The organism is Paenibacillus sp. FSL K6-2524, from assembly GCF_038005525.1.
Taxonomy (GTDB): Bacteria; Bacillota; Bacilli; order Paenibacillales; family Paenibacillaceae; genus Fontibacillus; species Fontibacillus anaericanus.
This window is the reverse complement of sequence record NZ_JBBOSP010000001.1, coordinates 4,320,114-4,377,784: the sequence shown is the minus strand read 5'-3', so window position 1 is coordinate 4,377,784 and position 57,671 is coordinate 4,320,114. Positions and strand designations below refer to the sequence as shown.

The following is a 57,671-nucleotide window of genomic DNA, read 5'->3' as shown; positions in this document are numbered from 1 at the left end:
CTCCGCTGTTAAAGATCAAACTCCATGATTTAAATATCTTATACCGCGAGTTCGATCAAGAACTCTCTAAGTTATATATTGATGCAGAGGACCATGTCATCAAGCTGACGGAAGGCGCACAAGATTCATCGTACCTCAAAGGAGCACATATTTGGATCGATGGGTTTCATACGTTTACGCCTCAAGAATATAGTGCTATTGGCGAACTGCTGAGAACGGTGTCGTCTTTGACCGTAGCCCTCACTTTAGATCGTCCTTATGATGATGGGATTCCTCCTCATGAGCTGAATCTGTTCCAACCTACGGCAATGACCTACATGAAGCTTCGGGCTTTGGCGGAATCCATTGGGGTTGAAGTTGAGCCAACAAAATTGCTCGATGTTCGTCCTTATCCGAGATTCAAGCACAGTGAGACGTTGTCCTACTTGGAGTCTGCCTATGAGCGTCGAATCAGTTGGCCTGGTGAAACGCCCCCACCTGATCTCACACAGTCCCTATCACTTCACGTAGCTGGAGGCCGGCGGGCCGAAATTGTAGGAGCGGCTCGTGAAATGGTGCGTTTGGTACGTGAGGAAGGTGCGCGTTGGCGGGACATGGCACTGTTTGTACGAAACCTGGGAGACTACGAGCATATGATTGGGCCGGTATTTGAGGAATATAGCATTCCTCATTTCTTAGATCAGAAGACAAGTGTGCTTCATCATCCATTAATTGAATTTATTAGAGCGGCGTTGGACGTCGTTTTGAAATATTGGAAGTATGAGGATGTATTCCGGTGTGTTAAGAGCGAGTTTTTACTACCTATGGATGGAAGTTTGACACGCGAAGACATGGATGCATTAGAGAACTACGTTCTGGCGAGTGGAATTCATGGCCATCGCTGGACCGATGGTCATCCATGGAAATCGGCTCCGAGCCTCTCGCTTGATGATGATGAGAAAACAGAGAATTTAGCAGAGAACAAGACGCTTCTTTCACTGGAGAAGTGTAGAGCGACAGTAACGGGTCCGTTATTTGCCTTTGAGAAACGTCTGAAAAAGGCCAAGACCGCTGCTGAAATGTGCACAGCTGTATACCAGCTGTTGGAAGACATTGATGCACCAAAGCGTCTTGATCTTATGGCTCACCATAGTCTACGTGATGGACATCCCCAAGAGGCCATGGAGCATCGGCAGTTATGGACCGCCATCCTTGAACTACTAGATCAAATCGTTGAAATGATGGGTGACGAAGAGTTAGGTAGTTTATTATTCGCCGGTGTACTGGAGACAGGGCTGAAGGACTTGAAGTTAGCCTTAGTTCCGCCTTCGCTTGACCAAGTGCTGATTGGAAGTACAGATCGGACGCAAACAAGTCATGTACGACATGTTTTTCTGCTTGGTATTAATGAAGGAATTATGCCAGCGAATCTTCAAGAGAAGGGTGTGCTCAGTGATCAAGAGCGTATACGGCTAGGGGAAATAGGAATGAACTTGGCGCCGGGGATTACACGTAGGCTTCTTGATGAAAGGTTCCTAATATATGGAGCTCTTTCTTCGGCGAGCACTTCGCTCTGGCTAAGTTATCCAAGTGCTGATGAGAATGGTGGGGCACTACTTCCTTCTGAAGTGATCCGTCATGTAAAGAGAATCTTTCCTTTTTTGGAGGAAAAGTTTATCAGTGATGGACCCGCAATTTCGGATGCTGAGGAACTCCAGTTAGAATATGTGTCCCGGCCAGCACCTGCGCTGGCTATGTTGATTAGACAGCTTAGATTGTGGAAGTCTGGTAAGGAAATATCTCCGATTTGGTGGAGCGTGTTAGCTTGGTTCAAGGAACAACCAGAATGGTCGGGTAAAGTAGCACGTTTATTGGAATCGCTAGATTATCGCAACCAAGTAACTAGCTTGAAACCTAATACTAGTCGGAAATTGTATGGTAAGGTGCTGCGTACCAGTGTATCGCGTATGGAGAAATTCTCAGCCTGCCCGTTCTCTCACTTTGCTTCTCATGGACTGAAATTGAAGGAGAGAAGGATGTACCGTTTGAAGGCGCCAGATATTGGCCAACTATTTCATTCGGCTCTTAGTTCGATGGCGATCACCTTCAAAGAACAGAACCGGAGTTGGGGGAGCCTTACTCCTGAAGAATGTATTAGGGAAGCAGATGTAGCGGTTGAGGAGCTTATACCTAAACTACAGGGAGAGATTCTACTCAGTTCGAAGCGCTACGGGTATATCTCCCGTAAGCTCAAAAATATCGTTGGCCGAGCTTCAGTTATCCTCGGTGAACAGTCTAGACGGGGGAATTTCGAGCCTGTAGGTCTGGAACTGGACTTTGGTCCAGGGCAGCCACTACCTCCGCTCAAATTTGAGTTGTCAAACGGTAATGTGATGGAGATTGTCGGCCGGATTGATCGGGTGGATATGGCTGAAGGCGAGCGGGGTATTCTACTTCGCGTCATTGATTATAAATCGAGCCAGACTGATCTGAAGTTACATGAAGTGTACTACGGCTTATCGTTGCAAATGCTGACTTATTTAGATGTACTGCTGACATCTGCGGAGGTCTGGTTAGGTCGCCCTGCACTACCAGCAGGTACGTTGTATTTCCATGTTCACAATCCACTCATACAGAGCAGTAACGATTTGAGCCGCGAAGATGCTGAAATAGAAATGCTTAAACGGTTTAAGATGAAGGGCTTACTACTGGCCGATCGGGATGTTATTGCCCAAATGGACGGGCAGTTAGAACGAGGACATTCCGATATTTTACCTGTTGCGCTCAAAGCAGACGGGGGATTTTATAGTAGTGCATCTGTAGCTACTCAGGAACAGTGGCGTACACTGATTGGATCTGTGCGGCATGCTATTACTGATATAGGAACGCGTATTACCGATGGAGACGTGGCAATTGCCCCGTACCGACTTGGTACTCAGACAGCTTGTACTCATTGTGATTTTAAGCCAGTCTGTCGTTTTGAGGAATCGTTAGAGGGAAGTGCGTTTAACGTACTGAATAAACCTGGTAAGGACAAAGTATGGGAATTACTTGAAGAAAGCGGAAGTAAGGAGGTGGAGCAATGATAACAATACCCAAACCAGAAGGTAGCTACTGGAGCGATGATCAATGGAAGGCGATCTCCGTCTCAGGAGGAGATATGTTAGTGGCAGCTGCGGCAGGCTCCGGTAAAACCGCGGTACTGGTCGAGCGGATTATCCGTAAGTTATCTCATCGTGACGAGCCGATCAGTGTTGATCGGCTGCTTGTAGCTACATTTACGAAAGCAGCGGCTGCTGAGATGCGGCAGCGGATTACGGAAGCGCTGGAGAAGGAGCTGATCAAAGACCCAGGGAACGAGCATTTGAATCGTCAACTGGCTATGCTTGGACGGGCTTCCATCACGACGCTTCATTCCTTCTGTATGGAAGTTATTCAACGTTATTACACCTTGATTCCACTGGACCCAGGTTTTCGGATTGCCTCGGAGAGTGAGACGGCATTGCTTCGTCAAGAAGTGCTGGAAGAGTTGTTTGAACAGAAATATGCCTCGGAGTCTGCAGCAAGCCCATTCTTGAAGCTGGCGGATTGGTTTGGTGGAGAGCGGAGTGATGATGCTGTCTTTGCTCTTGTGCAAAAGTTATACGATTTCTCACGTAGTCATCCTTGGCCAGAACATTGGCTGAAGCAGGCGGCTGCAGTATTTGAGGCGCCGGATACGGCTGCGATCGAGCAAAGCTCTTGGGTACAAAGTATCCTCACTGATACAGCCCTGACTTTAGGAGGAGCTGCTGATCTGTTGCGTCAGGCGCAGCGTATTGCAGTATCTCCCGGTGGGCCACTTCCGTATGCAGCTACGCTAGAGGAAGATCTTTGCGTAATAGAGAACTTGCAAGAGGCAGTACAGAATGGTCTTTGGTCAGGGCTATACGATGTGTTTCAAACGGTAGCATTCGGTAAGTTAAAGCCATGCAAGAAGGATCAGACGGATCCTTTGTTGCAGGAGCGAGTCAAATCACTACGTGAAGAAGTTAAGAAAAGCGTAACGGACCTACGAGTTCAATTATATAGTCGTCATCCAGAGGTATTTCTGGATGAGATGAACGAAGCTGCACCGTTGATGTCGGAACTTGCTGAACTTATCACTCAGTTCGGCGACAAATATCGGCAAGAAAAGGTTGCGAAGGGATGGCTTGATTTCTCAGATTTGGAGCATTACACATTACAAATTTTGCGTCACCCTGATTCAACGCCGAATGAGGTTTGGCCTTCGGATGCAGCAAAAGAATACCAGATGCAATTTGATGAAGTTTTGCTTGATGAATATCAGGATACGAATACGGTGCAAGAAGATATCGTACGCTTGATAACTCGTACTAGTCCAGGTAACAAATTTATGGTCGGTGACGTTAAGCAGAGTATTTATCGTTTCCGGTTAGCGGAACCTGGGTTGTTCCTGGATAAATACCGGAAGTATGATAATGATTTCTCCGGCGAAGGTCTTCGGATTGATCTTGCCCGTAACTTCCGTAGTCGGCATGAAGTGGTAGATGCTGTGAATTTGTTGTTTAGGCAGATTATGAACGAAGGGGTTGCAGAAATCTCCTATGATGCTAGGGCGGAGTTGATATATGGGGAAGGGTTTCCTGATATACCTGAGGATGATTACAGACCTGAATTGCTATTAATTGATCGTAGTATCGACACTTCCAGCGGAGCAGACGGTGGTGCTTCGGAAGGAGGAGGCGATGAAACTGAGGTTGATGAGGACGTCGCTGAACTTGAGGCTGTCCGGTTGGAGGCACGAGCTATAGCTGTCCGTATTCGTGAGATGCTAGCAGACGGAGATAAATCACTTCGGATATATGATAAGAAGTTACAAGATATGCGACCGGTTGGTTATCGCGATATGGTTATTTTATTGCGGTCCACGTTATCATGGGCGCCAATAATAATCGAGGAATTACGGATGGCGGGGATTCCAGCTTATGGTGAATTGAGTCAAGGCTATTTTCAGGCATCTGAAGTGGAGACTATGCTATCGCTCCTGCAAATTATCGATAACCCATTACAAGATATTCCTCTGGCTGCAGTACTACGTTCTCCTTTATTTACATTTACAGAAGAGGAACTTGCTGAGATTCGTTTGGCTGCTCCGAACGGTAACTATTATCATGCTGTTTTGGCAGCATCTAAGGGTAGTCAGGAGATAGAAGATGAGAGCAATTTGCAGAGAGATGAGTCCTTAATATCCAAGCTGAATTCATTTCTGAATCAACTTGAAGTTTGGCGGAACATGGCTAGAGAAGGTGAACTGAGCAGCTTGATCTGGAACATTTATCGTGAGACGGGATATTTGGACTGGGTTGGTGGACTGCCCGGCGGTTCACAGCGTCAAGGAAATCTAACAGCTCTTCATGATCGGGCTAGACAGTATGAAATATCGTCATCATCTCGGGGGCTATTCCGGTTTCTACGTTATGTGACGAAGTTGCGAGAAAATGGTGGAGATCTCGGTGCCGCCGCGACCTCGGGTGAACAAGGGGACGCTGTGCGGATCATGACGATTCATAAGAGTAAAGGACTAGAGTTTCCGGTCGTCTTTGTAGCAGGGCTTTCCAAAATGTTCAACCGTCAGGATTTGAATGCGTCTTTTCTGGTCCATAAGGAAATGGGCTTTGGTCCGAAATTCGTGGATGGAGATACCCGTGTTAGTTATCCAACATTGCCGAATCTAGCGATACGGCGGCGTGCGGGAATGGAGCTTCTTGCGGAGGAAATGCGAGTATTGTATGTCGCAATGACCCGTCCCAAGGACAAGCTCGTGCTTGTATCCTCGGTGAAGAATTTGACCAAATCAGTCGAAACCTGGGGAGGGGCGCTCGAAGCTCAGGAGGAGAAACTTCCGGACTTTATGCTAGCCCGTGCTCGTAGCTACCTAGATTGGATAGGCCCTTCTCTGATTCGCCATCCTGCAGCCGCTGATCTACGGCAGTTTGCGGGACTTCCTGCAACGTCTCCGGCGGTTCTAGCCGATAGCACTTCTGATTGGATGATTGGGTTCGTATCTGCTAGGGAGATCGTGTCGACGGGTGTAACAGAAGCGGCTGCGGCCAATGAAGGGACAGTTCCAATTTCGGAGGTCTCTGAACTGAAGACAATTCTCTCAGGTGACCCACTCGCCGTCCTGCCGGCAAGGGATGGACAATTACAGAAGGTTGTCGATGCTAGACTCAATTGGTCGTATCCATATGAGTCTGCAAGTCGGATTAGTGCGAAAACATCGGTGACGGAAATGAAAGTACTGCTGAGCATGCAAGAGGAGCCTTCATCTGACGTCTTCGCGCGGGACGAACTAAAGAGGGAACTGGAATCACAAGAGGATAAAATCGACTTTAGGCTACACTTGCGTCGTCCGAGGTTTATGGAACAGCGTCAGATGACCCCCACAGAACGGGGGACTGCTTATCATACTGTGATGCAGCATCTTCCCTTTGAGCGTGAGGAGGCCGCAGAGCAGACCGTAAATGATACGTTGAAACGGCTTGTGGAGCTCCAAATTATGACGCAAGAGCAGGTCGCGGAGATGGATGTAACGAGGATTGCTGACTTTATGCGAAGTCCCTTAGGCGATCTGCTGCGCAGAGCGGAATGGATAAAGCGGGAAATGCCGTTTAGTTATGGCTTACCAGCACTCGACGCTTATCCTCGCCTGGCGCCTCCTACAAGTGGTAATAGTAGCGATGAGTTGGTTGAAGAAGGAAGTAGGTTCAGCCGTGAACTTGCTGGTGAAATGGTCCTCATTCAAGGGATTGTCGATTGCCTCTTCTCTGTAGATGGTCGGTTGTACTTGCTAGATTATAAAAGTGATCGGGTCCTGGAGCACCGAGGTGGGATCTCAGAGTTGAGCGAATCTTATCGTTTCCAATTGGAATTGTACGGGGATGCTGTGGAGCAGATTACGGGTCTTTCCGTAGATGAGAAATGGTTGTATTTCTTTGATAGCGGTGACGCTGTCAAACTGTAATAGATACAGTTTAAATTGATATAGAGTACTGGCGTGAAGATAGAGGGGGAGAGGGACAATGCGTATTTTGCATACAGGAGACTGGCATTTGGGCCGAACATTGGAAGGACGGAGTCGTCTACTGGAACAAGAGAAGTTCTTGGATGAGCTTGTCGCCATGGCGGAAGATCAACAGGCCGACGTAATTATGATGGCGGGGGACGTATACGACAGCGTCAATCCCCCTGCTGCTGCTGAGGGAATGTTCTATGATGCTGCGGCTCGCTTGAGTGAAAATGGACGCCAGTTGGTGGTAATCGCGGGTAATCACGATCAACCAGAACGTGTCTCGGCGGTTTCACCGTTAGTATCGCGGCAAGGGATTTCTTTAGTTGGACTTCCCTCTTCAGAAGCGGTTAGGATCCACATACCAAGGACTGATGAGATTGCCATCATTGCAGCATTGCCTTATCCATCGGAAGCACGGCTTTCCGAGCTACTGGCTGGTGAAGGGGATGAGACAGAACTACGCTTGGCATACAGTGCCAAGGTAGGTATGTTAATGCGGCAACTGGCTAGCTCTTTCCAGGCGGATACGGTTAATTTGGCAATGAGCCACATTTATGTACTTGGCGGGGTCGAAAGTGATTCTGAACGGCCAATCCAAGTAGGTGGTGCTTATACGGTCGATCCTTCAGCGATGGATATTGGTGCCCAATACACGGCACTTGGTCATTTACATCGTCCTCAGGCGGTGAAAGGAAACGGCATGATTCGTTATAGTGGCTCTCCTCTTGCCTACAGTTTTTCAGAAGCGGGGCAGGCGAAATCCGTGATGATGTTAGATATAGCTCCCGGGGGTGTCCCCAAGGCAGAGGAGTTATTTATAAGCAGCGGCCGGCCTTTGGTCAAATGGGTGTGCCGTGGCGGATTGGAAGAGGCTCGCCGCTGGCTTGATGAGGGCAGAGATAGTAACGCCTTTATTGATCTTGAGATCAGCCTTAGCGAAGCGATGTCGCTCGGAGAGATTCAATCTCTGCGTAAGGCTCATGAAGGTATCATACACATTCGCCCTCTTTACCCTGCTCTTGAAGCAGAAACCATGTTATCTTCACGTGCTCAGATGCCTGTTCCTGAACTGTTCCGTAAATTCTACCAGCGACAGACCGGAGGAGCAGAACCAGAAGAAGAATTAGTTGAGCTGTTTATGTCGCTAATCTCGGGTGATGACGAAACCAAAGTAGGGGAGGGTGAAGAATAAGTGAAACCCATATTGTTGAAATTGTCGGGGCTACAGAGCTACCGGGAAACGCAGGAAATTGATTTTGGCGCATTGTGCGAGATGGGACTGTTTGGAATATTCGGTCCTACAGGCAGTGGGAAATCGACAATTTTGGACGCAATCACCCTCGCCATGTATGGCAAAGTAGGTCGCGCTTCGGGCGGCACGCAAGGCATCATGAACCAATCGGAGGATTCCTTATTTGTCTCGTTTACATTCGAGTTGAACTCAGCTCAAGGCACAGAGCGTTATCGTGTGGAGAGACGCTTCAAACGACAAAATGAACTATCCATTAGTAATACGATCAGTCGCTTTATTGAAGTGCTTCCTGAGGGGGAGAAAGTGTGGGCTGACAAGCTGGCCGATGTGACCCGCTGTGTTGAAGAGAAGATCGGACTTAAAATGGACGACTTCACCCGGGCTGTTGTGCTACCCCAAGGAAAATTCGCCGAATTTCTATCGCTGAAAGGTGCGGATCGGCGAGCTATGCTACAGCGATTGTTTCATTTAGAGAAGTACGGAGATTTATTAGGTCAGAAGCTGGCTCGCAGAGTCAAGGAGACTGACAATACACTTCGTGAGATTAGTGCGGAGCAACAGGGGCTGGGTAATGCTTCGGAAGAGATGCTACAAGAAGCGGTGGCTGCGATGAAAGCAGTGACGTTGCTGGCTACGGAGCGGAGGCATGAACTAAGCAAGGCGGAGCAGCGATTCGAGCAACTCTCGAAGGTGCGCGAGCTTAGTCAGGAGCATAATCGTCGGTTGACGGAGCTTGAGGTCTTGCAGGGACGGGAGTGTGCTATAGCTGAGCTGGAAGCGAAGCTAGCTAAAGCTACCGCCTCCGAGCAAATTAGGCCGACTATGACGGCTTGGAAAGAAGCTCAGCGGCTCAAAGCGGAGCGTGAGGCGCTTGCTTCAAGCGCCCATAAGGTGGCACTAGAGGCGGAAGCCTTAGCCAAGCAGGCTGTCGCTAGAGCGGAGATAGCATCAGCTGAGCTTAGCCGTGAAGAACCATTACTCTTGCAACGCTTAGATCAATTGGAGCAAGCGAGGTTATTACAGAGAGAATGTGACGCCCTCCTCTCAGAGCTTCGGGATCTACGGCTTAAGTCGCAGGAAGGAAAGACTCGGCAACAGCTCCTGAGTGAGGAGTCACATAAGGAGGAGCAACTTCTGGCCAAGGCACAGCTCCGTAAACAGGAGCTTGAAGAGTTGCTCAAGACATGCGAAGTTAAGGCCTCTGAACGACGGGAAGTGCAGGAGGCAGGAGAACGTGAACAAATTCTGTCCATGATGACTGGGCAATTGACCAGTATAGAGGCAGAAGAGACAGGACAACGCCTTAAGGTTGAAGCAGCTACCCTCAGGTTGAGGGAAATAGCTTCTAAAGAGCAAGAGGCGGAACTCGAGTGCAGGGACAAGGTTGCCGCTTTACTGCAAACGGCTGAGAACTTGTATACCCTAGATCATCGCGCCGCCGCTTATGTAGAGGTTTTAAGTCTCCATGAAGTTGCTATGCGACAATCGCTCAAAGAGCAAGAGAATCATGTATGGTCGGTCACTTTGGCAGGCGGGTTGCAAGAAGGACAATCCTGTCCGGTATGTGGATCAGCTCATCATCCGAATCCGGCTCTTAATGGGGACGAAGAAGATGCGGGTAGCGAAGCAAAACTTGCTGAGCTAGTAAACTTACTGAGCTCTCTTCGAGAACTTCGCTATGGACTGTCTCGAGATATCGATAATTGTCGGAGTTTACTAGAATTGTTAGGTGCACCTGAAGCAGACGGATTAAGCTCACTTGGTAAAGGGAGAGGCGAAGCGGCAGCTACCCTTGATAGTCAGCAGGAACGATATGACGGGGATGTCGTTCATTCGTTAGTTGAAGTTGCAACTGCTACAGAGAATCTGTCCAAGCAGTACGAAACGGAGCATTCCACGCTAGATAGGTTGCAACGTGATAGTAAAGTGGCTCAAGTAGCGCGGACCACTCTACAGCCTATTCGGGCTACGGCGGAAGCGGAGATGTCAGCAGCTACGGAAATGCTTACACAGTTAGCAGTACGGATAGAGACGCTTCGTAATGAACTCAAAGGTAAGCAGCAGGAGTGGGGACGAGAGCTACCTAACGGTACTACGGAATCGGCAACTGAACGCTTGAAACAAATCCAGGAGAAGGATGCGAAGAGCGAAGACATCAAACAACGGCTTACGCTCAGTACTCCATTCATAGAAGAGAAGAGTGCTAAGTTGTTGGCACTGGGACGAGACATTGTGGAACTAGATAAGGTTCTACTCCAATTGGAAACCCAGCAGCAAGGCAAACAGGAACTATTACTGGAGAAGCAGAACCGGTTGAAGACATGGACGGGTGGAGTCGATGTTGAGGAATTATGGAAGGAAGCCCAGCAACGTTTAAATGCTTTGCGGCTGGAAGCTCAGGAGAGTGCGCTACAACAAAGCCAGACACTAACCCAGAGCCATGAGTCGGCCAAAGCTGATGTTCTAGCCCAGCAGGCTGCGGCAGCTGCTCAAGAGCAGGAACAAACATGGCTACAGCGATGGATCGAAGAACTTGAACGATCTCCATTTAGTAGTGAAGATGAAGTTAAGGAAGCATGGATCGACAGTGAAGTGATGCTAAACTTTACCGAGCAAATTAGATTGCACCGAGACAGCGAGCGTGAGCTGCAAATCGCACTTAAAGAATTGGCTGCAAAATTAGAAGGTAGAACAGTTACTGACGAGGAGTGGGGGCAGTGTTCGGCCGCTTTGGCCATAGCTAAAGAACAAGATGAGATAGCCCTACAAAGTAAGGCTCGAACAGAGCGGGATTTAGAAGATTTGCAGAACAGGCATATTCGTTGGAAGGAGCTCCAGCAAACTCGGAGCAAATTGGAGCATGAAGCTGGATTGCTGAGTAAGCTACAAACTTCACTTCGCGGTAATGCCTTTGTCGAATATGTTGCTGAAGAACAACTGATGAATGTCAGTCAGTCAGCTTCCCAGCGGTTACGTTTCTTGACGAAGCAGCGTTATTCGCTGGAGACGGATTCTGGCGGCGGGTTCGTCATCTGTGACGATGCGAATGGAGGAGTTAAGCGACCTGTGGCTACTCTTTCAGGAGGGGAAACTTTCCTTACGTCATTAGCGTTAGCACTGGCACTCTCTGCGCAAATTCAGTTACGCGGCCAATACCCGTTACAGTTCTTCTTTCTAGACGAGGGCTTTGGAACACTGGATCCGGAGTTGTTGGATACTGTTGTAACTTCGCTGGAGCATTTGCACAATGATCATCTCGCTGTAGGAATTATAAGTCATGTCGCTGAACTGCGTTCCCGCTTACCTCGTAAGCTGATTGTAGTTCCCGCAGAGAGTGGAGGAGAAGGCTCCAAGGTTATTGTGGAGAATTTATAAGTTTAGCTAGTAATTCAGCTTTTATAATCAGATTAGGGCTGTGTCGCTTAAATTCGCTTCTCTGAAAATCTTCACTGCGACCGAGGAGCGTATGCTACGCAGCAGAATGTTGGTATTATCAGTTCATACCCGACTGGTTCGGGGATGGACTTATTTTTATCCTCTCCTACTTATGAATTTATATTGGTTTCGCCAATACTTTACATGATTTTTCCAGATTGTGTTACTGTATTATTGACAAAAGGAGTGATAATATGGAAACCATTTTTATCATTGAGGATGATGCTAAGCTTGCAGGTCTACTGAGTGCTTACCTCTCCAAATATGAATATCATACAGTTATCGTTGATGATTTCAACAACGTGCTTGAGGCCTTTAAGGAAAGCGCTGCGGATCTCGTGTTGCTGGATGTCAATCTGCCCAAATATGACGGCTTTTACTGGTGCCGCCAGATTCGCCAATCTTCGCTATGTCCGATTCTATTCATCTCCGCCAGAGACAGCGGGATGGATCAGGTGAGGGCGCTGGAGAACGGCGGGGATGATTATATTACGAAACCTTTCCACTATGAGGTCGTAATGGCCAAAATTCGTAGCCATTTGCGCAGGGCATATGGTTCATACTCACAAACCCAGGAGGAGCGTAAGCTGCATTCGGGTGCTCTAACCCTATTTCCTGAACGCTATATGATCCAATATGCTGGGGAATCAATGGAGCTGACACAGAAAGAGGCTATCCTGATGGAAGCGCTAATGTTAAAGGAGGAGCGTGTTGTCACACGGGAGAAACTGCTGGATCTCATGTGGGAAGACCAGCATTTCATCGATGATAATACACTGAACGTCTATATTACGCGTGTCCGCAAAAAGCTCAAGGATCTTGGCGTAGGAGATGTTGTAGAAACGGTAAGGGGTGCTGGCTATCGTCTGAGTGTCTCCAGTGCAGCACCATGAGATTGTTCTGGAAGGACCAACTTCCGCTACTGCTCTTCTATCTGATTCAAATCATCCTTGTTCCTGTGCTGTATTGGATCTCAGGTGAGAACAGGCCTCCTGCGATCATGCTGTACGGTGTACTCCTGAGCGGCGTTATTCTTCTCTTGTACCTCGGCTATCGATATGTTCAGCATCGCAGATTATATACGCTATTAAGTTTTCCCAATAACATGCTTGTGGATCATTTGACACCATTGGGAGATGTTCCGCTTCCCGAGGCCGTTAATGAATTACTGCGGAACATGGATCGCCAGTATCAGGATAAGTTGAATGTGAATGTCCGACAGATGGACCAGCATATTGTGTTCATCAACCGCTGGGTGCATCAGATGAAGACGCCACTCTCTGTTATTCAGCTTACCCTGGAGGATTTAGAGGATGAAACCGCTAGCAGCATTCAGGAAGAGCTGGAGAAGCTGCGCAAAGGACTGGAAATGGTCATCTATACATCTCGTCTCGACCGTTTCGAAGATGATCTCCACGTAGAATCATTAATTCTCCGCAAGATAGTCAGCGAAGTGGTATCCGAGAATCGTAGATTATTTATTCGCCGGGGCGTATACGTGAATATTCAAGTTGATGCCGGATTCCGGGTGTATAGCGATGCCAAATGGCTGATTTTCATGTTGACCCAAATTTTGACCAATGCTGTAAATTACACGGCTGGATCCGGCAAAGCGGTGACGATCTCTGCACAGCGCCTCGGCAACGATACTATTCTCGAGATTTCAGATCAGGGCATCGGCATTTCTAAGGAAGATCTTAAAAGGGTATTCAACCCTTATTTTACCGGCGAACGCGGGCGCCAATATCATGAGTCCACCGGTATGGGACTTTATCTGGTTAAAGAAATTTGCACCAAACTAGGACATGCCGTCCTTTTGGAATCTCAGCCCGAAGCTGGAACCACGGTACGGATTATTTTTAACGGCAATACCCAAAGGCAGTAAACCGAACATAACCTTAAGTGACTTGTAAGATAACCTTAAGGTAAATACATAGCAGTGAAATGCCTCACCCTGTACATTGGAAACAGGACGAAGACATCTTGAAACAATGGAGGTGACTCATATTTCCTAAGGAAAGGAATGGAATCTATTGAACGTATTAGAAGTCAAAGCACTGAATAAAGTATATCCCGGCAAAGTGCATACCCAGGCCCTTACGGATATCCATCTCAGTGTTGAGAGCGGTGAATTTGTAGGTATCATGGGACCTTCAGGCAGTGGCAAAACCACATTGCTTAATATGGTATCTACTATCGACCAACCCTCATCTGGAGAGATGAGCATCAATGGTAGTAATCCTTATAAGATGAAAAAGAAAGAACTGGCCCATTTCCGCCGCAGACAACTTGGCTTCGTCTTTCAGGATTTTAATCTCATGGAGACATTAACCGTAGCTGAGAATATTGTGCTCCCGCTTACGCTGGACAACCGTAAGCTGAGTGAGATGGAATCTCTGCTACAGAAGGTTGCAGGGCAACTTAACATTACAGATATCCTGAAAAAACGCACCTATGAAATATCCGGTGGACAACGGCAGCGGACCGCTATTGCCCGGGCGATCATTACTTCGCCTGCGATGATTCTGGCAGATGAGCCAACCGGATCCCTGGACTCTAATTCCTCACGGATCGTCATGGAATCTCTGGAGAATATTAACCACACGCAAGGCACCACACTGATGCTCGTTACCCATGATCCACTGGCAGCGAGTTACTGCAACCGGATCATCTTCATCAAGGACGGCAAGTTAGCCGCTGAAATTCACCGTGGCGATAATCGCCAGGCCTTTTTCCAGAGGATTATCGACACACTTTCGTTTTGGGGAGGGAATAGTTATGAACTTTCCTCAATTCGCGTTTAATAATGTGCGGCGTAACGCACGGGCTTATATTGCTTATTTTCTGAGCAGCGCTTTTATGGTCATGGTGTTTTTCGCTTATTCCGTATTCATTTATCACCCTGAGATTGCAAATAACGATATGGGACCCATGGCGGCCATGAGTATGCGAGTTGCAGCCTACATTGTGTATGTGTTCGCCTTTTTCTTCGTGCTGTATTCCATCGGTTCGTTTTTAAAATCACGCAATCTGGAGTTTGGGATTTTATCCATCCTGGGTGCCCGGCCGAGCCAGATTAACAAGCTGATCTTCCTAGAAAATATGCTGATCGGCATTGTTGCCATCGCAACAGGAATCGCTGGCGGCATGCTGCTCTCCAAGTTGTTCCTGCTCTTCAGCACCAAAACGATCGGAATTGAGGATTTGCCCTTCTACTGGCCAACCAAAGCGATGCTGGTCACTTCCCTTTCTTTCATCTCCTTATTTCTGGTCATCTCCATCTTTACTTTGCTGTTTATCCGCAAAAACAACGTACTAGAGCTACTACAAGGAAATGTTAAACCGAAACAACAGCCTAAAGCCTCCCTCTTACATTCACTGCTTGGTGCAGTACTACTGGCTATCGGGTTTTATGCCCTGCGGATGGAATTAAGCCCCTTTGCTATTATTCTGGCAGCCGTTACGGGAATTACCGGAACCTATTTTTTCTACTCACAGCTGTCCGTTTTTTTCATTCGTCTGCTTCAACGCAGTCGGAGATCTACATGGCGCGGCACGCGGTTGCTCTGGATATCGGAAATGAGCTACAAATTGCGTGACAACTCACGGATGTTATTCCTGATTACCGTAGTGACTGCTTTGGCCAGTATGGGGGCAGGTGTTGTATTGGCCATTAACCAGAACGGAAAAGAGTTGTATACTGGGGAACCCTTTGCCATTACACAAACGTATTTCCGGACCTCATCGACAGAACCTGACCGAAGTATAATTCACCAAGAGCTAAAGGCAGCAGGTGTAGAGTATACGGAGACGAGAACCGATACGTTATATGCCTCAGTCCTTAATGAGGCAGGCAGCAAGAACGTGCTTCTGATCGGAATTTCTCAATATAATGAGCTTGCGCCTTTGATTGATCTCCCAGCCGTAACAAAACTTGGTTCAAATGAAGCGGTTCTCTTAGCTTCACCAGAAGTTGAAAGGGATGATTATATCCATAACCGTATGGTTACTCTGGATGAACAGCCCTCCGTATCCCTTTATATCAAGGAGAGTGTAACTACAGATTCTATAGAGTTCATGACTTCAATAATTCCTTTGCTGATTGTGCCAGAATCGTGGATGGAGACAGTAAGAGTAGCCAAATTGGCTGAAGAGGGTAAGGAGTTCAAACCTAATATCGATTATTACTATAAGGTACCAGCATGGGATACAGGTTCACTGCCTTCCATCAGCAGTCAGGAAACTAGAGTAGGTACCAAGCTGAGCAAATGGAATGTCGATATGGAGGGGAAAAGCGAGGAAGTGTTCCATCTAACTTCACGCGGCGCTACTTATATATCCCTCAAACAAAGTACAGCCATGCTCAGCTTCGTCAGTATCTTTGTCGCCTTAATCTTTTCGGTTGCATCGGCGAGTTTTCTCTACTTCAAGCTGCATAGTGAGTTGGCTGCGGACATTCGTATGTACCGTGCATTATCTAAGATAGGGTTAAGCACACGTGAAATGGCAGCATCAGCGACCAAACAAATTGCGGTACTCTTCTATATTCCAATTGTTGTAGCCGCCGTTCAGAGTCTTGTTGTCATCACCCCCATCCTTTCGGAGATGGGAATCATGCATGTGCTCAAACCGGTACTGATCACATTTGCTACGTATCTGATTCTACAAAGCGTCTTTTTCATCATTGTGAAATCACGATATATACGCAGTCTTAAGAAAATGATGGTTTGAAGGACACTTATTCAATCATTACCGTAAATTTTTATTTTGCTTAAACGTTTATATAAAGATTTATTGAAGAAATCATACAAAAAATTGAGTGGAGGTTTTATTTTTGAAGCGCAATTTATTACAGAAGGTATTCATCGTTAGTTTGAGTTTTATGTTAATGCTTATATCAGTAGGTTTTAGCACAGACCCAAAAAGCTCCGCAGATCCAGACAACCAGGTAAATACGAATCGAACTTTAAAAGTATTGTACTGGAGTGAAGAGGGATTCAATAAGACTTATGGGGATTTGTTTAGTAAGAAGTATCCTAATACAGACATTCAAGTAGTAACACTCACTGATGCATTAGATTACAACAGACTTATCGAAAAGCATTCACCGGACCTTGTTATGCTAGCTCCGTACAATTACAAACAAATGGCTAAGGAAAATAAGTTGGTAGATTTAGACCCATTAATTAAGCGTGATAATTACGACACGACAACGTTATACCCTAGCTTGCTTGATGAATTGAAGAAACAAGGCGGTGGCAAACTTTATGGGTTAAGCCCAACGGTGGGGTCGTATGCCATTTTATATAATGTTGATTTATTTAAAAAATACAAGGTTCAATTACCAAAGGATGGAATGACTTGGGAAGAAATATTGAAACTTGCTAGTAAATTCCCTACTAAGGGAGATAAGAATTCACGAATTTGGGGCCTAAGTTACATGAATACTATATCCAGCAATTTGGTCATGGATATTGCTAGAACAGAAGGGTTAACGTACATTGATCCAAATACCTTAAAGGCTACTGCGAATACAACTGCGTGGAAAAAAGCATATCAGCTGTCGATCGAGGCAAATAAGTCTGGGGTACTTGACCAAGGTATCAGTCTATCTGCCAAAAGTTCTTTGGAAAGCAGCACTTTCATTATGGGACGGTCAGCTATGAACGTAACCTCCATTTCTACTTTGCAGTACTTAAAAGCAGCAAATAGTGGTGTGAAGAATTATAAACCTTTTACGCTTGGTATGGCTGCTGGTCCTACGGATCCTAAGGATCGAAAGTCAACAGGAAATGTTTTTATTTCTGAGATATTCGCAATTCCAGCAAACGCATCTAATGTGGATGCCGCTTGGGATTTCATCAAATATCTTCATGGAGATGACTATGCTAAAGAATACTATAAATCCAACAACAATAATATCGGTGCTCCTCTGTCTCGCATGATTAAGGAGTACTCTGGTTACAGTTTGGATGCTTTCTATAAACTAAGACCCAATTTGGATTCAACTATAACAAGTTACGCTCTCTTCAGAAAGTCACAAAGTTTAGAATTAAACTTTAGAACAAGTGTATTTAAAGAACTTACACTGGTAGCAGACAAGAAAAAAACATTAGACAAAGCAGCTGCTGCCATTCAATCACAAACTCAAACTGCTGCTGATAAACTGAAAAAGGCTCAGTAATGGGTATAGTTTATTGTTTAGGTACCCGCTCGTAGGGGGAGAAAAGGTTTGAATATGCATTTTTTAAATATTTATTTTTAGGGTGATATTAATCACAGATACAGCTTCAACCCACTGTTATACTACAGTTAGCCGACATCATTTTTGCAAGCACCCCGTCGGACGTATTGGTGACAGAGAGTCATTATTTTCTTGCCAATACGTCCGTGCGACCAGCAAACTCCTTTTAGGAGGGAGCAGGGTGCTTCTTTTTTTTGTCTTTTTTCGGTATGATAAATTAAGTACTAGTACTTTTCTAGGAGGGCACCCGAGGATGGATAATTGTTTGTTTTGTAAAATAGTAGAAGGTTCGATACCAAGTAACAAAGTGTTCGAGGACGATTCATTTCTCGTGTTCCATGATATCGAGCCTGCGGCACCGACGCATGTTCTGATTATTCCGAAGAAGCATATCGCTTCGATGAATGATGTACAGTCCGAGGATTTTGCAATGATCGGAGAACTGCACCGAGTTGCTCAAGATGTTGCGATTAAACTAGGTGTTGCTAGTACAGGTTACCGGTTGATTAACAACTGTGGACCTGATAGCGGACAAGCTGTTGCGCACATTCATTACCACCTATTAGGGGGTACAAAATTAGGAGCGTTGGTGCAAAATTCACAGTCTCACGCCTAAGGGGAAAGTCGATAGAGAAATTGGAAGATAAAAAACCTGAGTGTCAGGTTGACACCATATTTATTTTTCCCCTATAATGAAGTGTGATGAACCGTGTTATAAGCTCTTGGACGGTCTGGTCGGAGGGAGGGAAAACTGGTGTCTGAAACTAAAGTTCGCAAAAATGAGACAATTGATGCTGCACTTCGTCGCTTTAAGCGTTCCATTGCAAAAGATGGTGTATTAGCTGAGGTGAAGAAACGCAAGCACTATGAAAAGCCAAGCGTTAAGCGCAAGCTAAAGTCCGAGGCTGCTCGTAAGAGAAAGTTTTAGGGGGATTTAAGTTACCATGAATCTTAGCGAGCGATTGAACGAAGATATGAAACAAGCGATGCGGAATCAAGAGAAGTTCAAACTTTCCACCATTCGAATGGTTCGTGCCACGATGAAGAATCTTGAAATAGATTTGAAAAGAACTTTGAACGATAATGAAGTGCTTGATATCCTAGGTCGTGAGATCAAACAGCGCAAAGATGCCCTCCAAGATTTTGAGCAGGCTGGTCGTGATGATCTAGCCGAGAAAGTTAAAGCGGAAGCGGAGATCTTAGCCGAGTACCTTCCCGAACAGTTAAACGAAGAAGAAATTAAAGTCATTGTACAGCAGACCATCCAGGAAACCGGTGCTTCTTCGAAAGCTGATATCGGGAAAGTGATGAGTGCGTTGATGCCCAAGGTCAAAGGCCGGGCGGATGGCAAACTTGTAAACCAGGCGGTTCAACAGCTACTGCAATAGCCTACCCAATGAACACCTTCTACTTAGTAGAAGGTGTTTTTTCCTGTTTACCTTTCTCATAAATCAGTCTCTCCTCGCATAATATTTGTACAGTAGAGGAAGGAGGACTGCACCTTATGAGCCGGATTGCTCGCAAATTCCGTAAATGGACGGTCGAAGCACTCGACTTGCCAAGAGATCTCGTATTCGATTTGCCCAGGCTCACCTTGATCGGAGGTAAGCAATTGTACATAGAGAACCACCGTGGTGTAATTCACTTTTCCCCACAGGAGCTTCACCTTCAACTAAGTCACGGGACAATGGAGGTTGAGGGAAAGGGGCTTGTAATCAAAGCCATCATGCCAGATGAAGTTTTCGTTGAAGGTACTATATTGGGCATCAAATATCGAGGAACGGAGGATGAACAATGAAATCACCAGCCTTATCCCGTTTGCGGGGTTTTGTAACCGTTGTTGTTCGTGGGAAGCAAGGAAAACATGTTGAAGCTTTAATTAATGAATTGGCACGTCAAAACATCGAAGTATGGGAATTGAGACCCCTACCTAATGGGGATCTGGAGCTAAATATTAAGATAGCGGACTTTTTGTCTTTACGTCCGTTGTTAAAGGGGACAGGCTGCCGGGTCAGGGTTAAACGACGTTATGGTATGCCTTTTGTGTTCGCGCGACTTTGGAGGAGAAAATGGTTTCTTCTTGGTTTTGCAATGTTTATCTCCTTAATTTTTTGTTTAACTTCGTTAGTATGGACGGTTGAAGTTAAGGGGAACGTAAAAATTGTGACTGAGGATGTATTGAATGTTGCAAGGGAAGAGGGCATTTATCCATTTCAATGGGTTTTTCGGTTAAAGGAACAGGACAAGTTATCCGCTGAGTTGACACGTAAACTGCCAGGTACTTCATGGGTTGGCGTCTCCCGCACGGGAACAGTGATTACGATACAAGTTGTGGAGGCAAATGTCCCGAAAGAGAAAGAACTTGTTAACCCACGTCATTTGGTTAGTAATTCGGATGCTGTGGTGACTCATATTTATGCGGAGAAGGGCATGCCACAAGTAAGAAAGAATGATCGTGTCAAGAAAGGCCAGGTGCTTATCTCGGGCTTACAGGCAGGACAGTCAGTCGTGTCTAAAGGTGAGGTAAAGGGAGTTGTTTGGCACGAGTATAATATAGAAGTTCCACTTGTACACAAGCAAAAGGTGTATACTGGAGAGACGAGGAAGCGAGGCTTCTTATATTTTGGGAAAACAGCTATTCAGTTATCAGGTTACGGAAAGATAGAGTATGAACAAACACAGACTCTAACCGAGCTGGATCCTTTAACCTGGAGAAATCTGAAGTTGCCTCTCGGTTGGATGACAGAGAAGGTTTTTGAAACGACGGAAATTGAATTGAAGCGCACAGCGGATAAGGCGAAAGACGAAGGAATTATGCGGGCGCAAAGAGATCTTTTGGCCAAATACGGCACGGATACGGTTATTCTAGAACAAAAAATTTTGCATGAGAAGTCAGACAATGGTAAAGTTTATATGAAAGTGCTTTTTGAAGTAGAGCAGAATATAGCAGAAGAACTTCCAATAGTGCAAAGTCAAGGAGAATGAGGTCATTTGTCAGAACAATTAAGCAGCAAAATAAGTCTTCAGAATGCAACTGAGGCTCTATCCTTATTTGGCCCTCAAGATATTTTTCTTAAGTTAATTGAAGATAGTTTGAATGTTAGTATCGTCCTACGGGAATCGGAGCTATCTATTCGTGGTGATAGTCGTGAAGTAGAGATGAGTCAGCAATTGCTTGAAGTGTTACTAAAATTAGTTCGAAACGGGTATATATTGACCGAAAGAGACCTGTTATATGCTATCGATTTGGCGAAGGATCTTCGTGCAGATCAATTACTTGATTTATATAAGGGTGAAATTGCAGTTACCTTTCGTGGCAAACCGATTCGTGTAAAAACGATTGGGCAGAGTCATTATGTCACCACGATTAAGAAACAAGATGTCGTATTTGGTATCGGACCAGCAGGTACAGGTAAAACTTATCTCGCCGTCGTGTTGGCTATTGTGGCTTTAAAGGAAGGATCTGTGAAACGAATCATCCTCACAAGACCTGCGGTAGAAGCCGGGGAGAGCCTTGGATTCCTTCCAGGAGATTTACAGGAGAAGGTAGATCCCTATTTACGTCCGTTGTATGATGCTTTATACGATGTGATGGGCCCAGAGCAGACTGCCAAAGCATTAGAACGTGGATTAATTGAAATTGCCCCACTCGCTTATATGCGCGGCAGGACATTAGATGAAGCTTTCATTATTTTAGATGAGGCTCAGAACACAACGGCAGAACAAATGAAAATGTTCCTTACTCGTCTCGGAATCGGATCCAAAATGGTCATTACCGGTGACGTCACTCAGATCGATCTTCCTAAAGGAAAAAAATCAGGGCTCATTGAAGCAAGAACTATTCTACAGGATATCGCTGAGATCGGATTTGTTGCTTTTACGGAAAGTGATGTCGTTAGGCATTCACTTGTTCAGAAAATTATAGTAGCTTATGACCGCGCCGCTGAAAATCAGGGTTAATCATCCAGCTCACGTACCTTCTAGAATTACTTCTAATACAAGCTAACTCCTGCATCGGTCGTTAAGGACTGATGTGGGGGAGGTTACGCAAGAGTTTATATTTTTCAGGAGGGCATGTCTTATGACCCCGAAAGAACAGCAAGTAGGCAATTCGATTAGGACTAGAACAGCAGGATGGAAGCATAGCCCAGCAGTTCGCTATGCTCTGTTTCTGCTGCTTATTGTTATGTTGTATGTCAGCTTGGCGCCGAAGTTGTTACCCGAAAAATACGATATCGCCATTGGAATGCCAACAGATAAAGAAATTTTAGCACCTATGGAAATACCGAATACCAAGGCTACTTTGAAGGCACAGGAGCAAGCGGCAGAGAAAGTAGGACAAGTCTATACCATTCTTCCGCTCCGCAACGAAGTATTAGTGGGGCAAATGATGGATCGGATCTTCCGATTGAATCAGGATGATCTAATTTCCACCGAAGAGAAAATAAAGATCTATCGTGATGATCTGCAACAGATGCCAAAGGATTTTATACAAACCTTTATCGCAAATAATCGTAACTCAGGTACTTACTCCGCTACATTATTCCAAGAAGTGACTGGACGAATTGAAGAGCAACAGTATCATATTACTGAGGAAACATTTATTAAGATTCCTAGGCTCCAGTCGGATGACATCAATGAGATGAAGACTGTAGCTATGAATATTGTAACTCGTTTAACCGCGGATCAAATAGGGGATGCACAGACGGCACGTGCCAAAGTAGCTGAAATGGTAAGCACCAGTTCGCTAACCACACGTGTTTCCCGTGAGGTAGTACAGGAACTAGCACGTCTCGCAATTACAGCGAACAAATTCTATGATGAGGAAGCAACCAAAGCGGCGAAGGTGGATGCCCGTGAGAATACACCAACCGTGTATATTAATCAGGGCGATGTACTCGTTCCGAAGGGTGAGAAAATTACCCAGGAAATGTACACTCTGCTTGAGAAGAATGGGCTACTAAAGAATGAAGTGAATTATTGGCCCCAATTTGGTTTGCTTTTATTATCTTCACTACTCATTATAGGGCTTATTATGTATTTCCGACAATCAGAGGTTGCAAGCCGGTTTAAATATAATAATGCGCAGTTTGTGATGCTAATGCTGATCATTCTTATTACTATCTTGTCCATGCATATCGTTAGTATTGTTCAGAGTGATCAACGTCCTTATATTGGATACCTTGCTCCAATTGCAACTGGAGCGATGCTAATCACTTTATTACTCGACTTATCACTAGCTTATATTTGTTCCATTCTGTTTAGTATATTAGCTAGCATCATTTTGAATGTCCACCAAGGGCAAATTTTTGATTTTCAATTCGGCTTTTTTGCGGTGATTACATCTTTCGCCTCCATTTTTGCTATCCACCGTGCAAGCCAACGTTCTACGTTGTTGAAGGCAGGCATCATGATATGTCTGTTTGGCTCTTTTGCAGTATTCTCAACCATTCTGATTAATAATAATGGTTGGAGTCAATCTAATACGCTCTATGCTTTAGGTGCTGCGTTTGCAGGAGGTTTGCTTACAACCATACTAGTTATTGGCTTGATGCCATTCTTTGAAGTTACATTTGGTATCCTTTCAGCTTTGAAGCTAGTAGAGTTGTCCAATCCTAACCATCCATTATTACGCAAGTTGCTTACAGAAACGCCTGGAACGTACCATCACAGTGTGATGGTTGGTAATCTGTCGGAAGCCGCAGCAGAAGCGATCGGCGCTAATGGTTTACTTTGCCGCGTAGGATCTTATTATCATGATATTGGGAAGACCAAGCGGCCGGGTTATTTTATTGAGAACCAGAACAACATCGAGAACCCGCATGACTTTATTGATCCTAAGCTGAGTAAATCGATTATTATTGCCCATGCCCGAGATGGGGTTGAGATGCTGAAAGATTATAAGCTACCCAAACCGATCCGGGATATTGCGGAACAACATCATGGCACAACATTTCTACATTATTTCCATCATAAAGCGTTGCGGCTAGCTGAAGAGCAAGGGGTGGAGCCGGACTTTACGGAAGCTGATTTTAGATATCCCGGTCCAAAAGCTCAATCTAAGGAGGCTGCTGTCGTTGGTATTGCTGACAGTGTAGAGGCAGCTGTACGTTCCCTGCGTAAACCTACGGTGGAGCAGGTTGAATCTATGATTGAGAAAATTATTAAGAGTCGTCTAGACGATCATCAGTTTAATGAGTGCGATTTGACGCTCAGAGAACTGGATTTAGTGTCCCGAACATTAAAGGAAACGGTAATGGGGATCTTCCATTCTCGTATTGAATATCCAGAGGAAATTAAGAAAACTAAAGTAAATGATGAGAAGGATAGGGGGCACGATAATAATGGGCCTACAACTGGCTTGGAGCAATGAACAAGAGTTGCTCGAAATCGGTGAGGAATTAATTGAACTGCTGGATGCCTTATTGCAAAGTGCAGGTGTGGCTGAAGGTGTAACCGAAGGAGAGGTTGCTCTGACGTTTGTTGATGATGAAGCCATTCATCAGCTCAACCGTGAATATAGAGGAATTGATCGGCCGACGGATGTTCTTTCTTTTGCCATGAATGAATCACTTGATGAAGAACTAGACATTGTGTATGAGCTAGAACAAGGGGATGAGATGGACAGTCCTCTAAATATGCTCGGAGATATAATTATTTCAGTGGATCGTGCACAAATGCAAAGTGAGGAATATGGGCATTCTCTAAAAAGGGAGATCGGTTTTTTGTTTCTCCATGGATTTCTACACTTACTTGGCTATGATCATCAAGATGATGCTAGTGAAGCTGAGATGATGGGTAAACAAGAAGCTATTCTGACCCAAGTTGGGCTTCTACGCTAATGAAAGTCCGGAACCAGAAGTTGAGTGCTTCGTTCCGAAATGCGTTGGAAGGGATTGTCGTTGCGTTTAAGACACAGCGTAATATACGGATTCATGTCACTATGTCTATTGTAGTTGTTTTGGCGGCGTTCTATTTTGAGCTTCCCCCACGTGATTTTTCTCTGATTTTGCTTGTGATCGGCCTCGTGATTACAGCTGAATTACTGAATACAGCGATTGAAGCTATCGTCGATTTGGTGATGCCGGAATGGCATTCCTTGGCGAAAATAGCTAAAGACACCGCAGCTGGGGCTGTGCTGGTCGCCGCCGGAATCGCCGTGGTGATCGGCCTCTTGCTGTTCTATAAGCCTGTCATGATCTGGCTTGGATGGTATTAAAGGAACCCGTGCATATTTATCACTAAAGGAGATGAGTAAAGTGGATAAGGCCCAATTGTTACAAGAAGCAATAGCAGCACGTAATTCGGCTTATATTCCCTATTCTGGCTTCGGTGTTGGAGCAGCACTTTTGGATAGTGAAGGACATGTACATCGTGGTTGTAATGTCGAGAATGCTGCATACGGTCCAACAAACTGCGCGGAGCGGACAGCACTCTTTCGTGCCATCGCAGATGGGCTCAGCCCAGGCAGTTTTCGCGCTCTTGCAGTGGTTGGAGATACAGAGGACCCGATTGCGCCTTGTGGCGTATGTCGTCAGGTGATTTTAGAGTTATGTGCACCGGATATGCCGGTTTTTCTCGGTAATTTGAAGGGTGATATACGCGAGACGACGGTAGGGGAATTACTTCCTTTTGCTTTCGGTCCCTCGCATTTATTGGAATAAAGGTGAAATAGGAAAGGATCAACTAACTATGGCAAAATCAAAAAAATTCAAATCCGGCTTTGTTGCGATTGTCGGCCGTCCGAATGTGGGCAAATCAACGCTCATGAACCAAATTATAGGTCAAAAAATCGCAATCATGTCTGATAAACCGCAGACAACGCGGAATAAAATTCATGGCGTGTATACTTCAGAAGAGATGCAAATTGTCTTCTTGGATACACCGGGGATTCATAAACGCCAATCCAAACTTGGCGATTTCATGAATTCTACAGCTCTTAATACACTTGGAGAAGTTGAAGCGGTACTATTCCTTGTAGACGCAGCTGAAGGGCTGGGTGGTGGCGACCGCTTTATCGCTGAGCGATTGAAGGAAGTTCGTACACCGGTCATTCTAGTACTCAACAAAATAGATCGTATTGTTCCGGAACAATTATTACCTATGATTGATGAATATCGCAAACTTCATGACTTTGCGGAAATTATCCCAATTTCAGCGAAGATGGGTAACAATGTGGATACCTTACTAGAACAAATAAGCAAATATTTGCCTCAAGGACCACAATATTATCCAGATGACCAAATTACGGATCATCCTGAGCAATTCGTATGTGCTGAGCTCATTCGTGAGAAGATCCTTAATTTGACTCGCGAAGAGGTACCCCACTCCATAGCTGTGTCAATTGAAGATATGCGCGTAGAGAGTAACGGATTCGTTCGTATGTCTGCGGTTATCTTTGTGGAACGCGATTCTCAGAAGGGAATTATCATTGGTAAACAGGGAGCTCTGCTCAAAGAGGTCGGGAAGCTAGCTAGACATGATATCGAGAATTTGCTCGGTTCGAAGATATTCCTTGAGCTTTGGGTTAAGGTGAAGAAAGACTGGCGTAATCAGGATCGAGTTCTGAAGGATCTAGGATTTCACCGGGACGCTTAATTAATTATTCTGGGAGTTATTGCAACGCATAGATCACGTCTCAGCGCACATCCTATACTCGAAGTTGCAGGCATCATTTCGAAGAAAGGGTGAATGCTAAATGCGAGACTTTTCTTGGAAGTATTTTGCAATGACGGGAGATGTCGATGCCTATTTATTATTTAAGGAAGCCAGCGGAGAATCTGAAATGGAGGTTTCGGTGGCTGAAGAAATGATCGTCCAGGAAGAGGTCGATTAAGGCCAGGTTGGGGGAAGAATCATGCTATATAGGGTGAAAGGAATTGTCATCCGCAGCATGGACTACGGCGAGGGAAACAAAATTATTACATTATGTACAGAGACTCATGGGAAAATAGGCGTTATGGCTCGTGGTGCGAAAAAGTTAAAAAGCCGGCATGGTGCCATAACCCAGCCTTTTACTTATGGTGAATTTGTTTTCTACCGTCAAAATGGCGGTTTAGGATCGTTAAATCAAGGTGAGATTATTGAATCTCACTTTTCTTTACGTAGTGATTTGCTTCTCGCGGCGTATGCTTCATATGCTTGTGAATTGTTGGATCGGAGTCTCCATGATGAAGAAGTGGGAACTTTTTGGTTTACCCAGTTGAAAGCTTGTCTGGAAGGACTCACAGCGGGCAAAGATCAACAGATCGTCATTCACTTATTCGAGATTAAAATTTTACAAGCTTCTGGCTACGGTCCATCATTTGAAGCTTGTGTATCCTGTGGTTCATTAGAGGATAGTACAAGAGTCAGTCCCTTGTTGGGGGGCAGACTATGTCAAAGATGCCGTCATCATGATCATGGGGCTATAACAATTTCTCCGGGAACTCTGCGGTTATTGTCTCTCTTTGAAAAGATGGATATGCGTAGATTAGGCAATATTGAGGTTAAAGAAACAACAAAGGAAGAATTAAAGAAGGTTATGCGCGCCTTTATGGATACTCAGCTATCACTTAATCTTAAATCTCGTCATTTTCTTGACCAGATGGAAAAATATGAAATTTGACGAACTTCATAAAATCATTTATTATTTATGAGAATATCTCTATATAAGAGAAACATGCGTTGAAGTGGAAAAGTAATGAGGTTCTTATCTGTGAAGCGAGCCGGGGATAGTGGGAGCCTGGACAGAGAGACACATGAAACGGCATCCTCGGAGCATGTAACGAACGTGAAAAGCGGATTTATTGATTCCTTGATCAAATCAGAGGATCGTAAATCAAGTAGGGTGGAACCGCGGGACTACACAGCTCTCGTCCCTACGTCTGACAGCAGGCGTAGAGATGAGGGCTTTTTTGCGTTCTCTTTACTCAAACGGCGGCTGTACACTATGAGTGTAAAAGGAGATGGGTTCATGAATTTTCAAGGAATGATATTGACGCTGCAGCAGTTTTGGGCGGAACAGAAATGTATTGTAGTACAACCTTATGATGTTGAGAAAGGTGCGGGTACACTTAACCCGATGACGTTTCTACGTTCAATTGGACCAGAGCCATGGAACGTGGCTTATGTAGAGCCTTCACGCCGTCCAGCAGACGGACGTTATGGGGAGAACCCGAACCGTTTGTACCAACATCACCAGTTCCAGGTTATTATGAAGCCGTCCCCAGACAATATTCAAGAGATTTATCTCGAAAGTCTGAAACGGCTTGGTATAGATCCACTCCAACATGATATTCGGTTTGTCGAAGACAACTGGGAACATCCTGGACTCGGGGCTTGGGGTCTTGGCTGGGAAGTATGGTTAGATGGTATGGAGGTAACTCAATTTACGTATTTCCAACAGGTAGGTGGGATTGAAGCGAATCCAGTCGCTGTAGAGATCACTTACGGTATGGAACGCCTCGCATCCTATATTCAAGATAAAGAGAATGTGTACGATTTGGAGTGGGTAGAAGGTACATCTTATGGGGATATCTTTCACCAACCAGAATTTGAGCATTCCAAGTATACGTTTGAGGTATCTGACGTAAAAATGTTGTTTACCTTATTTAATATGTACGAGCAAGAAGCAGGTAAAGCGATGGAACAACATCTTGTTTTCCCAGCATACGATTATGTGCTGAAATGTTCCCATGCCTTCAATTTACTTGATGCTAGAGGTGCGATCAGTGTAACAGAGCGGACAGGTTATATTACTCGAGTGCGTAATTTGTCACGGCAAGTGGCAGCAACATATTTGGAGGAGCGAGAGAAGCTAGGATTCCCGATGCTTCAAAAGGGAGGTGCTGACCGTGGCTAAGGATCTATTGTTTGAAATTGGTTTAGAAGAAATGCCAGCACGATTCATTCGCGCGGCGGTAGAGCAATTGCAAGACCGTACGGCTAAGTGGTTAGACGATTCGGTCATTAATTATGGTTCAATCGAGAGCTATGCTACTCCGCGTCGTCTTGCTGTGCTTGTTCGCGATGTAGCCGAGAAACAAGAGGATGTTCATGAAGAAGTTAAAGGTCCATCTCGCAAAATCGCTCTTGATGAACAGGGTCAATGGAGCAAAGCTGCGCTTGGATTCGCTCGTAGTCAAGGCGCTAGTCCAGAACAGTTCACTTTTAAGGAACTAGGCGGTACAGAGTACGTTTATGTTAGCAAGAATAGTATTGGTCTGGAGACAGCGACAATCGTGTCTGAAGGACTTCTTAGCATTCTGAATGCCATGAATTTCCCTAAAAACATGCGCTGGGCGAGTTATGACTTTAAATTTGTACGCCCGATCCGTTGGATGGTGGCTTTGTTCGGTAGCGAGATCATCGATATCGAAATCGCCGGTGTGAAATCGGGTAATATAACGAGAGGTCACCGCTTCTTGGGTAGTGAGATTGTAATCGATGAGCCAGCGGCATATGTAGAAGCGTTGCGTGCTGGTCATGTTATAGCAGATATTAATGAGCGTAAGCAATTGATTACGGAGCAAATAGACGCTTTGGCTAAGGAGAAAGGCTGGAACATTGCTGTCAAGGAAGATCTTCTTGAAGAAGTCTTGTTCCTAGTGGAGACGCCAACTGTATTGTATGGAACATTTGAAGAATCATTCCTACAAATTCCACAGGAAGTACTTATCACTTCTATGCGTGAGCATCAGCGTTATTTCCCAGTATTAAACGCACAAGCTGCGCTACTTCCGTATTTCGTCACGGTTCGTAACGGAAATGCTACTTCACTAGATGTTATTGCTAAGGGAAATGAGAAAGTACTACGCGCTCGTCTTTCCGATGCGAAATTTTTCTATGAAGAAGATCAAAAACATCTCATCAAGGATTTCTTATCCAAATTGGAAAGCATTGTGTTCCATGAGGAGCTGGGATCTGTCGGAGATAAAGTGCGTCGTATTCGCCGGAACAGTGACAAGTTAGCAGAGTTGCTAGGGTCTGATTCAGGTACAGCCGAAGCGGTTAGCCGCACGGCGGAAATTTGTAAATTTGATTTGGTAACACAAATGGTTTATGAATTCCCTGAACTTCAAGGTGTGATGGGCGAAGATTATGCACGCAAGGCTGGAGAATCTGAAGCTGTAGCTAGAGGTGTGTTTGAGCATTATCAACCTCGCTTTGCTGGTGAAACTGTACCGAGTTCTGAAGTAGGTTCTATCGTCAGCATTGCAGATAAAATTGATACCATAACGGGATGCTTCTCCATCGGTATCGTTCCAACAGGCTCGCAGGACCCTTACGGTTTGCGCCGCCAGGCAGCAGGTATTGTTCAAATTATGCTGGAACATAAGCTACCAGTGAAGCTTTATGACATTTTCAAAATCGCATTAGATACACATCAAGAGCTCCGTGGTTTGAAGCGTTCAGAATCTGAAATTTTGAAGGATCTGTTCGACTTCTTTGGTCTTCGGGTGAGAAAGACGTTGTCCGAACGTCTTCGTTACGATGTAGTTGATGCCGTAATGGCAGCTGGCTATGACGATGTAGTTTCCGTAGTAGCACGAGGAGTGGCTTTGATGGATGCGGTGGATCAACCGGATTACAAATCGACCGTGGAATCCTTCGGACGGGTAAGTAATTTGGCAGCAAAGGCATCTGTTGAAAAAGTGCGTTCCGATTTGTTTAACGAACCAGCAGAGCAGGCCCTTTACGACGCATGGAAATCGATTACGGTTGAATATCATCAGGTTTTAGAACAGGGGAATGCGACGGAAGCATTGGAATTAATCAGTAGCTTAAAGGGAACAATTACAGTATTCTTCGAGGCAGTCATGGTAATGGCAGAAGACGAAGTTATTCGCATGAACCGTCTTGCGCTTTTAGCTGCAATTGATAATGACCTAAAAACCTTTGCTGATTTCGGGAAAATTGTCTGGGCGTAAATTTTGTTTGCCAAAGAAGGGGCGGGAGAATGATGAATATATCCATAGTTGTGGACGGAGACTCCTGCCCCGTTAAGGCAGAAATAATTGAATTGGCTTCTCGCTTTGGGGTCCATGTATTGATGGTTTCTTCACATGATCATGTGCTTCAACAATCTGAAGGTGTTTCGGTCATTCAGGTGGACAGGGGTCAAGACAGTGCCGATTTGTATATTGCGAATCATATCGCCAAAGGAGACATCGTAGTAACGCAAGATTATGGCCTTGCAGCTCTTGTCATTGCTAAGTCTTGTCAAGCTTTGTCTCCCCGTGGCGAGCAATATCATACAGGTAATATAGATTATTTGCTCGAACGTCGTCATTTTCAAGCAAAAGCGAGGCGGGGCGGGCGTTATTCTAAAGGGCCGAAGCCTTTTACTGACGAGGACAGAACTCAGTTCAAAGATATGTTATTAAAACTTTTGCAGGAAATGCAGGAGAATGTACAATTTTAGCGAATTACTATTTACGTGTTAATAGAGATGAAGGTGTTTTGAATGAGTACCGGGCGAACGAATATTCCGGAGGAAGTCATTGAGGCGGTTCTACAGCAACATGATATCGTCGATACGGTCGGCAGGCATGTTCATCTAACTAAGCAGGGTAAGTATATGAAAGGGCTATGTCCCTTCCATTCGGAGAAGACACCGTCTTTCACGGTGACCCCCGAACGGCAAATCTTCCACTGCTATGGCTGCGGCAAGGGCGGCAATGCCATCAAATTTAAGATGGAAATCGAAGGATTATCCTTTCCCGAAGCTGTCAGAATTATGGCGGAAGAAGCCCATATCCCTTATGAAGATGGAGCTCGTCGATTTGGAGACACACCTCAGAGCCGGGAGATGGAACAACTTTTGCAGGCGCATGAATGGTCCTCGAAGTTGTATCACTTTCTTCTGAAGAATACGGAACATGGCAAACCAGCAATGGATTATTTGAAGTCTAGAGGATTCAGTGACAAAGCGATTGACACGTTTCAGATTGGTTTTGCACCAGCTCGCTGGGATACTCTTGTCCAGTTCTTAGAGAAAAGATCCTTTGATCTTGAGTCTATGGAGAAGGGTGGGCTTTTGTCACCTAAGCAGGATGGTTCAGGATTTGTAGATCGATTCCGCGATAGGGTTATTTTTCCTTTACACAACCGGAACGGTAAAGTGATTGCCTTTGCTGGAAGAATTCTTGGCGAGGGTGGGCCCAAATATCTCAACTCTCCCGAGAGTAAGCTTTTTAGTAAAAGTCGGACGCTCTATAATCTTCATCAAGCGAAGACGGAGATCCGCAAATCACGGCAAATTGTATTGTTTGAAGGTTATGGGGATGTAATTAGTGCCTGGGAGTCAGGTGTTCATAATGGTGTTGCTACGATGGGGACTGCCCTAACGGAGGGACACGCCAGCATGATGCGGGGACTCGCAGACGAAATTATTGTTTGTTATGACGGAGATCAAGCAGGACAAGCCGCGGCATTAAAAAGTATTCCTATACTAGAAAACGTAGGTTTTGTGATCAAAGTCGCTTTGCTTAGCGAAGGAATGGACCCGGATGAGTTTATTCAGAAGTACGGGGGCGAGCGATTTAAGCACCAAGTATTGGATGGCGCAGTATCATCAGTCAAATTTAGGCTTATATATCTGAAGAAAAACCATATACTGCTAGAAGAGGGCGGAAAGGTAGCTTACATCAAAGATGCTATGGGTGTAATCGCACCACTGCCATCACCTACGGAACGCGAAATTTACTTGAAAGAATTATCAGCTGATCTCCAAGTTTCATTTGATAGTTTGAAACAGGAATGTAATGAATTTCGAATGGCCATGCAAAAAAAGGAACCACTTGGGGATAATAACGACAAAAGGTGGAATAATGGTAGGCATAAAAAGGGGCAGACATCCATGCCGGCTCTGTTGCCTGCTTACCATGTTGCGGAACGAAGATTGCTCTCCTTCATGCTTCAAGATGAAGAAGTATCACGATATGTGTGGGAGCGCCTTGGGGACGAATTTAACATCGAGGATCATGCAGCTATTGCTGCTTATCTATACGCGTATTACGCGCAAGGAAAACCGCCGGACGCGAGCAGATTTATTTCGTCGCTTCAGGATGAACGGCTTGAACAAACATTAATTTCTATTGCTATGATGGATACTCCTGGGGAATGGACTTCTCTGGAACTGGACGATTGTATCCGTGAAATTCGAAAGGTACCACTACAAAATCAAATTAAAAGTAAGAAGGAAGAAATGGTTTCGGCTGAACGGGCCGGAGACTTCTTACTGGCGGCACAGATTGCAAGTGAGATTATTGCCCTAGAGAGACAGTAAAACGATGGATGTTGAGTAATTTTCTAGGGAGGAGGGAGTCGAATATGGCGAATGATCAGCATACTGAACTAGAAACAGAACTGACGCTGGATCAGGTGAAAGACCAGTTGATTGAAAAAGGTAAGAAAAGATCTTCCTTAACCTATAAAGAGATCATGGAGAAACTTTCGCACTTTGATCAAGACCCTGAACAAATGGACGAGTTTTTTGAACATTTGGGTGATTTAGGGATAGACGTTTCAAATGATAGTGACGAAGAACTTACAGTGCATGGTAGTGAAGAAGAGGGTAGTGGTCGTAGTAATCGCGATGAGTTTAACTTTGAAGATGATTTGACGCTTCCTCCAGGTATTAAGATTAATGATCCGGTACGAATGTACCTTAAAGAAATTGGCCGAGTTCCACTTCTATCTGGGGATGATGAAGTTCAACTTGCTGTACGGATTCAGAACGGGGACGAGGAAGCCAAACGTCGCCTCGCTGAAGCAAACCTTCGGCTCGTAGTCAGCATTGCCAAAAGGTATGTAGGACGCGGCATGCTGTTTCTTGACTTGATCCAGGAAGGTAATATGGGCCTGATCAAAGCGGTTGAGAAATTTGATCACAATAAAGGATTCAAATTTAGTACTTACGCCACTTGGTGGATTCGCCAGGCAATTACGCGTGCGATTGCCGACCAAGCAAGAACCATTCGGATTCCCGTACACATGGTGGAAACGATTAATAAGCTGATTCGTGTTTCTCGTCAACTTCTGCAGGAACTCGGACGTGAACCAACTCCAGAGGAAATTGCGGCTGAGATGGAACTTACTGTGGAGAAAGTTCGCGAAATTATGAAGATTGCCCAAGAGCCGGTTTCATTAGAAACACCGATTGGTGAAGAAGATGATTCGCATTTAGGGGACTTTATTGAAGATCAAGAAGCATTGGCTCCGGCTGATGCGGCTGCTTATGAGCTCTTGAAGGAGCAACTAGAGGACGTGCTGGATACGCTCACGGAACGTGAGGAGAATGTACTTCGCCTGCGTTTTGGACTTGATGATGGCCGAACAAGAACACTTGAAGAGGTAGGTAAGGTGTTCGGCGTTACGCGGGAAAGAATTCGTCAAATCGAAGCCAAGGCACTCCGCAAGCTGCGTCATCCGAGTCGTAGTAAACGGCTGAAGGATTTTCTCGAATAAGCGTAGAAATCGACCTTCTGCATCCATGCAGCAAGGTCTTTTTTTTGGCAGACGGTCAATCCTTTTGTTAGCATAGAATGAATATAATCTAATTTCTTTCTTTTGGGTCCATTTCCTATTTTTTTCTTTACTGGTTTATATTTTAACTTTTTTCGTTGATCATTGCAAATGATTGTCAACAACTAAAATATGGGGGTGTAAGCTCTTCGTGAAAATATCATCAAGATTACAACAAATTGCAGATCGATTGCCGGAGGGATGTCGATTAGCTGATATCGGTTCCGATCACGCATTATTGCCAGTTTCAGCTGTACGAAGTGGTCGTGTCTCCTTCGCTGTGGCTGGTGAGGTATCCGATGGTCCATTTGATGCAGCTAGAAGGCAAGTTGCTGAGGCTGGTGAGGGACACAGAATTTCTGTTCGCAAAGGAAATGGATTGGAAGTTATTACAGCTGGAGAGGTCGATACGATCACAATAGCTGGTATGGGTGGGGCTTTGATCGTGTCGATTCTAACAACGGGAGAGGACAAACTGGTTGGTGTGAAACGTTTGGTGCTCCAACCTAATGTGGCCGAAGAATTAGTTCGCCGTTATTTACTGGAGCGCGGCTGGTTTCTTTCCGAAGAAGTTATCTTAGAAGAAGATGGTAAAATATATGAGATCCTCACAGCAGATGCTCATCCCGACGCAGAGCAATTAAACGAGGAGTTGTATCGTGAGCGTACATTGCCTGGTGGAGATATTAAGCTTTCTAGAGAGTTATTGTTGGAGCTGGGGCCACGATTGACCGCGGTACCGAATGATGTTTTCTTTCGTAAATGGGAGTCTGAACTGCGTAAATTGGATAGAATCCGTAAATCAATAGCTACATCCTCTTTGGAGTCTTCGAGGGAGAAGGAAGAAGAAGTGGGTAGGATATATGCACAGTTGGAGGAGGTTCTGACATGTTTGCAAAAGGACAAACAGTAATTCAATATATGGAGCAGCTTGCTCCAAAGCATGTAGCTATGGAAGGTGATAAGATCGGATTGCAGCTTGGAAGTTTGCAGAAGGAGATCACCGGAGTACTGGTTGCTCTTGACGTAAATGAAGATGTCGTAGAAGAGGCTATTTCTCTTGGGGCCAATCTGATTGTGGCACATCATGCCATTATTTATCGCCCACTGAGTAATTTACAAAGCGATACTCCAATGGGCAAAGTATATGAGAAATTAATCAAGAACGATATCGCAGTATATATCAGTCATACGAATCTTGATGTTACCGAAGGTGGAATGAACGACTGGATGGCTGAAGTGCTGGGGATTCAGAACGTTATTCCCTTAGAGGATATTCATACAGACAATCTGTATAAGCTAGTCGTCTTTGTGCCCAAAGATCATCATCAGCGCGTGTTAGATGCGATTCTAAATGCTGGTGCAGGCTGGATTGGGAATTATAGTCATTGCAGTTTCAATATCGAAGGCTACGGTACTTTTTTGCCGCAGGAAGGAACGCAACCTTTTATCGGTAAAGAGGGGAAGCTAGAAAAGGTCGAAGAAATTCGTATTGAAACTATCGTACCCCAAAGTTCTCGTAATAAGGTCATTCAAGCTATGCTGAAAAGCCACCCTTACGAGGAGGTTGCATACGATCTATATGGAATGGATCTGAAGGGGCGTACACTGGGACTCGGACGAGTTGGTAAACTCCAGGAACCAGTTAGTCTAGACGCATTCGTACAGCGGGTTAAAGAGAAATTTGATGTTCCTGCAGTCCGTGTTGTTGGTGATTTGAATCGGCAGATCAAGAAAGCTGCTGTTGTAGGCGGTTCCGGTGGACGGTATTGGAAACACGCGTTATTTCGCGGTGCCGATGTACTCGTAACTGGCGACGTTGATTATCATACGGCACAAGATGCTTTGATGGCTGGCATAACGATCATTGATCCCGGTCACAATGCGGAGAAAATGATGAAGCCAAGAGTGGCCGCTTGGCTGACGGACAAACTGCAGGGTGATAAATACGAGACGAAGGTACATGCCTCCTCAATTGATACCGAGCCATTTGCATTTCTGTAAATGTGTAGATATTGACATAAAACGCTAATACTACCGCAAATTCATGCTTGTGATTCCATAGCAATGCCTGTATACTAACAATTGTTGCCCGAAAGTTTGACAGACAATCGCCGGTGGCTTATGCCACGGGAGGAAAGTCCGGGCTCCGTAGGGCAGGGTGCTGGATAATGTCCAGTCGGCGCGAGCTGAAGGATAGTGCCACAGAAATGGACCGCCGATGGCTTCCGCAAGGGAGCACAGGTAAGGATGGAACCGAGGTGTAAGAGACCCCGAGGAACGCTGGTGACTTCGTTCCTGGTAAACCCCACTTGGAGCAAGACCTAATGGGACGCAGTTTCTTCTTATGGAAGAGACAACCTTTGCCCGAGGCGCGTCTGGGTTGGTCGCTGGAGCCGTCCAGTAATGTACGGCCTAGATAGATGATTGTCACTCATGGCGGGAGGGTAGTTCCCGTTCAAACCGCGAAGAGTACAGAACCCGGCTTACGGCAAACTTTCATCACTGCAACACATTTAAGAGGCTTTTGCCTCGGCTACATAGACTAAACAATAAAGCCTCCACATTGGAATGAATTCTGCGTAAGCAGTTCATCTCGATGTGGAGGCTTTTGTTTCATTTTAGAATAGATTGAATAGTTGTCTTTATTAAATTGTAACCATTCTACCAGTGTTTGGTGTGGCGTGAATGTATTGGTGTGTGAATAACAGGAACTTATCCAGTTAATATCACTATTTACCACCAGTCGGAAATTTATCTGGAATTTCTCCATCTGATTTGGCGTTTTGTAGCCATAGTGGTGGAAAACGGTTAACTTAACTAGAGTATTTCCAGTTATAAGAGAATTACTGGGGTCTCTTATCAACTAAACAGGAGAATTTCCCTTTAAGTGAAATCGGTAGCGGGGCTCATGTTACGATTATAAATTTTCGTGATCGTAGCTAGTCTAATCACAGTGAAGAGTGTCAACTTATAGGTTCATTTCCCTTCTAAAGTCCGATTTATTTTTTGCTGAAAGTACTGTGGCCAGAACTGTAAAGGGGAACCGGCACCTCCAGCGGCTTGAAGTGTTGCATAAACATCGATCTGTCCATATCCGAAATATTTGTCTCGCCCAACATCCCCTAGATCAATCACATTCTTACGAATGATGTCCATGACTTCCGTGTTTTTGAGGTCTGGGTTTATAGAGCGAATCAATGCCGCAAGTGCTGCTACATGAGGACTTGCCATTGAGGTCCCTGAGAGTGCAGCGTACTGATTGTCCGGATAAGTACTAGCAATACTTTCTCCTGGTGCCACCACATCTACATAGTCACCGTAATTGGAGAAGGACGCTTTCCCTAGATTTGAATCAGTTGCCGAAACAGATAATACTTCAGGATAGGCTGCAGGATAACCTGGACGTTCCGTATTATCATTGCCGGTAGCGGCAATAAGCACGATATCCCGGTCAAAGGCATATTTGACAGCCTCATGTAAAAAGTTCGCATCGGCATAATTTCCTAGGCTCATATTTATGACCTTGGCCCCATGGTCCGCTGCCCAAATGATCCCCTGTGCGACAGAATAACTGGTACCCGAACCTGAATCATCCAGAGCTTTAACAGGTAGAATCTTTCCTCCCCACATCATACCTGCAATGCCTTCGTGATTATTCACATTGGCTGCGATGATACCCGCAACATGCGTGCCATGCCCCGCATCATCCATCGGTTTTGCACTCTCATCGATAGCGTTGTATCCTTTTAGTAGCCTACCCTGAAGATCCGGGTGATTAAGGTCAACACCAGTATCGACTACGGCGACGATCACATCATTACTACCTTTAGTCACATTCCAACCGCGGTTTGTTTCGATAATGGGTAAATTCCATTGGTATTCCGCGAATAATAAATCATTAGGAATTTCCGTCGACGTCGTCCCAATATCCAGGCCATCTGTTTCATTAGTCATATATAGATAGTGAGGTTCTACATATTTTGGTTTCCACTTGCTGATGAAATATTGTTTCATTTGCTCCATATTCTTGTCATCAGAGTGGAAAATATAGGTACTTGCGATTTTGCGTGCAGGTTTGCACTTAAGTTCGGACTGTATTTGTTTCATTTCGAACGCAGAGGGTTCTCGCTCGAAGGTCACGACAATCTCATTTTCGTAATAATGGCTCGCATTTTCATTGTCATGGCCTGTTTTAACGGTCATGTCTCGATGCGTATCTGCGTTTATCGATTCCACCTTATATTTCCCCTCTTTTGGATAGGGGATAAGTCGTAAATTTTTATTCTGATGATCCTTTACCCGATTTAAAATACCCGCATCCATTACGGCAATTACACCTTGCTTGTGATTGGAAATCGGTTGCGCGGCTACGAAATATTTAGGATCATTTTCAGGGAATGCCGGAGATTCATATGACTTAGATTGGGATAGTGCTTTGCGGGCAAAACTCAAATAAGTATGAAGTTCTTTCTTCTCTTCAGCACTAGGTTTAAATTGTGGTCGATCCAGTTTTTGTTCTTTGCCGCTGGATAGATCAAGCCATGAGATGGATTGGAAATGCTTATGATCCTTTTGTAGATTGGTAATGTAGTTCTTTTGTTTTTCTGTTGTTAATTTACCTAATTCGACGGAGAGTGACTTCAGATGTCCCTTGGCATCTAATCGTGACATACGCTCTGTTGCAACCATATCTTGCTTAAGCATACTATGCTTTAAATTTTTTTCTTGAGCTGGTGTTGGTGCTGATGGTTGTCCAGCATTATGACGTGGTGTGGTTTCTGTTGAGGGGAAGAGCGAAATCGCCACCACGGCTACGATTCCCGCTACTCCTAAAGCTACCCATTTTCGCCAATTCACAAGCGTTGCCTCCTTCAATAATCACTAACTTAGTTAAGTTTATCCTTCGAATTAGATCAACTTTTTATGCGTTTAGGAAAGGAATATAAATAGCTAAGCAATGCTTGGATTTATTACTTTTGTGATATGTTTCAGAGATGCCGTAAAGGCATTTTTTTATTTTTTGCATCGATTTAACAACACTCATTCCGCATAGCAAATTGTTTGATCGGGGAAAATGAAGCTTGAGGTGATCAAAATGCCAAATGGCGACAAGCCTATTGTCAAATGCAGCGTATCAAATTGTACCTTCTGGGGAGAGAACAATTTCTGTCAAGCAGAGGCAATCATGATCGACATCGATCAACATGCAACGAAGCACTATGGTGCGGAGTTTGCGGGGGAATCCTTCGATAGCGATCATCAAGACAAGGCAAGCACATCATCTGCTACATGTTGTCACACATTTAGGCCGAAATCATCGTAATTATCGAAGTGTACTGTCTAAGTACACACGAAATTAAACTACGGAGGTGCTTTGGATGTCTAACCATAATCATAATCATTCCAAGGGTAGGGACGACACTAAGAAATTTTCTCCGGCGTATAAGAGCGGGAACGGAAATGGGGGTAAACAGCGTAAGGATTATCCACGCATTACTCACCAGGAGGAATACTCAGCTGAGGTTGCTCCAAGAGAGATCTTTGGCAGGGACACTAAGCGCGAAGAACGCCATGAGAACCATGAGCGAGAAGGTGAAATTACGGCGATGGAAAGCAGCGATATCTCGGATAGTACGATGGGAAGTACTGTAGGATACGTCGGTGTTGGATTGGGTATTCTGTCCCTCTTTATGTGGTCTATAATCTTAGGACCAATAGCGGCAATCATGGGTTTTTATGCTTATAGCCAAGGTCGGAAAACTTCTGGAGCTTGGTCCATTGGTCTAGGCATACTGGCGACTCTGAGTTATTTCATTCTTATTCCAATGACTCGTTAATTTTGGCTATAGTCAGTTTGTGTAATTTATAAATTTTATATTTCTGTAGGCCTTCGTCCCTTAGGACGAAGGTCCTTTTTTTTTGAAGGATGACGATTTTTGCGAAAAATGAGTGGTTATTGTCGTCGTTGGAGTGTAAACTATAGACAACCTTCCCTTTTGGAAAAGAAAAGGAGCATCTAACATATGCAAATAGATCCTCGTACTATGGGGCAACTGATTAAATCACAAATGGCAAATAGCATTGACCTACAGGGTACCTCAGTTGGAACTACTTCCAGCGATAAAGGAGAATCACTATTTGACATATTGTTGAAAGAATTGATGATTTCCGAGGGACAAGATGCGGAAAGTACACTTAGGAATGAGCTTCAAGGCGGTCTTACATCAGAAATGATGACTGAGGAAATGTGGCAAATGTTGCAGTCCTTTGGAGAAACCGAATTAAGTGGTAACATTAATATGTTGGATATGAATACATCAGCTTCAATCCCAACAGGAGCCAGTAAGGATATCGATGAGTTGGTATCCCGTGCGAGTCAGACATACGGTGTGCCAGAGAGTCTAATTAAAGCAGTCATCGAGACAGAGTCTTCATTTAACGCATCAACTGTTTCTTCCGCGGGAGCAAAAGGGTTGATGCAACTGATGGATGGTACGGCTAGAGGACTCGGAGTGAGTGATTCATTTGATCCCGCTCAAAACATCGATGGGGGAACACGTTATTTATCCTATCAGCTTCAACGTTTTAACGGGAATGAGAAGACAGCATTAGCGGCCTATAACGCAGGACCTGGGCGTGTGCAAAGACTTGGGATTACGAATGATCAGCAATTAATGGAAAAGTTGGATCTGCTTCCTCAAGAGACGCAAAATTATATCCGCAAGATTGAATTAGCCCGTACAAAATATGGGGATTAATATATTCTAAGTAGATACGGCGATTATCGCTGAGTAAGTATACAGAGATCAAAATGGGAAAACGCTCCGGGATCCGGATTTTCGCGTTTTTTCTTTTGGTCTTTTTTTGAAATATTAGTTTAGAGGTGAGATTTGTGATCTATTTTGACCACGCTGCAACCACTCCTCCTTATGAGGATGTGACTCGAACGATTGCAGAGGTAATGGCTGCACACTTTGGGAATCCGTCATCGCTGCATCGTTTAGGAGAAGAAAGTGGTAAATTATTAAGAAAAGCACGCGAGGTTTGCGCTGAAGCTTTAAAGGTTAAGCCCAGTGAAATCATATTCACTTCTGGAGCAACCGAGAGTAATAATCTGGCTCTCAAAGGTTCTGCATTACAGTATATTAGCCGCGGTAAGCATATCATAACTACCAACACTGAGCACTCCTCTGTTTATGAATGTTGTAAGCAGTTAGAAACCTTAGGATGGGAAGTTACTTATCTGCCCGTGAATTCGACTGGATTGGTTAATGCAGAACAAGTGGCTGCCGCAATACGTGAAGATACAGTCTTGGTTTCCGTGATGCATGTCAATAATGAGATTGGTTCTGTTCAACCGATCACTGAGATTGGGAAAATGCTGAAGAAGGATCACGCCCGTGTGTTATTCCACGTCGACGGGGTGCAAGGTTTTGGCAAAGTCTCGCTATCTATTGTGGAAAGTGGTATTGATCTATATAGCCTTTCAGCACATAAATGGAGAGGCCCTAAAGGGGTTGGACTATTGTATGTGCGTGAGGGTCTAGTCTTATCTCCTCTTCTGTCCGGAGGAGGCCAAGAAGGCGGATTACGAGCAGGTACGGAGAATATTCCGTATATCGTGGGTATGGCCAAAGCCATTAGACTAACGAATGAAAATTGGGAAACTAGAGCCCGGAAATTATCAGGTTTGAAGGAAATGCTAATTCAGGGGATTACTGAGTTACCTGAACTGGTGCTGAACTCAGATAGAGCAGGGGCCCCACATATTGTACATTTCTCTTGTCCCGGTATGAAGGCTGAAGTGATATTGCACATGCTGGAAGAGGAAGGAATGTTCGTGTCTACACAATCAGCTTGTTCCTCCAAACAGCGTAAGCCAAGTCGAGTTTTACTTGCCATAGGGAAGGATACGGAGACAGCATCTACAGGTCTGCGCATTAGTTTAGGAGAAGAGCATACAGAGGAACATATTAATAAATTGTTAAAGTCGCTTGGCAAAGTACTTAAGCAATTACATCAATTAAAAGGAGAAACATCATAATGCCGGAATACGATTTGCTGCTGCTTAGGTTCGGAGAAATTACGATCAAAGGCAAGAATCGATCAAGATTTGAGAAGGCGGCTTTGTCCCACGTCAAGTTGTTGTTACGTGCTTATCCTCGAACTGAAGCCAGAAAGGATTATGGCCGAATTTATGTCGTGTTAAATGGGGAGCCTGCCCATGAAATCATTGATGCTCTCAAAAATGTATTTGGTGTAACATCCATCTCTCCAATGAATACAGTTTCTTCGAATTTGGAAGATATCCTATCTGGAGCTACTTCTTTCATGAAAGGCATATCCTGGGCAGGAGAGAAAACATTTAAAGTGAGTGCTAAAAGAGCTTGGAAGGGATTTCCTCATCCTTCACTTGAAATGAATAAACTGGTTAGTACACCCATTCTGATGGCAGTTCCAGGATTAAAGGTAGATGTTCATCATCCTGCAGTAAATTTGCGGGTAGAAATTCGAGAGCAGGAAACTTATCTATATACTGAAGTTATCCAAGCAGCCGGAGGTTATCCACTGGGGAGCAATGGGAAGGCTATGTTGCTTCTATCAGGAGGAATTGATAGCCCAGTGGCGGGTTGGTCAGCCATGCGTCGAGGGTTGGAAATAGAATGCGTTCATTTTCATAGCTATCCATTTACAAGCAAAAAGGCGGAAGAGAAAGTTTTAAATTTAGCTCGAGTATTATCCAGTTATGTTGGACAGATCAAGGTTCATTTGGTTCCTTTTACAGAGATTCAAACCATCTTGTCCCAGAGTGGTCATGATAATCTGATGATCACGTTGATGAGACGGGCCATGCTGCGCATCGCTACTCGATTAGCGGAGAATAATGGAGCTTTAGCCTTGGTAACAGGGGATAGCTTAGGACAAGTGGCAAGCCAAACCCTGTCAAGTATGAACGTGATAGGTAGGGCAACGGATTTACCTCTTTTGCGGCCACTCGTCATGAGTGACAAAGAGGAGATTATTTCAATGGCAAGGCAAATCGGAACTTATGAGTTGTCAATTCTCCCTTATGAAGACTGTTGCACGTTGTTTGTTCCTAAATCACCTGCGACAAACCCTAATTTAAGGATCATTGAGAGTGCTGAAGCGTCGTTAACTCAATTGACAGAGGAAATTGAAAAGGCGGTTCAAGGAACTGAGACCCTATGTATAAGACCTGATCAGGACATTGATAGAAGTACTGGTGAAGAGCCGGTCGTGCAAGATAAATGGTTCTAAAACAAGAAGCCGGAATTCAACCCTAAGGGAGATTTCCGGCTTCTTATTTCCTAGTCGTATGAGATACTAGTGAGTTGCTATTTGGGATTGTTGGTTCTTCGTTTTTTCCCGTTGAAGTTTTTTCTTACGGAAACCCAGACCGAGTACTGCAGCCATTACAATTAGAATAAATAGGTAGCGCAGTATAGGCTTGTCCTCAAAGAAAGGTAGGAAATGCGGTTCCGTGGTAATCATATGGGCGGCTGTATAGGCTAAAACTGCAGCTCCGACATAAGAGATCCAGGGAAATGAATCTAATAACTTAATAAATAACGTACTTCCCCAGATCACAATTGGAACGCTGATCAGTAATCCAATGACAACGAGCACCATATGCTGTTGAGACGCACCTGCGACAGCTATGACATTATCAAGACCCATAGCCGCATCGGCGATAACTATAGTCCGTACTGCAGGCCAAAGCGAACTTTTGGCTTCAATTGAATCGTGATCCCCTTCATCGGCTAATACCTTGTAGGCGATAAACACCAGCATGGCACCTCCAATTGCAAGTAACCAAGGGATTTCAAGTAACCAGACTACGACTAAAGTTGCTAAAATTCGTAGTATTACGGCACCGGCCGTCCCATAAAGAATCGCTTTCTTCTGCACGGTCTGAGGTAGCTTCTTAGCTGCCATACCAATCACAATTGCATTGTCCCCGGCCAAAATGAGATCAATAAAAATAATATTGATCAATGAGATAAAAAATGTAGCACTGAATAATTCCACTCATGTCACTTCCTCTATAGGCTATATACGTATTTAATAACAAAAAGGAGTCATTGTCCAAGTGATTTTTTGTGAACTAGTCATAGCTTGGCTCATCCCCTCATAGTACTGTAGGGGAGGGATGATTGTGGAGCATATACTTCTGTTGTCTGAAATACTGATTATAAATTTAGTGTTAAGTGGTGATAATGCTGTGGTCATCGCCATGGCGAGTAAAAACTTACCACTTAAGCAGCGTAAACAGGCAGTATGGTGGGGGGCTTTGGGTGCTGTAGTATTACGTTGCCTACTAACGTGGGTAGCGGTTATTCTATTACAAATTCCATTTATTCAGGCAGCTGGTGGGATTTTCCTCGCAGGTATTGCCTTTAAACTTCTACTTCCTCATGATGATAGCACCCGAACAGAAGAAGCGAGTACGATGTGGCGAGCGGTGCAAACCATCCTCGTTGCAGACATCATTATGAGCCTGGATAATGTACTAGCCATAGCGGCGCTTGCTGATGGAGATCTAGCCATCCTAGTCATCGGAATTGCCATCAGTATTCCTATTGTCGTCTGGGGAAGTAATTTAATCGCGGATTGGTTACATCGTCTGCCGCTGCTTAGTTATGTTGGAGCAGGGATATTGGGTTACACAGCTGGTAGAATGTTGCTGCATGACCCGCAGCTTGGGTCAATGATTACCTTAGCAATCCCCATGTTCGCCAATATGATTCCAACTATTTTGGCTGTAACAGTAATTATGTTCGGTTGGTTCAAAAATTATAGTGCCAAACGCGGATGAATAAGCCTAAAATCGAACATATGGGAGTAAAGAAAACCAGCAGCCAGCAGCTGGTTCTTTTTGTGTGCCAAAGATTAGTATTTTCTTCAATAAAAATGAAATTTCACTTAGGATATTTTTGGATTTTTTCATGAGGGGAGAGTGGTTTTTTTCCTCATTTTCATTTAAACTGGGTGTAAGAAGGGTAATGTCGTATTTTGCAGCGGCTTGTCCCCTATTGTCATTTGGAAGGTGTGTGATGAAATGACCGACAACAACAAGCTTACAACCGGTATTTTGATTCTGGCTGCAGGGATCATCATCTTGCTTGGAAAATTAGGAGTTTTCAGTTTTCTAGGTAAAGCGCTGTGGCCGCTACTCTTGCTAATTCCCGGCATTTTGTTCCACCTTTGGCATTACTTAAGAAGGGGTCCTGCGGAATTACTTCTTCCTGGGGGCATCTTGATTACCTACAGTATACTGTTCTTCATCGCCAATATCTGGGGATTTGGCACCCTTAAGTACACATGGCCTTTCTTTATTTTGGGGATAGCCATAGGGTTACTTGAGTACGATTTGGCTTCGGCGCCTTCGCAGCGCCAGAGCGGGGTATTACTCGCGGCCCTGATACTTGGAGTATTTTCTGTTATTATGCTTGGATGGACATTATTCTCCTTATCCATCATTTATCTTATAGCTATTGTACTTATCATCGGGGGTATATTATTGATTACGGCCCGTGGTAAGAGTCGGCGACTATGGTGATGTCTGGAAAGTTCTTGAATTATTCGAAATTTTGCGTATAATATAAGGGATATGTCAAGCGTCGGCATTTTATTCGTCCGACGCTTCTTTTGTGGTGAACTACGCCGCTCCCGGCTTAAGGGAGAAAAAAACTAAATACACAGAGACGAAAGGATATGGAGAAAAGACTATGCATGAAAGAAATGAGATTCGGAATATTGCAATAATTGCACACGTAGACCATGGTAAAACAACACTAGTTGATAAACTGTTACAACAATCGGGGATTTTTCGTGATAACGAGGCAGTAACCGAGCGCGCGATGGATTCTAACGATATTGAGCGGGAACGTGGTATTACAATTTTGGCCAAAAATACAGCGATCACGTATAAAGAGTACTTGATAAATATCGTTGATACTCCAGGACACGCCGACTTTGGTGGAGAAGTAGAACGGATTATGAAAATGGTTGACGGCGTATTGCTCGTCGTTGATGCGTATGAAGGCTGTATGCCTCAGACTAAATTCGTACTTCGCAAAGCACTAGAACAAAAACTCACTCCAATTGTGGTAGTTAATAAAATTGACCGCCCTGCTGCTAGACCAGCTGAAGTCATTGATGAAGTTCTTGATCTATTTATTGAACTTGAAGCAACAGATCAACAGTTGGAATTCCCCGTAGTATATGCATCTGCACTAAACGGAACTTCAAGTATGAATCCTGAGCAGCAAGATGAAAACATGCTTGCCCTTTACAATACGATTATCGAACATATTCCGGCACCTACAGAAAAAGTTGATGAACCGCTACAATTCCTAGTTACATTAATGGATTACAACGAGTATATGGGACGTATTGCTGTCGGTCGTGTAAATCGCGGTATTATTCGTCAAGGTCAGCCTGTAACGGTCATGACTCGCGACGGTGGCAAAAAATCAGCTCGTATCGAGAAATTGTTTGGTTTCCAAGGACTACGTAGAGTGGAAATTGCTGAAGCTGGAGCTGGTGATATTGTAGCTATCGCCGGTATTAAAGATATTAATATTGGTGAGACCATTGCGGATCCGAATCAACCAGAAGCACTTCCGGTACTGAAAATTGACGAGCCTACACTACAAATGACATTCCTTGTTAATAACAGTCCTTTTGCTGGTCGTGAAGGTAAGTGGGTTACTTCCCGTAAATTGCGTGAGCGTCTGTATAAAGAACTTGAGACGGATGTATCGCTACGTGTAGATGATACAGATAGTCCTGATGCCTTTATCGTATCGGGCCGTGGAGAACTTCATTTAGGGATCTTGATCGAGAATATGCGCCGTGAAGGTTACGAATTGCAAGTTTCGAAACCTGAAGTTATCATCAAGGAAGTTGATGGAGTCAAAATGGAACCGATTGAACGTTTGATGATCGACGTTCCAGAAGAAAGCATGGGCTCAGTAATGGAGAGTCTTGGATCACGTAAAGCAGAAATGGTGAACATGATCAACAACGGAGCTGGTAATGTTCGTCTTGAATTCCTCATTCCAGCTCGTGGATTGATCGGATATTCTACTCATTTCCTAACTTTGACACGTGGATATGGTATCATGAACCATGCTTTTGACAGCTATGGACCAGTCGTAAGTGGCCAAGTTGGCGGACGCCATGAAGGTGTATTGGTATCTAGTGAGAATGGCGTTTCCACTTTGTATGGTATCTTGTCTATTGAAGATCGTGGAATTCTTTTCTTAGAGCCAGGAGCAGACATCTATGAGGGTATGGTTGTTGGTGAGCACACTCGTGATAACGATATTATCGTTAACATCTGTAAAGAGAAGCAAGTCAATAACATTCGTTCAGCCAATAAAGAGGATACTGTCAAAATGAAAACACCACGTCTCTTCTCGCTTGAGCAGGCTCTTGAGTACCTCAACGATGATGAATTTTGTGAAATCACACCAAAATCCGTTCGTATTCGTAAGAAAATTCTTAATAAGAGCGAACGTGAACGTTTTGAGAAACAACGCAAAAACGCAGAAGCTAATATCTAATATAAACTTGTGATTCCCAAGAAGGAGGGAACCGTGTTGCAATCTTGGTTTGCTAACCATCCAGTAATTTCTTATCTAATTATTCTGGTGCTAGTGTTCTTCGTATACAACAAGGTGTTTCGTGCTGGTCAAAAGCTGTCGCTTTTGAAGGAAGTAGTGCTCTACTTGTTGATGGCAATAGGTTCCTTTCTTCTGCTTATTTTTCAAATTGATAAGCTACCTATTATTCAGTGTCTTCTGGTTGCCGTTATTCTTATGCTTATGGTTCGCATACGTTATTTTGTGGAAGGCCGTCGGAACAAGAAACTGAAGTCTACACCGATCGCTGAAGATAAAGTCGAATAGTATGGATTAGTAATGTGACTATATTATAAATGAAAAAAGGTGTTTGAATTCATGAGTTCTAACCGCAGCGGCTTACCTCCTCGTGAGCGGAGTCAAAGACGATCCTCAAAGGGTTCAACAAAGAAGAAGAAACAGTCAAGTGGTGCTAGGAAATTTCTTAAGGTGCTACTTACGGTAATTATTTTACTGGTAATTGGTGTGGGTATATATCTAGGTTCTATGGTAGTTACGCTAAATGACGTGATTGATGAGACCGGGTCGCCAGAAGCAGTTGCTCCTGAGAACTCAGCAAAGGTCAAACCGATTACGATGTTATTACTTGGGACAGATTATCGACCAGAGACGGGCACACATCTTACCGATGTCATGATGGTTATCGCGATAAATCCCGAAACGAAATCTGCGACCATTGTTTCACTGCCGCGGGATACGCGTATGCAGATGGATGGTTACAAGACCAATAAAATCAATGCATTCTATCCGAATTTCCTAGCAAAAGAGAAGAAATCTGGAATCTCTGCTAAACAGGAAATGAAGACGATGATGAGTAAGTATTTTGATCTTACAATTGATTATGTGGTCGTTATGAATTTTCAAGGTTTTCGTGATGTTGTAGATGCTCTTGGTGGTGTTGATGTAAATGTAGATGCCAATATGTGTTACCGCGATCGCGCGGATGGTACTGACATCAATTTACAGCAAGGCGCTCAGCATCTAGATGGTGATAAGGCGCTTGGGTATGTTCGCTACCGTAAGTCAAATTGTAGCCCTAAGACGAAAGCCTCTGATGATTTTGATCGTAACAGACGGCAGAATGAAGTATTACATGCTTTGATGGATCAAGCCAAGTCAATGAACGGCGTTCTTGGTGCTGGAAATGTAATTAAGGCTATAGGTAAAAATGTGGAAACTGACTTTGAGTCGGCGCAAATGAAGAATATGATTACTACCTACTGGAATATATCTAAGGAGAACGTTGATTTCATGCCGGTGACCGGAGAATGGAAGAGCCCCTATGTATATTTGAACGAAACTGAATTTGAACAGGCTAAGCAGGCTTTGAAAGACGAGCTTGCCGGTACTAATTTACCTGCAAAGGATGAGAGTTCTTCCTTAGACGGTAAATGAGCATTGAATGTAAGTTTTACAACATGATATAATACAGGTGAACTAGATAGAGCAATTGTACTTCACAGGAGGGCTGATATCGTGTCCGAAGTCGTTACTCAATTGTCGGAATCATTGTTTTCCACCTTTCAGTCCGAGACTTTTGTTCTGCTTAATACAGTAGACCTTGAGTCTGGGGGGCCAACCTCCAGTGCGATTTCATGGATCTATGCGGTGGATCACTCCACGCTTCGTCTTGCGCTTGATCATCGTTCACGTCTTGTTGATAATATTAAGGCCAATCATTGTGTCACAGTAACGGTGTTTGGCAAGAACACCATTTATGCTATTAATGGTAAGGCTGATGTAGTGCAAGACCCGCTTGCTGACGTGCCATTTAAAATGTGCTGCTTCGATGTGCATATCGAAGCCGTACGTAATGCTCTTTTCTATGGTGCGCAGCTTGCATCACCTCCAGAATATGCTAAAGTTTATGATCAGCGTGCTGCGGACATGCTGGATGCTCAAGTATTCTCCGCAATGAAAAAAGCCTAGCGATTATTCGCTGGGCTTTTTCTTGTATTGCAGGCTCTTAGAGCGGTTTAAGATTTTCCATCTGGTGCTATTTTCATTTCTTTAGTCTTATCATTCTTAGGTGTAGTCGTTTTTTGTTCTAATTTATTTATTGGGTTGGCTGGTTGATTGGTATTCGCTCTTGGTTTGGTGTCTTTTGGAAGCTGCGGAACGATACGACCCATGATATCTGCAAGCTCTGTGGCAAACCCAGATATAGGGTGACCTTCTTTAATCTTTTGACCAATTTCTGAAATGCGGTGCGATAGGTCAAGATCGGCTGTTACGATCGCATTCGCACCTTGGGGATCCTTGCGAAGTGCTTCGGCAACAGTGTATTTGATACTACCAACACGTGCACGTTCTAAATTTCCTTCTACATCAATGGCGACAACTGCAGTATTGCCCAAGACTACACAGTGAGCCCCTTTAACGCCTTCTACATGTTTAACTAATTCTTCAAGATGAGTTTGTCTGTTAATTTGTTCATTTTTACTTAATCCTGTAATTTTGCTAGTCCCGTTTTGATTGGTGCTCTGTACCCGGGGAGTATTCTCCGTTTGATTCTGAGGAGAGGGTGATGCCTTTTTTGACATAGTACCGCAGCCAGCAAGCAGAGAAGCCATCAATAACAAACACAGCCATATTCGCATGTTGATCCGTCCTTTCGGAGATGATCTGATCTCGATATATTTTCTGTTATTTAGATTTTCTCAAGGCGGAGAAAAATATGTATTTGAATAAAAGGCTGCAATGACCACCGTGGAGGGGATATCAATGAAAAAAATATTTGTATTAGATACGAATGTATTGTTGCACGATCCCAATGCGATTTTTGCCTTTGATGAACATGAAGTGGTCATACCGGCTGTAGTACTTGAGGAAATTGATTCGAAGAAAAGGAATCCCGACGAAATCGGACGAAATGCACGGGGTGTGTCAAGGTTATTGGATGCACTACGTGAGCAAGGGCATTTACATGACGGTGTTCCGCTTAATAATGGTGGAATCCTCAAAGTGGAATTGAATCATCGAAGTTTCGTTAAAGTTCAGGAAATGTTCGGTGAGATTACTAACGATAACCGGATTTTGGCAGTAGCATTAAATTATCATTTAGAAGAAGGCGATCAGGATGTACCACGTCCAGTCGTATTAGTTAGTAAGGATGTGCTCTTACGAATCAAAGCAGACGTACTCGGTATTACTGCTCAGGATTATATGACCGATCGTACTGCGGGTCCAAGTGAATTATATGCAGGTTATTCCACGATTAAAGTCCATCCCTCAATCATTGATGAATTTTATACCTATCGATCTTTACCGATAAAACCGCTGGGGCTTTCGTATTCCCTATACCCTCATGAATTTGTCATCTTGAAGGATGAAATGGGCACTGGTAAATCTGCTTTACTCAAAGTCAATGAAGATGGTTTAAAGTTAGAGCCGTTATTTTTGAGTACAGAATCGGTATGGGGGGTTAGTGCTCGGAATGCTCAGCAACGGATGGCACTGGAATTGCTGCTTAATGATGATATACCGTTAGTTACCATTACGGGTAAGGCGGGAACAGGAAAAACTTTACTTGCATTAGCTGCGGGGTTACTAAAGGTAGAGGACGAACATAAATATAAAAAGCTGTTGATTGCGCGTCCTGTTGTGCCTATGGGTAAGGATATAGGATATTTGCCTGGTGAGAAGGAAGAGAAACTTCGACCTTGGATGCAGCCTATATATGATAATTTGGAGTATCTATTTGATACGAAGAAATCTGGCGATATTGATAAAATATTGATGGGACTTGGGAGTATCCAAGTGGAAGCTCTAACGTATATTCGTGGGCGTTCAATACCAGGACAATTCATAATTGTGGATGAAGCACAGAACTTGTCGCGTCATGAAATAAAGACCATAGTCTCACGGGTAGGAGAAGGAAGCAAAATTGTTGTTATGGGTGACCCAGAGCAAATTGATCACCCTTATCTTGACTCCGCTAGTAATGGGTTAACTTATCTGGTGGAGCGTTTCAAAGAACAGGGGATTAGTGGTCATATCACACTAGAAAAAGGAGAACGATCCAAACTCGCTCAATTGGCGGCTGACTTATTGTAATAAAGAGATTGGAGTTCTAAATTTAGGTATAAAAAAACGCCGAATGGTAGCCATTCGGCGTTTTATTTTGCAGATAACTGTTGAACTAATAACAGGATACTAGCATAGAGAGTGATATGATTCTGAAGAAGATTATATTATCAAGATTAGTAGGACAAAAGGTGCGGAAATTTGTTATTATGAATGGTAATGATAGCGCTTAGAACTTGTGGAGAGGAAGAATGGATGTGAAGCGTAGAAACCATTGGTTGCTTTTTGCCATCCTTCTGTTGGCGTTGATAAATTTGTCACCGAGCAAGAATTCGGCCAACATCAGCAATGAGGATGTTGGAAATGCGGAAATGATCCATCCTCCAAGTCCGGAGAAGGTTCAAGAAGAAGGGCATCTTAAAATTCTGGTGCAAATGGATGAGGCAGACTTCACTCTTCTTCAGCAAATGAATCAATCGTATATGAATACACATCCCATACAAGTTGAATTGGTGAATATCCCTCCGGAAGCTTCATATTCCTCAACTGAGTTGCAACTTGAACTTGGTGAATCACCAGATGTATTATTGCTCGACAATGTCTGGATTCGTAGATTTGCTGCTGAAGGTTATCTATTACCTACAGAGAATTATTATTTCGGATCGTTGACCGGGGAAGTGTTAAGTTCTTCGTTGGCGCAGAATGAATGGAACAGTTATGTTTGGGGGGTTCCACTGGATGTGGATCCATACGTATTAGCATACAATCCTGTAGCACTCAAACAGCTTGGATTGGAGAAACTACCGACATCTGCCCTAGAATGGACAGGACTAATCTCTGAGTTTATGAACCAACAAGAAATTCCTTATCTTCTGGGCTTAAATTATGAAGATCCTTTTGCGAGTATGTCATTGCTGTGGCAATTGGGAGGAGAGAGCTTAGAAGCTAATGAAATATCCCCTATATCTCCATTTACACTTACGGAGGAGACGGAGGTAGCAATCCGGCAAATTGAATTGCTACGACCTCATTTGTTGAACCTAATTGAGGGCTCTAGTGAGTTAGCTGAGGACGGCTGGAAGAAGTTCTATAACGGAGAGGTAGCTATTATATTGGCCCGAGCATCAGAGGCGGATGTTCGCCAATATCCAAGAATGGAGATCTCGTTCACTGAGCCAACCAATTCTGGAAGAACGATGTGGATTAATGGACGAAGTTACGTAGTATCGGCACAAACTGACAATGCCGAAGCTGCTGGATCGTGGATTTCTGAGATGACGAACCAAGCAGGACAGCGTGATTGGTATGCTATGACAGGGCATCTTCCAGTGCTCAAATCACTTTATTATAACTCCACTAAGAATGGATTGCCGGAATGGGTGCCAGCTTCATTAGTGAATAAACAAGGAGGAAGCTTGCCTGTAGGGGCTACACTTCCTGCTCAAATGGATGAATTCTCAAGAGCTTCAAGAGAGTTTCTGAGAGGGACAATAAATGCTGAAGACTATATGACCCGAATATCTGAGATTAACGATGAAACGATTATCGAAGTGAAATAAAAGTAGCACTTTTTTTATATTAAATAGATAATTTCAGTTTTACAGTTAAAATCCCTTTTGTGATTGTCGCTTCGGTGGCTTCTATGAAAGGGACTATTTGTTTAGGATAGAACCCGAGATCGAAGTCTTTCTCGAGTTCCCGGGATGTCGTATCTGGAAGTTCAAAACCATTAAATATAAGACGATCAACGTGAAACATAATGGAATTATCAGGTGCGTTCTCAACGGAATAGTGTCCTTCTATCTTTAGATCAAACCCATCTCTGCTTCCTTGTGCGATTATTTTTGATTCTTCAAACTTGAAAGACATATTACGTAATAGATCTTGTTTATCATGTAGGAAGTTGTTTAGTTCCTCTTCACGGATGACAAGTGTATATCCTCCTTTAACAGAGATTAGACTGTCTTTATGATTACTCAAAAAATCAGGAAACTCTGACATCGCCAAGGAAAGTGCATGAAAATATTTGCGTACTTCTTTAAGTCCAACACTTTCCCAATAGTTGGTTAACTCCTGAATCATAGCTTGCAATTTATCTGGGTCAGCACTTGCACTGAGTGAGCTATCAACACTTTGCTGTAAAGTAGCTACTCGCTCGCGTTGCTTAAGTAAGTTCTCTTTCATATCTGAAAGTTCATTAGACAGCTTATCTAGTGTATCCTTCGTTTTTTTCAAAGAACTGTATTCAGTTTTATAGGTGCCTAGAATATCTTGATCCCTCTCGGCGATGATCTGGTAATAATCTAGGACGGAGAAGAAATCTCTCAAGCTGTCCACCGATAAGAGAGCACCAAGTAAAGATTCTCTTTCTCCCATATAATAAGCTTTGATCCTAATACCTGCCTGTTCCCGGCTAGTAATAATTTGTTCATCCTTTTCAGCAAGTTGTTGATTTAGCATAGCGACAGAGGTTTCTGTTTCTTGTTGTCTTCTTTCGATCCGTGCGATCTCCCTGTCAATTTCTATTATGGATAAACTTTTCTCTAGTATGGCTTGTTCTTCCTCGGTTATTGCAGCTGCTAATGAAGGAGCCCGGAAGCAAACTAACGTTAAAAGAGAGAACAGGACACATAAGGATATGATACGTCTGTACAAGGGCGATCCTCTCCTTAAGTTGATGTACATATATATATGATCTTAGGAAAGGAAATATCAGCATGTCTGATTTATTCCTTCTGTACGAAAAGAAGACGACCCGGATGTTACATCGGAATCGTCTTCTAAATACATTTGAAATTTGGGGAGGATCGTATTCGTCAAATAATTAGAGGGGCATGCCCATTTGAAAGATCGTCCAATAGCTAAATCCAGTAAATGCAACGATCATATATCCCCAGAAAAGCAGGATATACGTTCTCTCTGTAAACTTCAGGTAACCGAAGACCACGAAAAAAGCAGTTTGCAGGAAAAATAGCAGAGCCATTTCAATTAGATCACCTGCAAAGGCCATCAGGCCAATGACGAGTGTGAAAAAGCCAAGAACGCGGAACATGCGTGCCACGATTAACTCCCCCTTCATATGTATACACAGTATTAACCTCTATCCAATATTATACCCGTAGCCCCAAAAAGTGTAAACAAAAAGTCAATTAAAACCAAAATATAGGCATCGAATTGTGATTTATATAATAGTTATATGCGAGATTGTCCAAAAGTGTTATGAAGTTTTTAATGATATATTTTTCTTTTTATTAGTCTTTTATAGATAAATGTATGACAGTAACTTTTTTTGGACATACAAAATAGTATCAAATAGATTCTATGAACTCTTTAAGAGGCATAGAAATGGAGTAAGAGGTCTTTTGAGCATCAACCAATTGAAATAACGCAATGGGTTGATGGCTAAGAAGGCGGTTATTAGATGTCGTTAGGAGGTATTTATAGTATGACAGCTGTGAGACAAGATGCATGGAGTACAGAAGATGATTTGATATTGGCAGAAGTTACCTTGCGGCATATACGGGAAGGTAGTACACAACTTACTGCATTTGAAGAAGTGGGTGAAAGAATCGGAAGGACCGCGGCAGCCTGTGGCTTCCGGTGGAACAGTTGTATTCGTAAAAAATACGATGCTGCTATTGGAATTGCTAAGGCACAAAGACAGAAACGTAATTATTTGAAGAAACAAGGCTCAATTGTGGGCAATTCAGCAATCGCTTCCTTAGCTTCTTTGGCTTCTGTTGAACTGGAAGACGGAAATTATAGAAGTGAAGGGGTAACGGAAGAGACGATTTCGATCGATGCTGTTATTCGCTTTTTGCGAGGATGGAAAAATACGGTACAAGAAACAAGTCGCCATATGAAATCCTTGGAGAAGGAATTGCGCGAGAGAGACGAAGAACTGGAGCTCCTTCGCAAACATAATAATAGGCTCTCTGCCCAAGTGAATGAAGTACAGACGGACTATAGAGTCGTGAATGACGACTATAGAGCACTGATTCAAATTATGGATCGAGCACGTCGTCTTGCATTTCTGAATGAAGAGGAAGATGAGTCAAAGACGAGATTTAAAATGGATGCAAATGGTAATCTTGAGCGCATTGAATAGAGTAATTACCACAGGGAATTCCGTCAACTTTGACGGAATTTTTTTGTGTTTGTAGGTAAGGATTTGGTATAAAGAAGATAGGTTAAATGCGGAGGAGCTATAATGTGTAAGTAGAAGGAGAGATTGGAATGAAGTTTGAGATCATAGGAGCGGGAGCGTTAGGCTTGCTTTTTGGAGCGAAACTGCTAAATGCGGGACATGAAGTTACCTTTTGGACAAGAACTAATCATCAAGCGGACTTACTCACTAAGCAAGGGTACATATTGGAAGAATCTGATGGATCGCTTCATCAAATTGAAGCAAGTAAATTCCAAGCTCATCAAATTAAAGAAGCTGTTAAGATCGGTGAGTATAGAGAAAATGATTGGGTGTTTATAACGACTAAACAGCGACATATAGATGGAGAGCTGCTGAGCATAATTCAGTCACTGCATGGAGAGAGGACTGGGACATTATGTTTTCAAAATGGAATGGGACATTTAGAAAAATTATTAACTTCTTTGAAAGGTAGACAGATCTACACGGCGGTTACAACCGAAGGAGGTAAGCGGATTGGAACAGAACGTGTAATTCGATCTGGGGTTGGGAAGACGACTATAGGTATAGTTGAGAGAAGGAGTCCGAAATCCGATCAAAGAGAAGCTGAAAAGGGAATATATGGGGATGATAGAGGAGAAAGTTTGGTGAATACGCTAGATATAGCAGGATTCCCTGCCTTTTTGTCGAAAGACATCGATAGGGAAATTTTTAGGAAACTATTGATTAACGCAGTTGTTAATCCATTGACAGCATTATGGCGAATTCCCAATGGTGAGTTGCTGGAGACAGAGGAGCGTAGAAACTTGCTCAGACAGCTTTGCCAAGAAGGGGCAGCTATTTATCAGGCAAATGGAATATCATATGATCCCGCTCTGTATGAGCAAGTTTCTGAAGTGTGTCGTTCTACTGCTGGAAATATCTCTTCAATGTTGAATGATGTACTTCAGGGAGTTCCTACTGAGGTAGATTTTATCAATGGTTATCTGGTTGAAATGGGACGTTCTGCTGGAGTTTCTGCACCTGGACACGAAATGGTTTGGCAACTTATACGTGGCTTGCCATCCACTAATCGCATATCGATCTGAATTGCTCACAAAACTAAGCGTATGCTTACGATGCAAGTTTTGTACGAAGTAATTCCAAGTAGTCTTGCTCACAAAACTAAGCGTATGCTTACGATGCAAGTTTTGTACGAAGTAATTCCAAGTAGTTATTGCTCACAAAACTTTTAGGAGGTGGAACATGGGTCTGTTGGCTGTTCTGTCTATCGTGCCGTTTATCCCCTTTTTATTGGTCTATTTCATTCATTTCTATTTTCAGAGAGACAAGAA

General features: G+C 44.0%; 50 protein-coding genes and 1 other RNA gene (2 of these 51 cut by a window edge). 46 read left to right on the top strand and 5 right to left on the bottom strand.

Annotated features, from left to right (window positions below; all coding sequences use genetic code 11):
- The 30 genes from addB to rnpB all read left to right on the top strand — a co-directional run.
- Positions 1–3,065, top strand: partial view of a helicase-exonuclease AddAB subunit AddB gene (gene addB / locus NST85_RS20165; protein WP_127193340.1) — the 3' portion only. Its footprint begins 460 nt before the window's first position; 3,065 of the gene's 3,525 nt are visible here — the last part of the coding sequence; the start codon falls outside the window, past its left edge; it ends in the stop codon at positions 3,063–3,065.
- Complete coding sequence (gene addA, locus NST85_RS20160; protein WP_341190192.1) at positions 3,062–7,006, top strand: helicase-exonuclease AddAB subunit AddA; 3,945 nt, start codon at positions 3,062–3,064, stop codon at positions 7,004–7,006. Before addB ends, addA begins: the two co-directional genes overlap by 4 nt.
- 58 nt (positions 7,007–7,064) lie before the next feature.
- Positions 7,065–8,246 carry an exonuclease SbcCD subunit D gene (locus tag NST85_RS20155; RefSeq protein ID WP_127193338.1) on the top strand — a complete coding sequence of 394 codons (1,182 nt, stop codon included), beginning with the start codon at positions 7,065–7,067 and terminating at the stop codon, positions 8,244–8,246.
- Positions 8,247–11,681, top strand: coding sequence for an AAA family ATPase (locus NST85_RS20150; protein WP_341190191.1), 3,435 nt, complete (start codon positions 8,247–8,249; stop codon positions 11,679–11,681).
- Between the two features lie 254 nt (positions 11,682–11,935).
- Positions 11,936–12,634, top strand: coding sequence for a response regulator transcription factor (locus NST85_RS20145; RefSeq protein ID WP_341190190.1), 699 nt, complete (start codon positions 11,936–11,938; stop codon positions 12,632–12,634).
- Positions 12,631–13,626, top strand: coding sequence for a sensor histidine kinase (locus NST85_RS20140; RefSeq protein WP_341190189.1), 996 nt, complete (start codon positions 12,631–12,633; stop codon positions 13,624–13,626). Before NST85_RS20145 ends, NST85_RS20140 begins: the two co-directional genes overlap by 4 nt.
- Before the next feature lie 148 nt (positions 13,627–13,774).
- Positions 13,775–14,545: an ABC transporter ATP-binding protein gene (locus NST85_RS20135; protein ID WP_341190188.1), complete on the top strand. Its 771-nt coding sequence runs from the start codon at positions 13,775–13,777 to the stop codon at positions 14,543–14,545.
- Positions 14,520–16,472: an ABC transporter permease gene (locus tag NST85_RS20130; protein WP_341190187.1), complete on the top strand. Its 1,953-nt coding sequence runs from the start codon at positions 14,520–14,522 to the stop codon at positions 16,470–16,472. Before NST85_RS20135 ends, NST85_RS20130 begins: the two co-directional genes overlap by 26 nt.
- A 103-nt stretch (positions 16,473–16,575) precedes the next feature.
- Entirely contained in the window at positions 16,576–17,925 is a 1,350-nt protein-coding gene (locus NST85_RS20125) for an ABC transporter substrate-binding protein (RefSeq protein WP_127193332.1), read from the top strand.
- A 313-nt stretch (positions 17,926–18,238) separates the two neighbouring features.
- Entirely contained in the window at positions 18,239–18,601 is a 363-nt protein-coding gene (locus NST85_RS20120) for a histidine triad nucleotide-binding protein (protein ID WP_127193331.1), read from the top strand.
- Positions 18,602–18,739: 138 nt separating this feature from the next.
- Complete coding sequence (gene rpsU / locus NST85_RS20115; protein WP_044876085.1) at positions 18,740–18,913, top strand: 30S ribosomal protein S21; 174 nt, start codon at positions 18,740–18,742, stop codon at positions 18,911–18,913.
- A gap of 16 nt (positions 18,914–18,929) precedes the next feature.
- Positions 18,930–19,373 carry a GatB/YqeY domain-containing protein gene (locus tag NST85_RS20110; RefSeq protein ID WP_341190186.1) on the top strand — a complete coding sequence of 148 codons (444 nt, stop codon included), beginning with the start codon at positions 18,930–18,932 and terminating at the stop codon, positions 19,371–19,373.
- A 116-nt stretch (positions 19,374–19,489) separates the two neighbouring features.
- Complete coding sequence (gene yqfC, locus NST85_RS20105; RefSeq protein WP_127193329.1) at positions 19,490–19,783, top strand: sporulation protein YqfC; 294 nt, start codon at positions 19,490–19,492, stop codon at positions 19,781–19,783.
- A complete protein-coding gene (yqfD, locus tag NST85_RS20100) occupies positions 19,780–20,970 on the top strand; it encodes a sporulation protein YqfD (RefSeq protein WP_127193328.1) in 1,191 nt (396 codons plus the stop codon). The genes yqfC and yqfD overlap by 4 nt, the downstream gene beginning before the upstream one ends.
- A gap of 6 nt (positions 20,971–20,976) precedes the next feature.
- Positions 20,977–21,945, top strand: coding sequence for a PhoH family protein (locus NST85_RS20095; protein ID WP_127193327.1), 969 nt, complete (start codon positions 20,977–20,979; stop codon positions 21,943–21,945).
- A gap of 121 nt (positions 21,946–22,066) precedes the next feature.
- On the top strand, positions 22,067–24,358 hold the full coding sequence (locus NST85_RS20090) for an HD family phosphohydrolase (RefSeq protein WP_341190185.1): 2,292 nt from the start codon (positions 22,067–22,069) through the stop codon (positions 24,356–24,358).
- Positions 24,330–24,827, top strand: a complete 498-nt coding sequence (ybeY, locus tag NST85_RS20085; RefSeq protein ID WP_307396331.1) for an rRNA maturation RNase YbeY — start codon at positions 24,330–24,332, stop codon at positions 24,825–24,827. Before NST85_RS20090 ends, ybeY begins: the two co-directional genes overlap by 29 nt.
- Positions 24,827–25,204, top strand: coding sequence for a diacylglycerol kinase family protein (locus NST85_RS20080; protein ID WP_341190184.1), 378 nt, complete (start codon positions 24,827–24,829; stop codon positions 25,202–25,204). The genes ybeY and NST85_RS20080 overlap by 1 nt, the downstream gene beginning before the upstream one ends.
- A gap of 31 nt (positions 25,205–25,235) precedes the next feature.
- Positions 25,236–25,649 carry a cytidine deaminase gene (locus NST85_RS20075; RefSeq protein ID WP_127193323.1) on the top strand — a complete coding sequence of 138 codons (414 nt, stop codon included), beginning with the start codon at positions 25,236–25,238 and terminating at the stop codon, positions 25,647–25,649.
- A gap of 28 nt (positions 25,650–25,677) precedes the next feature.
- Positions 25,678–26,583: a GTPase Era gene (gene era / locus NST85_RS20070; protein ID WP_127193322.1), complete on the top strand. Its 906-nt coding sequence runs from the start codon at positions 25,678–25,680 to the stop codon at positions 26,581–26,583.
- Positions 26,584–26,683: 100 nt separating this feature from the next.
- Positions 26,684–26,821, top strand: coding sequence for a YqzL family protein (locus tag NST85_RS20065; protein ID WP_127193321.1), 138 nt, complete (start codon positions 26,684–26,686; stop codon positions 26,819–26,821).
- Between the two features lie 21 nt (positions 26,822–26,842).
- Entirely contained in the window at positions 26,843–27,592 is a 750-nt protein-coding gene (gene recO / locus NST85_RS20060; protein ID WP_341190183.1) for a DNA repair protein RecO, read from the top strand.
- Between the two features lie 348 nt (positions 27,593–27,940).
- Positions 27,941–28,828 carry a glycine--tRNA ligase subunit alpha gene (gene glyQ, locus NST85_RS20055; protein ID WP_127193487.1) on the top strand — a complete coding sequence of 296 codons (888 nt, stop codon included), beginning with the start codon at positions 27,941–27,943 and terminating at the stop codon, positions 28,826–28,828.
- Positions 28,821–30,896: a glycine--tRNA ligase subunit beta gene (gene glyS / locus NST85_RS20050; protein ID WP_341190182.1), complete on the top strand. Its 2,076-nt coding sequence runs from the start codon at positions 28,821–28,823 to the stop codon at positions 30,894–30,896. The genes glyQ and glyS overlap by 8 nt, the downstream gene beginning before the upstream one ends.
- Positions 30,897–30,928: 32 nt before the next feature.
- Positions 30,929–31,390, top strand: coding sequence for a YaiI/YqxD family protein (locus NST85_RS20045; protein ID WP_127193486.1), 462 nt, complete (start codon positions 30,929–30,931; stop codon positions 31,388–31,390).
- A 42-nt stretch (positions 31,391–31,432) separates the two neighbouring features.
- On the top strand, positions 31,433–33,256 hold the full coding sequence (dnaG, locus tag NST85_RS20040) for a DNA primase (protein ID WP_127193318.1): 1,824 nt from the start codon (positions 31,433–31,435) through the stop codon (positions 33,254–33,256).
- A 44-nt stretch (positions 33,257–33,300) separates the two neighbouring features.
- Positions 33,301–34,437 carry an RNA polymerase sigma factor RpoD gene (rpoD, locus tag NST85_RS20035; protein ID WP_127193317.1) on the top strand — a complete coding sequence of 379 codons (1,137 nt, stop codon included), beginning with the start codon at positions 33,301–33,303 and terminating at the stop codon, positions 34,435–34,437.
- Positions 34,438–34,645: 208 nt separating this feature from the next.
- Positions 34,646–35,407, top strand: a complete 762-nt coding sequence (locus tag NST85_RS20030) for a tRNA (adenine(22)-N(1))-methyltransferase (RefSeq protein ID WP_127193316.1) — start codon at positions 34,646–34,648, stop codon at positions 35,405–35,407.
- Positions 35,383–36,498: a Nif3-like dinuclear metal center hexameric protein gene (locus NST85_RS20025; protein WP_127193315.1), complete on the top strand. Its 1,116-nt coding sequence runs from the start codon at positions 35,383–35,385 to the stop codon at positions 36,496–36,498. The genes NST85_RS20030 and NST85_RS20025 overlap by 25 nt, the downstream gene beginning before the upstream one ends.
- 91 nt (positions 36,499–36,589) lie before the next feature.
- Positions 36,590–36,998: RNase P RNA component class A (gene rnpB, locus NST85_RS20020), an RNA gene on the top strand.
- A 475-nt stretch (positions 36,999–37,473) separates the two neighbouring features.
- Here rnpB and NST85_RS20015 read toward each other — a convergent pair.
- Positions 37,474–39,354, bottom strand: a complete 1,881-nt coding sequence (locus NST85_RS20015; RefSeq protein WP_341190181.1) for a S8 family peptidase — start codon at positions 39,352–39,354, stop codon at positions 37,474–37,476.
- A 217-nt stretch (positions 39,355–39,571) separates the two neighbouring features.
- On the opposite strand from NST85_RS20015, the gene NST85_RS20010 reads away from it, so the two are divergent.
- From NST85_RS20010 to thiI, 5 genes are all read left to right on the top strand, one after another.
- Positions 39,572–39,820, top strand: coding sequence for a DUF1540 domain-containing protein (locus NST85_RS20010; protein ID WP_246053992.1), 249 nt, complete (start codon positions 39,572–39,574; stop codon positions 39,818–39,820).
- 55 nt (positions 39,821–39,875) lie between these two features.
- A complete protein-coding gene (locus NST85_RS20005; protein WP_246053991.1) occupies positions 39,876–40,334 on the top strand; it encodes a hypothetical protein in 459 nt (152 codons plus the stop codon).
- Between the two features lie 186 nt (positions 40,335–40,520).
- The gene (locus NST85_RS20000) at positions 40,521–41,255 is read left to right on the top strand and encodes a lytic transglycosylase domain-containing protein (RefSeq protein ID WP_127191158.1); all 735 of its coding nucleotides are present in this window, start codon (positions 40,521–40,523) and stop codon (positions 41,253–41,255) included.
- Between the two features lie 134 nt (positions 41,256–41,389).
- Entirely contained in the window at positions 41,390–42,541 is a 1,152-nt protein-coding gene (locus NST85_RS19995; protein WP_127191157.1) for a cysteine desulfurase family protein, read from the top strand.
- Complete coding sequence (gene thiI / locus NST85_RS19990; RefSeq protein ID WP_127191156.1) at positions 42,541–43,776, top strand: tRNA uracil 4-sulfurtransferase ThiI; 1,236 nt, start codon at positions 42,541–42,543, stop codon at positions 43,774–43,776. Before NST85_RS19995 ends, thiI begins: the two co-directional genes overlap by 1 nt.
- 66 nt (positions 43,777–43,842) lie before the next feature.
- Here the strand turns inward: thiI and NST85_RS19985 are convergent, their stop codons facing one another.
- Positions 43,843–44,547 carry a TerC family protein gene (locus tag NST85_RS19985; RefSeq protein ID WP_127191155.1) on the bottom strand — a complete coding sequence of 235 codons (705 nt, stop codon included), beginning with the start codon at positions 44,545–44,547 and terminating at the stop codon, positions 43,843–43,845.
- 127 nt (positions 44,548–44,674) lie between these two features.
- Here NST85_RS19985 and NST85_RS19980 point away from each other — a divergent pair, with 127 nt between their 5' ends.
- From NST85_RS19980 to NST85_RS19955, 6 genes are all read left to right on the top strand, one after another.
- Complete coding sequence (locus NST85_RS19980; protein WP_127191154.1) at positions 44,675–45,334, top strand: TerC family protein; 660 nt, start codon at positions 44,675–44,677, stop codon at positions 45,332–45,334.
- 243 nt (positions 45,335–45,577) lie between these two features.
- The gene (locus NST85_RS19975; RefSeq protein ID WP_127191153.1) at positions 45,578–46,078 is read left to right on the top strand and encodes a hypothetical protein; all 501 of its coding nucleotides are present in this window, start codon (positions 45,578–45,580) and stop codon (positions 46,076–46,078) included.
- Positions 46,079–46,247: 169 nt separating this feature from the next.
- Positions 46,248–48,089, top strand: a complete 1,842-nt coding sequence (gene typA / locus NST85_RS19970; RefSeq protein WP_127191152.1) for a translational GTPase TypA — start codon at positions 46,248–46,250, stop codon at positions 48,087–48,089.
- A gap of 36 nt (positions 48,090–48,125) precedes the next feature.
- Positions 48,126–48,434 (top strand): YlaH-like family protein, encoded by a 309-nt coding sequence (locus tag NST85_RS19965; protein ID WP_127191151.1) that lies wholly within the window; start codon positions 48,126–48,128, stop codon positions 48,432–48,434.
- A 51-nt stretch (positions 48,435–48,485) separates the two neighbouring features.
- The gene (locus NST85_RS19960; protein WP_127191150.1) at positions 48,486–49,562 is read left to right on the top strand and encodes an LCP family protein; all 1,077 of its coding nucleotides are present in this window, start codon (positions 48,486–48,488) and stop codon (positions 49,560–49,562) included.
- An 81-nt stretch (positions 49,563–49,643) separates the two neighbouring features.
- The gene (locus tag NST85_RS19955; protein ID WP_127191149.1) at positions 49,644–50,096 is read left to right on the top strand and encodes a pyridoxamine 5'-phosphate oxidase family protein; all 453 of its coding nucleotides are present in this window, start codon (positions 49,644–49,646) and stop codon (positions 50,094–50,096) included.
- A 47-nt stretch (positions 50,097–50,143) separates the two neighbouring features.
- Here NST85_RS19955 and NST85_RS19950 read toward each other — a convergent pair whose 3' ends face one another.
- A complete protein-coding gene (locus tag NST85_RS19950; protein WP_127191148.1) occupies positions 50,144–50,767 on the bottom strand; it encodes a YhcN/YlaJ family sporulation lipoprotein in 624 nt (207 codons plus the stop codon).
- 124 nt (positions 50,768–50,891) lie between these two features.
- Between NST85_RS19950 and NST85_RS19945 the strand changes: the two genes are divergently transcribed.
- A complete protein-coding gene (locus NST85_RS19945; RefSeq protein ID WP_127191147.1) occupies positions 50,892–52,223 on the top strand; it encodes a PhoH family protein in 1,332 nt (443 codons plus the stop codon).
- Positions 52,224–52,450: 227 nt separating this feature from the next.
- Entirely contained in the window at positions 52,451–53,752 is a 1,302-nt protein-coding gene (locus tag NST85_RS19940) for an ABC transporter substrate-binding protein (protein WP_127191146.1), read from the top strand.
- Between the two features lie 19 nt (positions 53,753–53,771).
- On the opposite strand, the gene NST85_RS19935 is transcribed toward NST85_RS19940, so the two are convergent.
- A complete protein-coding gene (locus NST85_RS19935; protein WP_341190180.1) occupies positions 53,772–54,848 on the bottom strand; it encodes a coiled-coil domain-containing protein in 1,077 nt (358 codons plus the stop codon).
- Positions 54,849–55,017: 169 nt separating this feature from the next.
- Complete coding sequence (locus tag NST85_RS19930) at positions 55,018–55,254, bottom strand: DUF2626 family protein (protein ID WP_127191144.1); 237 nt, start codon at positions 55,252–55,254, stop codon at positions 55,018–55,020.
- A gap of 384 nt (positions 55,255–55,638) precedes the next feature.
- Here NST85_RS19930 and NST85_RS19925 point away from each other — a divergent pair, with 384 nt between their 5' ends.
- The 3 genes from NST85_RS19925 to NST85_RS19915 form a co-directional block, all read left to right on the top strand.
- Positions 55,639–56,301, top strand: a complete 663-nt coding sequence (locus NST85_RS19925; protein WP_127191143.1) for an RsfA family transcriptional regulator — start codon at positions 55,639–55,641, stop codon at positions 56,299–56,301.
- 128 nt (positions 56,302–56,429) lie between these two features.
- Entirely contained in the window at positions 56,430–57,425 is a 996-nt protein-coding gene (locus NST85_RS19920) for a ketopantoate reductase family protein (RefSeq protein WP_341190179.1), read from the top strand.
- A gap of 157 nt (positions 57,426–57,582) precedes the next feature.
- Positions 57,583–57,671 carry the 5' end (the start) of a DUF3397 domain-containing protein gene (locus NST85_RS19915; protein WP_341190178.1) on the top strand. It continues 283 nt past the right edge of the window, so 89 of the gene's 372 nt are visible here — the first part of the coding sequence; the start codon lies at positions 57,583–57,585; the stop codon falls past the right edge of the window.

Excerpts from the sequence above, each read along its gene's own strand:
- rpoD (WP_127193317.1), top strand. The coding sequence starts at position 33,301 with ATGGCGAATGATCAGCATACTGAACTAGAAACAGAACTGACGCTGGAT.
- NST85_RS19960 (WP_127191150.1), top strand. The coding sequence starts at position 48,486 with ATGAGTTCTAACCGCAGCGGCTTACCTCCTCGTGAGCGGAGTCAAAGA.
- NST85_RS20130 (WP_341190187.1), top strand. The coding sequence starts at position 14,520 with ATGAACTTTCCTCAATTCGCGTTTAATAATGTGCGGCGTAACGCACGG.
- NST85_RS20140 (WP_341190189.1), top strand. The coding sequence starts at position 12,631 with ATGAGATTGTTCTGGAAGGACCAACTTCCGCTACTGCTCTTCTATCTG.
- era (WP_127193322.1), top strand. The coding sequence starts at position 25,678 with ATGGCAAAATCAAAAAAATTCAAATCCGGCTTTGTTGCGATTGTCGGC.
- NST85_RS20110 (WP_341190186.1), top strand. The coding sequence starts at position 18,930 with ATGAATCTTAGCGAGCGATTGAACGAAGATATGAAACAAGCGATGCGG.
- NST85_RS19950 (WP_127191148.1), bottom strand. The coding sequence starts at position 50,767 with ATGCGAATATGGCTGTGTTTGTTATTGATGGCTTCTCTGCTTGCTGGC.
- NST85_RS20045 (WP_127193486.1), top strand. The coding sequence starts at position 30,929 with ATGAATATATCCATAGTTGTGGACGGAGACTCCTGCCCCGTTAAGGCA.
- recO (WP_341190183.1), top strand. The coding sequence starts at position 26,843 with ATGCTATATAGGGTGAAAGGAATTGTCATCCGCAGCATGGACTACGGC.
- NST85_RS20000 (WP_127191158.1), top strand. The coding sequence starts at position 40,521 with ATGCAAATAGATCCTCGTACTATGGGGCAACTGATTAAATCACAAATG.
- NST85_RS20145 (WP_341190190.1), top strand. The coding sequence starts at position 11,936 with ATGGAAACCATTTTTATCATTGAGGATGATGCTAAGCTTGCAGGTCTA.
- glyQ (WP_127193487.1), top strand. The coding sequence starts at position 27,941 with ATGAATTTTCAAGGAATGATATTGACGCTGCAGCAGTTTTGGGCGGAA.
- NST85_RS20025 (WP_127193315.1), top strand. The coding sequence starts at position 35,383 with ATGTTTGCAAAAGGACAAACAGTAATTCAATATATGGAGCAGCTTGCT.
- NST85_RS20155 (WP_127193338.1), top strand. The coding sequence starts at position 7,065 with ATGCGTATTTTGCATACAGGAGACTGGCATTTGGGCCGAACATTGGAA.
- NST85_RS20090 (WP_341190185.1), top strand. The coding sequence starts at position 22,067 with ATGACCCCGAAAGAACAGCAAGTAGGCAATTCGATTAGGACTAGAACA.
- yqfD (WP_127193328.1), top strand. The coding sequence starts at position 19,780 with ATGAAATCACCAGCCTTATCCCGTTTGCGGGGTTTTGTAACCGTTGTT.
- NST85_RS20075 (WP_127193323.1), top strand. The coding sequence starts at position 25,236 with ATGAGTAAAGTGGATAAGGCCCAATTGTTACAAGAAGCAATAGCAGCA.
- NST85_RS20005 (WP_246053991.1), top strand. The coding sequence starts at position 39,876 with ATGTCTAACCATAATCATAATCATTCCAAGGGTAGGGACGACACTAAG.
- NST85_RS19920 (WP_341190179.1), top strand. The coding sequence starts at position 56,430 with ATGAAGTTTGAGATCATAGGAGCGGGAGCGTTAGGCTTGCTTTTTGGA.
- typA (WP_127191152.1), top strand. The coding sequence starts at position 46,248 with ATGCATGAAAGAAATGAGATTCGGAATATTGCAATAATTGCACACGTA.
- NST85_RS20120 (WP_127193331.1), top strand. The coding sequence starts at position 18,239 with ATGGATAATTGTTTGTTTTGTAAAATAGTAGAAGGTTCGATACCAAGT.
- ybeY (WP_307396331.1), top strand. The coding sequence starts at position 24,330 with ATGGGCCTACAACTGGCTTGGAGCAATGAACAAGAGTTGCTCGAAATC.
- NST85_RS19945 (WP_127191147.1), top strand. The coding sequence starts at position 50,892 with ATGAAAAAAATATTTGTATTAGATACGAATGTATTGTTGCACGATCCC.
- NST85_RS20065 (WP_127193321.1), top strand. The coding sequence starts at position 26,684 with ATGCGAGACTTTTCTTGGAAGTATTTTGCAATGACGGGAGATGTCGAT.
- NST85_RS19975 (WP_127191153.1), top strand. The coding sequence starts at position 45,578 with ATGACCGACAACAACAAGCTTACAACCGGTATTTTGATTCTGGCTGCA.
- addA (WP_341190192.1), top strand. The coding sequence starts at position 3,062 with ATGATAACAATACCCAAACCAGAAGGTAGCTACTGGAGCGATGATCAA.
- NST85_RS19925 (WP_127191143.1), top strand. The coding sequence starts at position 55,639 with ATGACAGCTGTGAGACAAGATGCATGGAGTACAGAAGATGATTTGATA.
- thiI (WP_127191156.1), top strand. The coding sequence starts at position 42,541 with ATGCCGGAATACGATTTGCTGCTGCTTAGGTTCGGAGAAATTACGATC.
- NST85_RS20080 (WP_341190184.1), top strand. The coding sequence starts at position 24,827 with ATGAAAGTCCGGAACCAGAAGTTGAGTGCTTCGTTCCGAAATGCGTTG.
- yqfC (WP_127193329.1), top strand. The coding sequence starts at position 19,490 with ATGAGCCGGATTGCTCGCAAATTCCGTAAATGGACGGTCGAAGCACTC.
- NST85_RS20010 (WP_246053992.1), top strand. The coding sequence starts at position 39,572 with ATGAAGCTTGAGGTGATCAAAATGCCAAATGGCGACAAGCCTATTGTC.
- dnaG (WP_127193318.1), top strand. The coding sequence starts at position 31,433 with ATGAGTACCGGGCGAACGAATATTCCGGAGGAAGTCATTGAGGCGGTT.